The organism is Pantoea sp. EKM101V (genome assembly GCF_011800325.1).
Classification (GTDB): domain Bacteria; phylum Pseudomonadota; class Gammaproteobacteria; order Enterobacterales; family Enterobacteriaceae; genus Pantoea; species Pantoea anthophila.
The window spans coordinates 115,078-171,149 of the sequence record NZ_JAALFP010000005.1 but is presented as its reverse complement, the minus strand read 5'-3'; the positions used below and the strand labels follow the sequence as shown (position 1 = coordinate 171,149).

Here is a 56,072-nt window from a genome sequence, read left to right as displayed (position 1 = left end):
TTCACGGTGATCGAAGTAGAGCATGCCGCCCGCTTCGATACGGCCACGACGCAGGACGCTTTCAGGAGGAAAGGCGATCTGGCCCGCTTCGGACATCGCACCAATATAGTCTGCGGTTTCGACCGAGCGCAGCGGGCGCAGGCCCAGACGGTCAAGGCGTGCGCCAATGACTTCGCCATTGCCAAAGATTAAGGCGGCAGGGCCGTCGTTCTTCTCTTCATACAGAGAGAAATACTCCAGCATGTCGCGCACCTCGGTTGACAGCGAGCTGTCGTTTTCCCAGGCGGGCGGCATCATGGAAACCACGGCGGTGATCAAATCGAGATTATCTTCCATCAGACGGCTGTGGATACTCTGATCCAGACGCGAGCTGTCGGACTGCCCTTTAGGCCGCACGATCTTTTTGCCGCGCGCCAGTGCAAGGGCCGATTCGGCGATGCGGTTTTTCCGATCCGTGTTCAGCTCGCCGTTGTGCGCCATCAGGCGGAACGGCTGCGCCATAGTGGTATGCGGATCGGTGTTGGTCGAGAAACGGGTGTGGAAAAAGAGCCCGCGCACCTGATGATCGGGATCGGTCAGATCTTTGAAGTAAGGAATCACTTCATTGGAGTTCAGACGCGCTTTAAATACCTGCGTGCGCGACGACAGCGACAGCGGATAGAGACCGCCAAATTCGCTTTCGGTAAAGGCGCGTGCTTCGATAGTTAACAGGGCGCGGTAGATACGTTGTTCGAAGTCGTTCTGATCGGCCACGTCCTGAGGCGCAGTGAAGATCCACTGCAGAATCGGTAACTGAAACTGAATGGCAGCCGGACGCGTCACGCTGCTGTCGAGCGGCATATCGCGCTTCATGATCACCGGCAGGCCGAAACTGCTGAGGGTCTCATCCACCAGACGTTCGGCGTTCGCGCGCAGCTCAGCATCTTTCGGCACAAAGAAGTTGCCGACGCCAAAGCGACCCGCTTCCAGTGGCTGGCCGGTAATCTTGCGGAAGAAATGCAGTGAAAGGTCAACGTTGACGCCTGCGCCATCGCCGACACCTTCTGCTGACATACCGCCGCGATGCGGCACTGTGCACAGGGCGCTGTGCGCCATCTGCAGAATCTCATGGGTCTGCTCGCCGTCCTTACGCGTAATGAAACCTACACCACAGCTGTCACTGCCTGCTGTCGGATCATACAAGCCATAGGATTGAGGTTTTTTAGTGGACATTGAGGGTCTCCTTAAACTGCTTTGACATTACCTGCACTGTTTCAGGGTCTGGGCGCAACTGAGGCGCAGCTTCATTTTCATCGCCATGCTCTGTCGAGCGCGCGTCATAGCCCTGAGCATTTCTCTCCAGACATCCGTAAAACGTCCTTTATTGAGCTGCTCTTCGATTTCCGGTCTCGTAAAGGAGATGACTTAAACCACGCGGGAGTCTTCTTGTTGCATAGATATGCCGAGACAATGGCCCGTCAGGAAAGCTTTCAGCGGATTTCCAACTTATCGGGAAAGCGTAATCAGGTCAAATAGGGCGGCCAGGCGGGCTTATCAGGCGCTTTTCTCGTGTAAATATATGAAAATACTGATTTTTATGGTTTAAAATGTCTCACTCTGCCACCTGGTGATCGGCCGATAAATGTGAACTGACTCACTGTAGTGCAGGCGTCATATCTCTGCACCATGCTGGTGACAGGGTGTCTGGCAGCATTAAATGCTGTCCGGCACCCCTGATACATAGCATGTATCTGTTTTTCTTATGTCGGCCTATTTGAATGAAACAGCCGTTGGTTATAAGAAAAATTAATCAGGCGGCGAATGCTTAAAACAGCATTAAAGTTGAATGAGTATTCATATAAAGGAGAGAGCCTGCGCAACAGGACGCTGCCAGGATATTGAAAAAAGGCCGTCGGGTGAAATCTGCGATTCACAGGCGGCCTTACAGATTATTCATTTGGCACAATCAGTCAAGGGATTTAACCGGTTTGTACCAAACGTCGCCGAACGGCAGGGCGGATGCACCATAAAAGCGCATTCAATCCCTCATCTTCGCGTGACGTGCTGCGACGTCCGCAGGCTAACTGCGCTATCATGGGGCTGTTTCTTTTCCAGGGAGTCGTTATGAAACAGATTCGTCTGCTGGCGCAGTACTACGTCGATTTAATGGTCAAACTTGGCCTGGTCAGGTTCTCGCTGCTGCTGGCCTCTGCGCTGGTGGTGCTGGCGATGATTGTCCAGATGGCGGTCACGATGGTATTGCGGGGGCACGTCGAGAGTATCGATGTGGTGCGCTCGGTCTTCTTTGGGCTGCTGATTACGCCCTGGGCCGTCTATTTTCTGTCGGTGGTGGTCGATCAGCTTGAGGAGTCGCGTCAGCGGCTGGCAAGGCTGGTGGATAAGCTGGAAGAGATGCGCACCCGCGACCTGGAACTCAATCAGCAGATGAAGGAAACCATCACCCAACTGAATCAGGAGATCAGCGATCGTAAAAAAGCGGAGCTGGCGCGCGAACAGGTGATGGACAAGCTGCGCGAAGAGGTCACCCGCCGCGAACAGGCTCAGATTGAGCTGGAGCAGCAATCATCCTTCCTGCGCTCCTTCCTGGATGCGTCACCTGACCTGGTGTTCTATCGCAACATCGACAAGCAGTTCTCCGGCTGCAACCGCGCCATGGAGCTGCTGACCGGCAAAAGCGAAAAGCAGCTGATTGGCCTGACGCCGCGCGATATCTACGATGATGAAGCCGCGACCAAGGTGCTGGAAACGGACGAAAAAGTGTTCCGCCATAATGTCTCCCTGACCTATGAGCAGTGGCTGCAATATCCCGACGGGCGCAAAGCCTGTTTTGAGATCCGCAAGGTGCCCTATTACGATCGTGTCGGCAAACGCAGCGGGCTGATGGGCTTTGGCCGCGATATCACCGAGCGTAAGCGCTATCAGGACGCGTTAGAGAACGCCAGCCGGGAAAAGACCACCTTTATCTCCACCATCAGCCACGAGCTGCGTACGCCGCTTAATGGCATTGTCGGCCTGAGCCGCATCCTGCTGGATACCGATCTGAACCAGGAACAGCTGAAATACCTGAAAACTATCCACGTCTCGGCCATTACGCTGGGCAACATCTTCAACGATGTGATTGAGGTGGACAAAATCGAGCGTCGTAAAGTTCAGCTGGATAATCAGCCGCTCGACTTCACCGGTTTCCTCGCCGATTTAGAGAATCTCTCCGGCCTGCTGGCGCAGCCAAAAGGGCTGAAGTTTGTGCTCGCGCCGCAACTGCCGCTGCCTCACATGATCTCCACCGACGGAACGCGTCTGCGTCAGATTCTCTGGAACCTGATTGGTAACGCCGTGAAGTTCACCCAGCAGGGCGAGATCGTGGTGCGCGTCGCGTATGAGCAGGATGAAACACTGCGCTTTGAGGTGCAGGACTCCGGCATGGGTATCCGCCAGGAGGAGCAGGACAAGATTTTTGCGATGTACTATCAGGTTAAAGATCAGCATGGCGGGAAACCGGCGACCGGAACCGGCATCGGGCTGGCGGTTTCACGTCGACTGGCCCAGGCGATGGGGGGAGATATCCGCGTACAGAGTGCGCCCGGCCAGGGCTCATGCTTCACCGTCGAAATTAAAGCACCACGCATCGCAGAAGAAGTGATTGACGAAGGCGTCGACGACAGCCTGCCTCTGCCTGCGCTGCATGTGCTGCTGGTTGAGGATATTGAACTGAATGTGATTGTGGCGCGCTCCGTTCTGGAGAAGCTGGGATGCAGCGTGGAGGTCGCCATGACCGGCAGCGAGGCTCTGGCGATGTTTGACCCGCTGGAGTTCGATCTGGTGCTGCTGGATATTCAGCTGCCCGATATGACCGGGCTGGATGTCTCCCGTGCGATTCGCCAGCAGTATCAGGGCGCGCATCTGCCTCCGCTGGTGGCGCTCACGGCCAACGTGCTGAAAGATAAAAAAGAGTATTTCGATGCCGGGATGGATGATGTGCTCAGTAAACCGCTGGCCGTGCCTGCCCTGACCGCAATGATCAAAAAGTACTGGGACTATCAGGCAGAAACGGACGATGAAACGCCCGCCGTCAGCGATGACAAAACCCGGATGCTGCTGGATGTCGCCATGCTCGAACAGTATATCGAGCTGGTGGGGCCGGGGCTGATTACACAGAGCCTGACGATGTTTGAGAAGATGATGCCGGACTATCTTGCGGTGCTGGAATCGAATCTGATGGCGCGCGATCAGAAAGGAATTGCGGAAGAGGGGCACAAAATCAAAGGCGCGGCCGGGTCCGTCGGGCTGCAGCGTTTACAGATGCTGGCGAAACAGATCCAGAGTCCGGAGCTGCCGGCGTGGTGGGACAACGTGGTTGAATGGATTGAAGAGCTGAAACATGAGTGGCGACACGATGTGCAGGTTCTGCGCGACTGGGTTGCCGGACAGGAGAAGTGAAACGGCAGAAAAAAATGACCCCAGCCGAGGCCGGGGTGCGCGAATACTGCGCCAACACCAGGGAAAATGTTGCGGCCGCTATGATTTGAATAATTAATGCAGCCGCAGGGTATTGGTTAACACTGTCATCACCTTAGCAAATTCATCTTCTCATGTGACAAGATTCATTAAAATGTGTGATGTTGAGCAGCGTTTAAACACAGAAAACATTAATTTGGCAACACAGTCAAGCAAGGAATTAATTTCCGCGTTATGTTGCTGCTATTTTAATCAGATTTACCCTTTTTCGCGTACTTTTAACGCGGCTGCGCTATGTCGTGAAGACCGTACAGCGTAAAAGCGAACCGGCAGGTTCATTTGCCCTTACAGTCCGCGTAACGCGCTGATATTGCAAGCCGGCAGCCTGAAATGAACCGAATCATCCAAAACGATTCGGAATGGCAGAAATGAATCTTAAACTTTGCGCTTTTCTGCGTCTGCCGGGTTGCGGGGCAGGGATCGAAAACCGGGTCATTTATGACAGGATTTACGCTGACCTCTGCTGTTTATTTAGACGTTATAAGAATAGTTCTGGTTAAGAGTTGAACCATTACGACAACAGAAAAAAATAACAGTTAAGGTTGATGAATGATTTAAAGCGGCGTTTATTACCCATTATTAAGTGTTTATCTGGAAAGATGCTAAGCAGTGGCAATGAATGGAACCGATTCCTTTTTTCGGAAGTCCTTGAACTATTTCGAACTGTTGCCGCATGTTGATGCAAAATAGGTGCATGAAGTCTGGAAACGCACCGTTCATTTTCACCGAAAATCGCAAAAAGGCGATTTTTCTGGCAGTGATTACATGAGTAATTGATTAACGTCTGAAACAGGTATGGGAAGATTGCATGAACAAGCATAAAGGAAGCGCCGGACGGCGTATCAGACGGATTGCCGGCCGTCTCCTGCTGGTCTGGCTGGGCGTGTGGCTGGCCGGCATTTTACTCTTTTCGCTTTTACCGGTGCCCTTCTCCGCGGTGATGGTGGAGCGACAGGTAGGGGCGTGGTTGCGCGGTGATTTCAGTTATGTGGCGCATTCAGACTGGGTCGGACATGATGAGATCTCGCCGTGGATGGGGCTGGCCGTTATCGCTTCTGAGGATCAAAAGTTTCCCACGCACTGGGGCTTTGATGTGGCGGCGATTGAATCGGTGCTGGATAACAGCGACAGCCGGATGCGCGGAGCGTCCACGCTGTCACAACAGACCGCGAAGAATCTCTTTCTCTGGGATGGTCGCAGCTGGGTCCGTAAGGGGCTGGAAGCGGGTCTGACGGTGGGGATTGAGACGGTCTGGACGAAGCGGCGTATTCTGACCGTCTATCTCAATATCGCGGAGTTCGGGCCGGGCATCTTTGGTGTGGAGGCCGCGTCACAGCACTACTTCCACAAACCTGCCAGCCGGCTCACTGCGGCCGATGCTGCTTTGCTGGCGGCGGTCCTGCCGAATCCAATTCGTTACCGTGCCGCCGCGCCTTCAGGCTATGTCAGGTCGCGGCAGCAGTGGATACTGCGCCAGATGCGTCAGCTGGGCGGAGAGGGCTTTTTACAGCGTAATCAGCTTAACTGACCTTATTCTTCATCAAAGCCCGCTTCAAACAACTCAATGACCGCAGCCAGCGCCGGGACCTCTTCCGGCCCGCTGGCTTCAATCTCAATGTGTCCCCCTTTTGCCGAGTCGAGCATCAGCAGGGCGATCACGCTGCTGGCCTCGGCTTCGGTGCCTGCCTCGTTGCGCAGTAACACTTCGGCATCGAAGCTCTGCACCAGCTCAAACAACTTCATCGCCGGACGGGCATGCATGCCCAGCTTATTTTTGATTTCTACAGTTTGTCTGACGGTCATGATTTGCGCTTTTCCAGCGTGCGATGGCGTGACTGTACATTCTTACCGCGCGAGCGGAAATAGTCCGCCAGCTGCTCGGCGATATAGACTGAGCGGTGTTTACCGCCGGTACAGCCAATCGCCACGGTAAGATAGCTACGGTTGTTGGTCTCCAGCATCGGCAGCCAGAGTTCAAGATAGCTGCGTGTCTGGTAGATAAAATTATGCACTTCCGTGTGGCGGTCGAGGAAGGCCGCGACCGGGCGATCGAGGCCGGTCATCGGGCGCAGTTTCGGATCCCAGTGGGGATTGGGCAGAAAGCGCACGTCAAACACGTAGTCCGCGTCGATAGGGATGCCATGTTTGAAACCAAAGGATTCAAATACCATGGTCAGCTCGCGTTCACGCTTGCCCAGCAGGCGGGTGCGCAGCATCTCGGCCAGCTCATGCACCGACATCTCTGACGTATCAATGATCAGATCGGCGCGCGAACGCAGCGGCTCCAGCAGATCGCTCTCTTCATCAATGGCGCTCTCCAGCGACAGATTTTTGCTGGAGAGGGGGTGCAGACGACGCGTATCGCTGTAGCGGCGAATCAGCGTGTTGCGGTCGGCGTCGAGAAACAGCAGCTGAGGTGAAAAGGAGTCGGGCAGATTATTCAGTGCGGTTTCAAAAATTTCGGGGGATTCAGGCATATTGCGCACGTCGATGCTGACCGCCGCCGAAATATTCCGCTCTGCCAGTGAGTTCGCTAACTCCGGCAGCAGCACCACCGGCAGGTTATCAACACAGTAGAACCCCATATCCTCCAGCGCACGGAGTGCCACTGACTTCCCCGAGCCTGAACGACCGCTAACGATCATCAGCACCATGACCTTCTCTCCCGTTTTAAAACCGGCACCCGGCCGGTAAAGACGCGTTACAGCTCTGTCTGGTTTTCCGTAATAATGGCATAAAGCTCTTCATCACTCTGCGCAGCGCGCAGCCGGCGGCAGACCGTTTTATCGGCCAGACGCTTTGCCACCAGTGAAAGGGTGTGCAGGTGTGTTTTGCACTGGTCAGCCGGAACCAGTAAGGCAAACAGCAGATCGACCGGCTGGTTATCAACGGCATCAAACGCAATCGGCTGTTCGAGGCTGATAAAGACCCCGACCGCGCGCAGCGTATCCTCTTCCAGCTTGCCGTGCGGGATCGCTATCCCGTTGCCGATACCGGTACTGCCCATACGCTCACGCGTCAGGATCGCTTCGAAAAGCGTCTGGTGCGGCAGGTTGAGCTGCTTAGCGGCCAGTTCGCTGATGATTTCCAGCGCACGTTTTTTGCTCTGGCAGTGTACGCCACTGCGTGTGCAGTCAGGCGAAAGCACCGTGCTCAATTCCAGTGTAAGATCGTTGTTCATTATCGTTTCACTTGCGGGTTCACCAGGCCATTCACCGCCGGCGTCTTCTGACGTGACGGAAAATGACGCCTGCCAGATGACAAAACGGGGCGGATTATCCGCCCCATCCTGTCGGCTCAGTGCGCCAGGCGCGCGTAGCCAGCATGAAGGTTAGTGTTTTTTCAGTTTATCTTTATGTTTAGTCAGCTGACGGGCGAGCTTGTCGATCAGCCCGTCAATCGCCGCGTACATATCTTCCGCTTCCGACGTGGCGTGCAGCTCGCCACCGTTAACGTGGAGTGTTGCGTCAGCCACCTGCATGACTTTCTCAACTTTCAGGACAATATAGACCTGATTGATGTGCTCAAAATAGTGTTCCAGTTTGGCAAATTTAGCACTGACGAATTCACGCAGTGGTGGCGTAATTTCAACGTGTTGCCCGGTCAGGTTCAGCTGCATAGGTCTTCCTTCTCATTTCTGTCAAACCAGCTGTTTACGCTGGTTCGATGGCGGGATGGATAAAGACTCACGATATTTTGCGACGGTACGCCGTGCCACCATGATCCCCTGATCGGACAACATGGAGGTCAGTTTACTGTCGCTCAAGGGTTTGGCTGGATTTTCCGCCGAAATTAATTTTTTCACCAGCGCACGAATCGCGGTAGAGGAGGCTTCGCCGCCCCCTTCCGTGTTGACATGGCTGGAGAAAAAGTACTTCAGTTCAAAAATACCGCGCGGACTGTGCAGATACTTCTGCGTGGTCACGCGGGAGATAGTCGATTCGTGCATCTCAACGGCCTGCGCGATATCAGCCAGGACCATCGGGCGCATAAACTCTTCCCCCTGCTCGAAAAACGCCTGCTGCTGCTCAACGATACAGCGCGTCACTTTCAGCAGTGTATCATTGCGGCTTTCCAGACTCTTAATCAGCCAGCGTGCTTCCTGCAGGTTGCTGCGGATAAACTGCATGTCGCTGTCGTTACGCGTGGTGCCGCCCATCGCCGCATAGTGCTGATTGATCTTCAGGCGGGGCAGGCTGTCGGCGTTGAGTTCAACCGTCCAGCGGCTGCCGACCTTGCGCACCAGCACATCGGGAATCACATATTCCGGTTCGCCGGTGTTGATCGACTGGCCGGGACGCGGGTCCAGCGACTGAATCAGCAGCATCGCCTCTTTCAGCACCTCTTCTTTGAGGCGCGTTACCCGCATCAGGCTACGGAAGTCGTGGTTGGCCAGCAGGTCGAGATGCTCACTGACAATCAGACGTGCTTCGGTCAGCATGGGCGTGTCGGGCGCATATTGTGACAGCTGAACCAGCAGGCAGTCGCGCAGATCGCGCGCACCCACGCCAATCGGATCAAAGCGCTGGATGCGTTTCAGCACCGCTTCAACCTCATCCACTTCCAGCTCGTCATTGCCGATACTGTCGAGGATCTCCTCAAGCGAAACGGTGAGATATCCGGTGTCATCGATAGCATCGACGATAGAGGTCGCAATCGCGCGATCGGTATCACTGAACGGCGTCAGGCCGACCTGCCACATCAGATAATCCTGCAGGGACTGCGTCGTTTCACCCTGGTAGACCGGTAGCTCATCATCCTGATAGTCCGTTCCGGTGCCGGAAGGTGTGCCAGCGGTGTAGATCTCATCCCAGGTGGCATCCAGCGGCAGCTCATCGGGCATCTCTTTTTGCTCAAGCGCTTCGCGGGTATCCAGCGCCTCCGCTTCTGCAGCGTCCCGGGAGTCGATCTCGTCGTGCGGGTCCGTCTGCTCAAGCAGGGGATTACTTTCCAGCGCCAGCTGTAGCTCCTGCTGGAGTTCAAGCGTAGAGAGCTGCAGCAGACGAATTGCCTGCTGCAGTTGGGGAGTCATTGCCAGCTGTTGGCTGAACCTGAGTTGTAAGCCTTGCTTCATAGACAGGATGATAGTTCCCAGGTAAATAGCGGTCTTAACGACACCTTATCAGAGTCTGAACTCTTCACCCAAATAAACCCGCTTAACCTGCTCATCCGCAAGAATTTCATTGGGTGTGCCGTGCGCGATCAGGTGGCCCTGGCTGACGATATAGGCCCGCTCACAGACCGCTAACGTTTCACGCACGTTATGGTCGGTAATCAGCACGCCGAGGCCGCTGTCACGCAGATGCTCAATGATCTTCTTAATGTCGATAACGGAGATAGGGTCAACACCGGCAAAAGGCTCATCCAGCAGAATGAATTTCGGATTGGCGGCCAGCGCACGCGCGATCTCAACACGGCGTCGTTCGCCGCCGGAGAGGGCCTGGCCCATGCTGTCGCGCAGGTGCTCAATGTGGAACTCTTCCATCAGCTCGCGGGCGCGATCCTGGCGTTGCTCTTCGGTCAGATCATCACGGATCTGCAGCACCGCCATCAGGTTATCGTAGACGCTGAGGCGACGGAAAATGGACGCCTCCTGCGGCAGATAGCCGATGCCACGACGCGCACGCGCATGCAGCGGCAGGATGCTGATATCTTCATCGTCAATTACGATACGGCCCGCGTCACGCGGCACGATGCCGACCACCATGTAGAACGTGGTGGTTTTACCGGCACCGTTCGGGCCCAGCAGGCCGACAATCTCGCCGGATTTCACCTGCAGACTGACATCTTCTACCACGCGACGGCCTTTGTAGGCCTTCGCCAGGTTTTCTGCGATTAATGTGGCCATAGCTATCAGTTACTCTTCTTCTCGCTGTTGGACGACGCTTTATCCTGAAGTTGCGACGGCACCAGTACGGTGGTGACGCGCTTGTTCTGGCCCTGGCTGAAAGCCTGCATCTTCTGCTCTTTCACCAGGTAGGTGATGCGATCGCCTTTGATGTTGCTGTCCTGCTGCTCAATAAACGCATTGCCGGTCAGTTCAACGAAATCGTTGGCCAGTTCGTAATGCAGTTTTGCGGCATGGCCCTGAACCGGTTTGCCGCTATCCTGCATCTGATAGAAGGTGGCAGGATTACCGTAGGCGTCGACGATGGTTTTCTTACTGTCGCCGCCCGGACGGGTGACCACGACTTTATCTGCCGTAATTTTGATGGTGCCCTGCGTCACAATGACGTTGCCGGTAAAGGTCGCGACATTGCCCTGTAAATCCAGCGCCTGATTCTGCGAGTCAATATTAACGGGTTTGTCCGAGTCACCGGTCAGGGCCAGCGCCGGAACGCTGGTCGCCAGCAGCACGCTGGCCAGTAAAAGCTTCAGGCTATTTTTGTTCATTTTGAATTTCATAAGAGGTTTTGACCTTCTCGATTAACTCGGCGTTTTTTGTCCGTAAATTGCCGCGCATTTTCATGCCGGTGGAGTTAAAGCTGCGGCCATACAATGTCACCTGGTCATCCGAGGTAACGTCCTGGGTCACCAGATTGATCTGCGCGTTATCTGTTTTGATCCGCTCCAGCTGAGAATCCTGCGTCAGCGTGTTGAGCTCAACATGGCCATAAAGATAAAGCATACGATCTTTAGTGAGCTTTGCCTTATCCGCGCGTAACGTCCAGGTCGGGATCTTGTTCTCATCATAGGTGGTCATCACCGGATGCTCGAACCAGCTCAGTTCGTCATCCGAGAAATAGGTCACTTTGTCTGAGACCAGTTTATAGGACAGCGCGCCCTGCGGGTTATAAACCACCGTGTGCGAATCCGCACTGGTGTAGGTCGGAGACTGACTGTCTGTCCCGACGGGCATCCCATCGTCATCCTTATTGGTAAGATTCCAGCCGATCAAAACCAGTGCAATCAAGGTCAGAATCAGCGTTATCCAACGCCTGCTTTTACTCATACTGATTGCCCTTTGGCATCCTCAAATTTGTTCTGCGCCATTAAGATCAGATCGCAGACTTCACGAACCGCACCGCGTCCACCGGCGATACGGGTAACATAGTCTGCGCGCGGCAACAGGATAGGATGTGCATCCGCCACCGCCACGCTCAATCCCACCTTCGCCATGACCGGCCAGTCGATCAGGTCATCGCCGATATAGGCGACCTGGTCGTCGGAAAGAGACAGTTTATCCAGAAGTTCGCGATAGGCCAAAAGCTTATCCGATTGTCCCTGATAAAGATGACGGATGCCGAGCGTTTTGCAGCGATCTTCCATCAGACGGGCATTGCGGCCGGTAATAATAGCCACTTCCACATCTGAGGTCAGCAGGCAGCGCACGCCATAGCCATCCCGCACGTTGAACGCCTTAAGCTCTTCGCCGTTATTTCCCATGTAGATCACCCCGTCGGACATCACGCCGTCCACGTCACAGATCAGCAGACGAATGCGACTGGCGCGCGCCATAACCTCAGCACTGACCGGGCCGTAGCAGGTGTCAATCGGGGGAGTTGCCTGTTGCATTTTCTCTTCCTGTTCAGACTACGCCAGCGCGCAGCATGTCATGCATATGTACCACACCGAGCAGATGGTCGTCATCGGCCACCAGAATCGACGTAATGTTTTTGGTCTGCATCAGGTTCAGGGCGTCCACCGCCAGCATGTTTGGCCGGACGCGGATGCCCCCTGGCGTCATCACTTCCCCGATGGTGGCACGCTGGAAATCGATGCCCATATCAAAGATGCGGCGCAGGTCACCATCAGTAAAAATCCCTTCGATTTTCATCAGGTCGTCGACGATCACCGTCAGACCGAGGTTTTTGCGGGTAATCTCCAGCAGCGCATCGCGCAGTGAGGCGTCACGGGTGACATGCGGCAGCGCATCGCCACTGTGCATGATATCGGCCACATGCAGCAGCAGTTTGCGGCCCAGCGCACCGCCGGGGTGGGAGAGGGCGAAATCCTCCGCTGTAAATCCCCGCGCTTCCAGCAGCGAAACCGCCAGAGCATCACCCATCACCAGCGTGGCGGTGGTACTGCTGGTCGGGGCCAGACCCAGCGGGCAGGCTTCCTGAGGAACGTGGACGCAGAGATGCACGTCGGCAGCCCGTCCCATCGCGCTGTCAGGCCGTCCGGTCATGCAGATCAGCGTAATGTGCTGGCGCTTCAGCACCGGAATCAGGGCGAGAATCTCGTTCGACTCCCCGCTGTTAGAAATGGCGATGACCACATCATTTTTGCTCACCATGCCCAGATCGCCGTGGCTGGCTTCGCCCGGATGCACAAAAAAGGCGGGCGTGCCGGTGCTGGCAAAGGTCGCCGCCATTTTCTTGCCGACGTGACCTGACTTCCCCATGCCCATTACTACCACCTTACCCTGGCAGGCATAGATCAGGGCGCAGGCGCGGGCAAAATCCTCATTGATATATTGATCGAGCTGTTCCAGCCCTTCACGCTCAATGCGCAGGACGGTTTTTCCCACCTGCTGGAAGTCGAATGCTGTTGGTTGCTGATGTGGCATAGTGAGTCTGTCCTTATTAGCCGTCCATGAACGCCGGCTGTATCCACAGCAGCGTCACCCAGACGAAGAAACCACAGAGTAAAATCAGGCCTGCCGTCCGGCCAACACGGCGGCGCCGTAGCAGGCAGAGCAGGGCAAAGAGCGCACTCACGCCGAGCATCACCCAGTAGTCGCGGGCGAAAGCGTGATAGTCAATGCTGCCGGGGTGGATCAGCGCCGGCAGGCCAAGCACGATGGCAATATTATAAATGTTGGCGCCGACCAGATTACCGATCGCGATATCATCTTCGCCTTTCAGTGCACCGGCGATGACCGTTGCCAGCTCAGGCAGGCTGGTGCCCACGGCAATCAGCGTCAGGCCCATCACCAGCTCACTGACGCCAAAGTAGTCGGCAAAGGCCGTGGCGTTGTCGATCACCATACGTGTCGACATTGGCAGGATGATCAGCGCAACGGCGAGCCAGAGAAAGGCCACCGTGTTGCCGCTCTCTTCACGGGGCAGCTCGGCCAGCTGCTCGCGGGTCAGGGTGTCGTTATTGTCCCGTTCGGCCTTGCGTGCGATGCGAATCACCACCAGAAGATAAATCGCGGCAATCGCGATCAGGCCAATTCCATCCAGTCGACTAAGCTGATTGTCAAACAGCATAAAACCGCTGAGCAGGGTGACCAGCAACATCAGCGGCAGTTCGCGGCGAATCAGATTAGAATGCACACTCAGCGGGTGCATAAGCGCAGCGGCACCCAGAATCAGTAAAATGTTCGTAATATTCGAGCCGAGGGCGGTGCCCACAGCGAGATCCATCTGGCCATGCTGCGCTGCCGAAAAGGAGAGGATCATCTCCGGCAGCGAGGTGCCGATGCTGACCACGGTCATGCCGATAATCAGCGGCGGAATGCCCAGAGAGCGGCATAATATTGAGGCGCTAAACACCAGTCGATCGGCACCATAAGCCAGTAAAAGCAAACCGATAATCAACAGTGCAGAAGCTACGAACATGAAAAATCCTTGCGTAAAAACTCAGGCCGGCAATGCGTTCCCGGCCGGTTTAAAATTCTGTTTGGCGAGACAGGCGCTGATTTTGACCGCCTCAGGGGCAAAAGTAAATTTAATGACCATTTTCGCCAAATCTTAGCGGTAAGTTTCTGTAAAGCTATCGTGAATCAGGACCGAACAGGCTACCATCGTACCCCATGTTTACGCCCGATCCTTACAAGAGGTAATAATGACCCAGCAGCAAACGAATCTGGTTGAGGTTCGTGGCGTGAGTTTTTCGCGCGGAGATCGCACCATCTTTGATGACATCTCGCTGACCGTGCCGAAAGGCAAAGTGACCGCGATTATGGGGCCATCGGGGATCGGAAAAACCACTCTGCTACGCTTGATTGGGGGGCAACTTCAGCCGACCCGCGGCGAGATTTTTTTCCGTGGCGAAAACATTCCGTCATTATCGCGCGCCAGACTGTATGAAGCGCGTAAAAAGATGAGCATGCTGTTCCAGTCGGGTGCGCTGTTTACAGACTTAACGGTTTATGAAAACGTTGCGTGGCCGCTGCGTGAACATACGCGACTGCCTGAGCCGCTGCTACACAGCACGGTGCTGATGAAGCTGGAGGCGGTGGGCCTGCGGGGCGCGGCCCAGCTGAAGCCCGCAGAGCTCTCAGGCGGGATGGCGCGACGTGTGGCCCTGGCGCGCGCTATTGCGCTGGAGCCGGAACTCATCATGTTTGATGAGCCCTTCGTCGGTCAGGATCCGATTACCATGGGCGTGCTGGTCAAACTCATTGATGAACTGAACCATGCGCTGGGCCTGACCTGCATCGTGGTCTCGCATGACGTACCGGAAGTACTGAGCATTGCGGACTATGCCTATATTGTGGCCGGACAAAAAATTATCGCACACGGCACCACGCCGGAACTGCGAGAGAATAACGACCCGCGCGTGCGCCAGTTTATTGATGGCGATGCGGATGGTCCGGTTCCATTCCGTTTTCCTGCCGGCGATTATCTCGCTGATTTAACCGGCTCACGGAGTAACTAAACAGATGGTCTTGAAGGCGCTGGCGTCGTTTGGTCGTCAGGGAATTGAAACGTGCGCCAGTTTTGGACGCGCAGGATTAATGCTGTTTCACGCGCTGGTAGGAAAACCGGCGTTTCGCAGACACACGCCACTACTGATCAAACAGCTCTACAGCGTTGGCGTGCTGTCGCTCCTGATTATTGTGGTATCGGGTCTCTTCATTGGCATGGTTCTCGGGCTGCAGGGCTATCTGGTGCTGACCACCTATGGCGCCGAAACCAGTCTGGGTATGCTGGTGGCCCTGTCGCTGCTGCGAGAGCTGGGACCGGTGGTGACCGCACTGCTGTTTGCCGGCCGGGCGGGCTCGGCGCTGACGGCGGAAATCGGCCTGATGAAAGCCACCGAGCAGCTCTCCAGTATGGAGATGATGGCGGTCGATCCGTTACGCCGGGTGGTGTCGCCCCGTTTCTGGGCGGGCTTCATCAGCATGCCGCTGCTGGCACTCATCTTTACGGCGGTCGGGATCGCGGGCGGTGCGCTGGTGGGGGTGAGCTGGAAGGGGATCGATCCCGGCTTCTTCTGGTCGGCGATGCAGAATGCCGTCGATTTCCGCACCGACGTGGTGAACTGCCTGATCAAAAGTGCCGTCTTTGCCGTGACGGTGACCTGGATTGCTCTTTTTAATGGCTATGACGCGATTCCCACTTCCGAAGGGATCAGTCGCGCGACAACGCGTACCGTCGTACACGCCTCTCTGGCGGTACTCGGGTTGGATTTTGTGCTGACAGCACTGATGTTTGGGAATTGATGCAATGCAAAGCAAAAAAAGCGAAATCTGGGTTGGCATTTTTATGATTATGGCGCTGATTGCCGCGCTGTTCCTCTGTCTGCGCGTCGCCGACCTGAAGTCAATGGGCACGGAGCCGACGTGGAAACTCTACGCGACCTTTGACAATATTGGCGGCCTCAAAGCCAGTTCGCCGGTCAAAATCGGCGGCGTAGTGATTGGCCGGGTGACGGATATCGAGCTTGAACCGAAGACCCTGCTGCCGCGCGTCACGATGGAGATCAGCGATCAGTACGCGAATAAAATTTCAGACACCAGTTCGCTGGCGATTCGCACCCAGGGTCTGCTGGGTGAGCAGTTCCTGGCGCTTAATTTAGGCTTTGACGACCCTGAGCTCGGTTCGGCGATGCTGAAAGACGGCGATACGCTGCGCGACACCAAATCGGCGATGGTGCTTGAAGATCTGATCGGTCAGTTCCTTTACAAGAGCGGCGACAACAAACAAAAAAATGAGGGCAAGGAGGCGCAGGATGGCAGCAGTGCCGCGCCTGCGGAACCGGCTCAACCTTAAAGAAGAGGGCATACCATGTTTAAACGTTTACTGATGATTGCCATGCTGGTGGTTGCGGTCCCGCTGACGGCAACGGCAGCCGACCAGAGCAATCCCTACAAGCTGATGAACGAAGCGGCGCAAAAGACCTTCAGCCGTCTGAAAAATGAGCAGCCAAAAATCAAGCAGGACCCCAACTACCTGCGTCAGATTGTGCGTCAGGAACTGCTGCCTTACGTGCAGATCAAATATGCGGGCGCATTAGTGCTGGGTCGCTACTATCGTGACTCAACACCGGCCCAGCGCGAAGCTTACTTCAGCGCTTTTGGCGACTATCTGGCCCAGGCTTATGGTCAGGCACTGGCCCTCTACAACGGCCAGAGCTACCAGATCCAGCCTGAGCAGCCGCTGGGCGACGCCAAAATTGTGGCGATTCGCGTCACTATCATCGATCCTAATGGCCGTCCGCCGGTTCGCCTCGACTTTCAGTGGCGTAAAAACAGCCAGACTGGCAACTGGCAGGCTTATGACATGATTGCCGAAGGCGTCAGCATGATCACCACCAAACAGAATGAGTGGAGCGATCTGTTACGGACCAAAGGTATCGATGGTCTGACGGCGCAGCTCAAATCGTCTGCGTCACAGCCAATCACGCTGGATAAACAACAATAATGCACGAATCGTTACGCTGGGAGCGCGAAGCCAGCACGCTATTACTGAAAGGCGAGCTGGATCGCGACACCCTGATGGGCCTCTGGCAGCAGCGTGAAACGCTGATTCGCGGCGTCGAGACGATCGACGTCGCGGCGCTGAACCGGGTTGACTCTTCCGGCCTCGCTCTGCTGGTGCACCTGCGGGAAATCGCACGGGCGCAGGGGAGCACCCCGCGCTTTGCCGGTATCAGCGACAAACTGCAGTCGCTGATTACGCTTTACAATCTGCAACAGATTATTGTTTCTGCGGATAAAAGCGCCTGATTTCCGCTTGTTATGCTAAGCCCCTGTTTTCAACAGGGGCTTTTGCGTATTTAAGAGTCAGCCGCTTTCCTCTACTATGTCAGCCTTATTATTATTAAGTGAAGTTAAGCACAATGGAAAACAGTGAAATTCAGGCCGTGCTGATGGCAGCGCTGCCTTTAGACGAAGTGCATGTGATGAGCAACGATGGCAGCCATTTTCAGGTGATCGCCGTAGGCGAACTGTTTGGCGAGCTGAGCCGCGTGAAAAAACAGCAGGCTGTCTACGCGCCGCTGATGGAATACATCGCGGACAACCGCATTCATGCTGTCTCTATCAAAACCTATACTCCCGCTGAATGGGCGCGCGACCGTAAACTCAACGGTTTCTGATCCCTCAGCGTGGTGCACTCGTGGTAAGCGAGTCCCATCTTTAGCTAGTTAATTGAGAGCCGTGTTAATGGACAAATTTCGTGTGCAAGGCCCCACCCGCTTAAGTGGTGAAGTAACCATTTCCGGGGCGAAGAACGCCGCGCTACCTATTCTGTTTGCTGCCCTGCTGGCTGAAGAGCCGGTAGAGATCCAGAATGTGCCAAAGCTGCGCGACATTGATACCACCATGAAGCTGCTGAGCCAGCTGGGTGCGAAGGTGGAGCGCAACGGTTCTGTGCATGTCGATGCCAGCGCGGTCGATGTATTTTGTGCGCCTTACGATCTGGTGAAAACCATGCGCGCCTCCATCTGGGCGCTGGGCCCACTGGTGGCGCGTTTTGGTCAGGGTCAGGTTTCGCTGCCGGGCGGCTGCGCGATTGGTGCGCGTCCGGTTGACCTGCATATCACCGGCCTGGAACAGCTGGGTGCCGAGATTAAGCTGGAAGAGGGCTACGTCAAGGCGTCCGTCCACGGCCGCCTGAAGGGCGCGCTGATTGTCATGGACAAGATCAGCGTCGGCGCAACCGTCACTATCATGAGTGCGGCAACCCTGGCGACCGGCACCACCGTGATTGAGAATGCGGCGCGGGAGCCGGAAATTGTCGATACCGCCAACTTCCTTAACACGCTGGGTGCCCGCATCAGCGGCGCAGGCACCGATAAGATCACCATCGAAGGCGTCGAGCGTCTGGGCGGCGGTGTTTACCGCGTTCTGCCGGACCGTATCGAAGCCGGCACCTTCCTGGTGGCAGCCGCCATTTCAGGCGGCAAAGTAATGTGCCACAAGGCTCAGCCCGATACGATGGATGCGGTTCTCTCTAAGCTGCGTGACGCCGGTGCCGATATCGAAACCGGCGAAGACTGGATCAGCCTCGATATGCACGGCAAACGCCCTAAAGCGGTCAATGTGCGCACCGCGCCACATCCGGGTTTCCCGACCGATATGCAGGCGCAGTTCACCCTGCTGAATATGGTGGCGGAAGGCACCGGCGTGATTACCGAAACCATTTTCGAAAACCGTTTCATGCACATCCCGGAGCTGATTCGTATGGGCGGCCATGCGGAGATCGAGAGCAACACCGCGATCTGTCACGGGGTGGAAACCCTGTCCGGTGCGCAGGTGATGGCGACCGATTTGCGCGCTTCTGCCAGCCTGGTTCTGGCTGGCTGTATCGCGGAAGGCACGACATTCGTCGATCGCATTTATCACATCGATCGTGGCTATGAGCATATCGAAGATAAGCTGAAAGCGATGGGTGCGAATATCGAGCGCGTCAGCGAAGAGTAATCTCAGGTATGCGCTGAAAGAACCAGCCCTTTGCGGGGCTGGTTTTTTTTCGCCTGTCGATCTCAGGGCGTGCCGGAAAGATCGACGGGGATCCGGATACGTTTTTTGCGATCCAGCAGGCGGTGCGTGTCAGGATCGTAGTAGCGGCTGGGCCAGATCTCGCTGGGATGCACCTCGATCGCCTCAGCGATCAGCCATTCGCCTTTTGGCCACGGGCGCGTCAGCGCATTCGCGAGTGTTGATGAGCTGAGGCCGGCCGAGCGTGACAGTGCGGCCAGCGTGGTACCGCGTTTGTGCAGGGCTGCGATAATGTCAGCCGGGTGCCAGTCTTCCATCCTTTTTTGCATAACCCGTTCTCCTTGTCTTTGTGTCGTCCACCGGGACGTTGGCTTACCTTTTTACTGTTATCTGGAAAGTAAGCGTTTTTTATAGCAAATAGTTTCCATTAATTTCCAGTAATATTTGGCGTCAGCGTCGGGTCTGTGTGACAGCCCGCAAAAGGCATGCAACAGCAATGAGCGAACATAAAGAAGTGAGAGCGGGGAGGAGAAACGGAGCCAGGGAGGCTCCGTAGGGAATCAGAAATCGCGCTGAACTGACATATGCGCCAGCGACTCCAGCGCACTGCGCCAGGGTGATTCAGGCAGAATGCGCAGAGCGGCAATCGCCTTGTCCGCTTCCTGTTCGGCGCGGGTGCGGGTCCACTCCAGCGAACCACACTGGTGCATCGCTTCCAGTACCGGTTCCAGCAGATGGCGGCCATTACCCTGCTCAATGGCTTCGCGGATCATCTTCGCCTGCTCAGGTGAGCCGTTCTGCATTGCATGCAGCAGCGGCAGCGTCGGTTTCCCTTCGCTCAGGTCGTCGCCGGTGTTTTTACCCAGCGTCTCTCCGTCCGCACTGTAATCCAGCAAATCGTCGATTAACTGGAAAGCCGTGCCCAGATAGCGTCCATAATCCTGCAGCGCTTTCTCCTCTTCCGGCGTGGCGTCAGCCAGGATCGCAGAAGCCTGCGACGCGGCTTCAAACAGGCGCGCAGTCTTGCTGTAAATCACGCGCATGTAGCTCTCTTCGGTGATGTCAGGATCGTTCACGTTCATCAGCTGCAGGACTTCGCCCTCAGCGATCACGTTGACCGCTTCTGACATCAGCGCCAGGATACGCAGCGACCCCATGCTGGTCATCATCTGGAAGGCGCGGGTGTAAATAAAATCCCCGACCAGCACGCTTGCCGCATTGCCAAACGCCGCGTTCGCGGTCGCTTTGCCACGACGCATATCGGATTCATCCACGACATCGTCATGCAGCAGCGTGGCGGTGTGGATAAATTCGATCAGCGCCGCATTGGTCACGTGCAGGTCGCCCTTGTAGCCCATGGCGCGTGCGGAGAGCACGGCAATCATGGGACGGATACGCTTACCCCCACCACTGATGATGTAGTAGCCCAACTGGTTGATGAGCGAGACATCTGAATTCAGCTGGTCGAGGATGGTCTGGTTAACGGCAGCCATATCCTGTGCGGTTAATTCGTTGATCTGTTCTAAGTTCATTCGTCTTTTCAGCTATGACTCGTTATCTCTGCCATGGTAAGTGCTTTTACCCAGCCAGCGTTCAGGTAATCTGTTACTGATTGTACTTGAATTTTCAGCCTGAGAAACGGTTGCATTCAGCCTGTGTTTTTTTTCTGCAAGAGTGTGCAAAGTGCTCTTGTCTTCTTCTGGAGTTTTGCGTAGAATTCGCGCCCTATTGTGAATATTTAGCGCGCCGCCTGATGAACTAAAAGGCAAGCGCAGAAGCGGAGTTTTATATGTACGCGGTTTTCCAAAGTGGTGGTAAACAACACCGAGTAAGCGAAGGTCAGACCGTTCGCCTGGAAAAGCTGGACATCGCAACCGGTGAAACCATCGAGTTTGACCAGGTTCTGATGATTGCTAATGGCGAAGACGTGAAAATCGGCGCGCCACTGGTTTCAGGCGGTATGATCAAGGCAGAAGTTGTTGCGCACGGTCGTGGCGAGAAAATTAAGATCGTTAAGTTTCGTCGTCGTAAGCACTACCGTAAGCAGGCTGGCCATCGCCAGTGGTTCACTGATGTGAAAATCACTGGTATCACGGCGTAAGAGGAGATCTGACAAATGGCACATAAAAAGGCTGGTGGTTCGACTCGAAATGGTCGTGACTCCAATGCAAAACGTCTGGGTGTTAAGCGTTTTGGTGGTGAATCTGTTCTGGCAGGTAGCATCATCGTTCGTCAGCGTGGCACCAAATTCCACGCAGGCAGCAACGTAGGTTGTGGTCGTGACCACACCCTGTTCGCTACCGCAGACGGCAAAGTAAAATTCGAAGTTAAAGGTCCGAACAACCGTAAATACATCAGCATCGTTGCTGAGTAAGGTTGTCGTGACGCAGACGTTTAACGTCTGAACGCACGAATTAAAGGCCCCGCAGCTCCTGCGGGGCTTTTTACATTCTGCGCTCTGTCGCGGTAAAAGCGACGCCTCACTGAAGTTTGCTGTACACTTTATGTACACACTGGCGACAGCCAGTCCTGATTTATCCGCCGCTGGTCAGCGCAGAAGACCCTGGCGGACCCGTCTGCAGAGTGCTGCAGGCGATTGTGTGACGGAGATTGAAAATGAAGTTTGTTGATGAAGCGACAATTCTGGTCGTCGCGGGTGATGGCGGTAATGGATGCGTCAGCTTCCGCCGCGAAAAATATATCCCGAAGGGCGGCCCTGACGGGGGTGATGGCGGTGACGGCGGCGACGTTTATCTGATCGCCGATGAAAACCTCAATACCCTTATCGATTATCGTTTCGAGAAATCGTTCCGCGCTGAACGCGGGCAGAATGGCCAGAGCCGCGACTGTACCGGTAAACGCGGTAAAGATATCGAAATCAAAGTTCCGGTCGGCACCCGGGTTATCGACCAGGGAACCGGCGAGACCTTAGGCGACATGACGCGTCACGGCCAGAAACTGATGGTCGGTAAAGGCGGCTGGCATGGCCTGGGCAACACCCGTTTTAAATCGTCAGTGAACCGCAGCCCGCGCCAGAAAACCATGGGAACCCCGGGTGAGAAGCGCGACCTGCAGCTTGAGCTGATGCTGCTGGCGGACGTCGGCATGCTGGGCTTACCGAATGCCGGTAAATCCACCTTTATTCGCGCCGTGTCGGCCGCCAAGCCAAAAGTGGCGGACTATCCGTTTACCACCCTGGTGCCAAGCCTGGGCGTGGTACGTATGGACAGCGAGCAGAGCTTTGTCGTGGCCGATATTCCGGGCCTGATTGAAGGCGCCGCTGAGGGTGCCGGTCTCGGGATCCGCTTCCTGAAGCACCTGGAGCGCTGCCGCGTGTTGCTGCACCTGATCGACATCGATCCGATCGATGAAAGCGATCCGGTTGAAAACGCCCGCATCATTCTTGGCGAACTGGAAAAGTACAGCGAGAAGCTGTTCAACAAACCGCGCTGGCTGGTCTTCAACAAAGTGGACCTGATTGGTGAAGAAGAAGCGCAGGCACGTGCCAAAGCGGTCGCTGAGGCGCTGGGCTGGGAAGATAAGTATTACCTGATCTCTGCCGCCAGCCGTACCGGCGTCAACGAACTCTGCTGGGATGTGATGAGCTTCATCAACGCCAACCCGAAAGAAGCCGAGCTCGAAGAGAAGCAGCCGGAGAAAGTGGAGTTCATGTGGGACGATTACCACAAAGAAACCCTTGAAAATGCGACAGAAGTGGAAGATGAAGAGTGGGATGACGACTGGGATGATGAAGACGACGAAGGCGTCGAAATTATCTATCAGCGCTAACCACGACGCGGCCACAGGCTGACCGGCAAAGCCCCTCTTTCCAACCGAAAGGGGGGCTTTTTTTTCAGCTGCTCATCACCGCCACGCTGAGTCGCGCACTGCAGCACAACTGATCCCGGCCGTTACGGATCTCGATCTGCCAGCTCTGACTGCGTCTGCCCAGATGCAGGGGGCGACAGATCCCCCGCACTGTCCCGGCTGACACCGCACGCAGATGGCTGGCATTGACTTCGACACCCACCACGCTGCTACCTTCTTCCACCGCCATATACCCGGCCATAGAGCCCATCGACTCCGCCAGTACCACGGAGGCCCCGCCATGCAGCAGGCCAAATGGCTGGTGCGTGCGCGCATCCACCGGCATCGTCGCTTCCAGGTAATCCTCGCCTATCACGGTAAAGACGATCCCGAGATGGGCGACCAGCGACTGCTCGCCCAGTGCATTCAGGGTGGGAAGATCGAAGGATCGTTTCCAGATCGCAGCCATTTTCAGGCTCCCAGGGTTGCGCCGCCGTCGACCACGATATCCTGCAGGGTCACATGGCTGGCCAGGTCTGATGCGAGAAACAGCACGGTGGCCGCAATTTCCTGCGGCTGCGCGATCTTGCCCAGCGGGATCCCCAGTTTAAACTGATCCGGAAAACCGGCGATCATTTCCTGCTCGCCGCCGGGGGTCTGCCACAGGCTGCGCTGCATCGCGGTGTCGGTGGAGCCGGGTGAAACGATGTTACAGCGAACGCCAAAAGGGGCCATTTCCAGCCCCACGGTCAGACAGAGGCTGCGCAGTGCCGCTTTCGATGCGCCGTAGGCCGACATGCCGATTCGCGGCGCGTGCGCCGCGTTAGACGCCACGGTGACGATGGCCCCGGCGCGCTGCTGGCGAAAGCGCGGCAGCGTCTGCTGAAACAGGTTAAAGGCGCCGCCCGCGTTGACGTTCAGGCACGCCTGCCAGTCAGCGAAGGAGAGCGCATCGGTGGCACCGACGCGCAAAATGCCCGCCGCGTTGACCAGCACATCAATGCGCGGTTGCGTTGCCAGCACGCGCTGACAGATCGTTTCTACCTGATCCGGATCGGCCACATCCAGGCGATGACAGCGAAACGGATAATCCTGCCGCGCAAACTGCAGGTCAAAGGCTTCCACCTGTGCGCCTGCCCGATGAAAGGCCAGCGCACTCTGATAACCAATGCCCTGACCGGCTCCGGTTACCCAGACAACGCGACCGCTGAAGTCGAAGGTGTGGCTCATTGAGTGAGCTCCCGCGACAGCAACGCCCACCAGCCATCGATGCTCGGATTTTTCGCCAGCGTGACAAAGTCGATATCCCGGTGAACCTGACGCCAGCGTGCCGCCAGCGCCATGACGCGCACCGAATCCAGACCATAATCGATCAGGTTTTCATCATCCTCCGGCACCTCATCATCCTCCAGCAGCGGCAGGACGAGCGCGCGCAGATCCGCTTTGCTAAGAGGGACTGGCATCATATCAGCCGTCATCACCACTTTTCCGCTGCGGCCGGCGGTGTAAGTCAGCGCCATCATATGCTCCTCGCGGCTGAAATCAGCCAGCGCATCGGCCACCATAAACGGCTGAATATCACGCATAAAGGCATCCGTGGCGGTGGTCAGGCAGCCGATATGAGCATAGACGCCCGTGATAATCAGCTGATCGCGGCCCATCTCCTTCAGGATCGCCTCCAGCGGGGAACGATGAAAGGCGCTGTAGCGCCACTTGGTCAGCACCTGGTCGTCCTCGTCGGGGGCCAGCGCCGCCACGATCCTCTGCTGGTCGGGATGCTTATTCAGGCCCGGTCCCCACATATCGTTGAGCAGGGCGCGATCCGCATCGCTCTGCGCCGTCGGCTGGGCGGTGTAAAACACCGGAATACCCTGCGCTTTGCAGTAGCGACGCAGGCGGGCAATATTGCCGACGACCTGCTCAATCAGCGGGCTGTTTTCCCCCCAGAAGCTGAGAAAATAGCGCTGCATATCGTGGATGAGCAGGGCGGCCCGGCCCGGCTCCAGCGCCCATTTCACCCGGTTATTCGGCAACTCGGTGGCGGCGGGCAGTGGATAGGAGGTCAGTTGTGGAATAGTCATAAAATTCTCCGGACAGATCGGGCTTACGCATGTTGATCGGCAAGATGCTGGCGCAGACGTTTTTTATCGACCTTGCCGACCGGGGTCAGTGGCAGGGCATCTACGCAGGTAATGCGGTCGGGGAGCTTAAATTCTGCGACGCCCAGTTCACGCAGGTGGCGCCGCAGCGCCGCCGGTTTTACCGGCTGACGGGTGACGATAAACGCGCAGCTTTTTTCACCCAGCAGCGGATCGCTCATGGAGACCAGTGCCGCGTGGATCACATCGGCGTGTTGCTGCAGCAGGTTTTCGATCTCTTCCGCGGCGATCTTCTCGCCACCCCGGTTGATCTGATCTTTCTCCCGACCCTGCACGATAAGGTTGCCGTCAGGGGTGATCTCAACCAGGTCACCGGAACAGTAAAAGCCCCGTTCGTCGAAACTGGCGGCGTTGTGTTCCGGACTGTTGTAGTAGCCGCGAAAGGTGTAGGGGCCGCGCGTCATCAGACGACCGGTGGCCCCCACGGGCAGAGGATGACCCTGCTCGTCGGCAACCCAGACCTCATCATCCGGGGAGATCGGGCGTCCCTGTGTGGTGAGGATGGTCTGCGGATCATCATCCAGCCGGGTATAGTTCACCAGTCCTTCGGCCATGCCAAAGACCTGCTGCAGGGTGCAGCCGATCTCATGCTGTATGCGTGCAGCCAGCGTTTCGCCCAGCTTAGCGCCCCCCACCTGCATGCGCTGCAGGGAGGCCAGTGCCGCCTTGCTGTCCGATTCCTGAAGTGCCAGCAGCCAGAGGCTGGCGGCAGGCGGAACCAGGCCGGTATCGGTCACCTGATGTTTTTCAATCAGGGGAAAGCAGGCTGTCGCACTGGGATCGGCGGCCAAAATAACCTGTCCCCCCGCGTAAAAGACGCCCAGCGCGCCCGGCGAACTCAGCGGGAAGTTGTGGGCGGCGGGCAGGGCGATGAGATAGCGGGTATCGGCGGTGACGCCACAGATCGCGTCACTTTCACGGATGCTGTAGTAGTAGTCGTTATGGGTGCGCGGAATCAGTTTTGGCGTGCCGGTACTGCCGCCAGAGAGCTGGAAAAAGGCTACCTCGTCGCCCGCGGTCGGCGTGGCCATAAACGCACCGGCCGGTTCGGCCAGCAGCGCTTCAAGGCTCTGTTCCGGCGGTGAGGCATGGCGCAGGATCACCTGCTGCAGTGAAGGGTGATCGTGGCGGAGCTGCGCAATAAAAGCGTCATCGGCAAACAGCGGATGCGTGCGGTCAGCAATCACCAGGCGGGGCGAAATCTGGCTGGCGTAGGCGGTCAGTTCGGTGCGCTGATGGCTGAACAGGGCATTCACCGGCGCAACACCGAGTTTAAACAGGGCAAACAGCGTGAGGTAAAATTCTGCCACGTTGCCCAGCTGCACCAGCGCCGTATCACCCCGTTTCAGGCCACGCCGCTGTAACGCCGCCGCCAGGTTGTCACTCAGTGCCGCCAGCTGGCGGTAGGTCAACCGCCTGTCATCCTCAATCACCGCCACGCTATCGTTGTCGCGGTGGCGATCCAGTATGTCGGTCATCGGCAGGTCGAGCCAGTAGCCTTTTTCACGGTAACGGGCGGCCAGGTCGTCCGGCCAGCGGCTGTAGGAGATCGTCATGCAGGTTCCTTTATTGCAATCCAAAAGCGCGAAGCAGGGTGTCGAGTTTGACGCCGGTTTCACGCCACTCTGCTTCAGGTTGTGAATCCGTCACGATGCCCGCACCGGCAAACAGCCGTACCCGCGACCCCTTCACCGTGCCGCAGCGAATGGTGACGACCCATTCGCCATTGCCCCGGTCGTCACACCAGCCGACGATGCCGCCAAACAGCTGACGCTCAAACGGCTCAAGGCGCTGGATCAGGGCCTGCGCACGCTGATGCGGAAAGCCGCTGAGCGCCGGCGTCGGATGCAGCAGGCAGGCGAGGGAGAGTGCATTTTCGCGCTCGTCCAGCACTTCGCCTCGGATCTGCGTGGCGAGATGCCAGAGGGTGGCCGTGGTCAGCAGAGAGGGTGTTTCAGGCACCGACAGCAAACGGCTGCGCGGCTGCAGGGTGGCGCGCATCGCATCTGTCACCAGCTGATGTTCATGACGATCCTTCGCCGACTGCATCAGGCTGTCGCCGGAGGCCCGATCGCGTTGCGGATCGCGGCTGCGTGCGGCCGAGCCGGCCAGGGGACAGGAGCTGAACAGGCGACCCTGTTTTCGAATCAGTAGTTCCGGGCTGGCTCCCACCAGCGCGCCGCCGCCGGGCAGGGGCAGATGAAAGTGATAGCTGCCGGGGTTCTGCACCACGATGCGCTGCATCAGAGCAGCCGTATCAACCGGCTGTTCAGCCACGATCTCCATCAGCCGCGACAGCACCACTTTCTTCAGGTCGCCCCGACGCGTGGCGGCAACTGCCTGCGCCACCATGTCGGTAAAGCGCGCCTGATCCGGCAACGCCGTGCGGCGACGAATCACGGGCAGATCGGCGTCTGCCAGTGAGGCCCGGGCGATCAGATCGTCACGGTTAAAGCGCTGCCAGGACTCCGGGATAAACAGCGCGGCGGGCTGCGCCACGTCAAAGGGGATGGCACCTGCCACGATGGGGTGCGCAATGCCCTGCTTTCTGGCCGAGGTAAAGTGGTGCTGAAGCTGCTGCTGAAAATCCCCTGTCAGCTGTTCACCCTGTCTGACTGGCGTGGTCAGCGTCGTAAAGCAGCCCTGTGTGGTGAGGCTTTGCCAGGGCGAGGTAAACAGGAAACCCTGGCAGAGTGCCGCAAAATCGTGCAACAGGGGATGTTCAAATGCGCGTGATTCGGCCATACTTTTCACCCGGAAATGATAAGATAACTAATAATGATTATCATTTGTATTATTAGGCGTTAAGCTACGTGGATTGGCCGGATCTGTCAATCCATATGCGGCGCTTCGGCTGCTGCTCCGGGTCAGATCAGCATAAACAGCCGCCGACCTTATCTGAACGAGTGTGGAAAATAACGTATGAATAAACAGAGGGTTAGCAGGGCGATCGTGCTGTTTTTTCTGAGCAGCCTGCTCAGTGTCAGCGCGGTGGCCGGGACGGGCTGGCCGCGCACCGTTACCGGAGCCAGTGGCGATCTTACCCTGACGCAGGCACCGACCCGAATCGTCTCAACCAGCGTGACCCTGACCGGATCGCTGCTGGCCATTAATGCGCCAGTGGTCGCCAGCGGGGCCACCGCCCCCGGCAGTCGCCTGGCGGATGAGCAGGGCTATTTCCGGCAGTGGGGCGCGGTGGCGAAACAGCGCGGCGTGAAGCGTCTCTACATTGGCGAACCCCGTGCAGAAGCGATTGCTGCCGAAGCGCCGGATCTGATTGTGGTCAGCGCCACCGGCAACGATTCAGCCATCAGACTGGTCGATCAGCTTGCGGCGATTGCGCCGGTGCTGGTGGTCAATTATGACGATAAAAGCTGGCAGCAGCTGGTGACGCTGCTGGGCAAGGCGACGGGGCATGAGGTGGATGCGGCCGCACGGATAAACGCCTTTGAGGCACGCGAAAAGGCGCTGAAGGCGAAGCTGACGCTGCCGCCGCAGCCGGTTTCCGCGATGGTCTGGAACGGCGACGGGCGGGCCGTGAACCTGTGGACGGCAGCGTCAGCGCAGGCCAGGTTACTGCAGCAGCTGGGCTTCACGCTGGCGACGCCGCCCGCCAGCCTTCACGCCGGGCACAGTATGGGAATGCGCAAAGATATTCTTCAGCTGTCAGGTGAAAATCTGGCGGCGGGCCTGAATGGTCAGACTTACCTGCTGTTTGCCGCCGACGATAACACCACTGCACAGGTGATGAGCAACCCTTTCCTGGCGCAGACCCCGGCAGTAAAAAGCAGGGCGGTCTATGCACTGGGGCTGGATAGCTTCCGCCTCGACTACTACAGCGCCAGCAATCTGCTGACGCGGCTGGAGACGCTGTTTGTTAACGGTCGTGGCGTCTGAGAGACGGGATAACCTGCAGAAATGATGAGGCTTATCGGTCGCTTAATCGCATGGGTTTCTCTGTGACTCTTCTGGTGAAGGCTTAAACGTTATGCGTCAATGTCGCGCAATCGCAGGTTCAGGGATGCTGCTGTTGCTACTTTTCGCGCTCAGTCTGATGCTGGGCGCCAAATCCATTCCCCTCCATGAGGTCACTCAGGCCCTGTTCACCGACTGCACCCGCGTCGATTGTGTCATCGTGCGTGACGCCCGGCTGCCGCGCACGCTGGCGGGGGTGCTGGCCGGATGCAGCCTGGGGCTGGCAGGGGCGCTGATGCAGAGCCTGACGCGAAATCCTCTGGCCGATCCCGGCATTCTGGGGGTTAACGCCGGTGCGGGTTTTGCGGTCGTACTGGGAATCGCCCTGACCGGCGCAGACTCCCCGGCTGACTGGCTGGGCTTCGCCTTTGCCGGTGCACTGCTGGCCTCTCTGCTGGTGGCGCTGACCGGCGCCGTGGGCGGCGGTCGGGTCAGTCCGGTGCGCCTGACCCTGGCGGGGGTAGCGCTGGGTGCGGTGCTGGAGGGATTAACGTCCGGGCTGTCGCTGCTCAATCCTGATATCTACGATCATCTGCGTTTCTGGCACAGCGGCTCGCTGGATATCCGCAGTTTCGCCATTCTGCGCGCCACCTTGCCGGCCTTCGCTGTCGGCAGCGTGCTGGCACTGCTGCTGGCACGTTCACTGAACAGCCTGAGCATGGGCGGTGATATGGCGACCGCACTGGGCACCCGCGTGGTGCGAACGCAGCTGACGGGCCTGCTGGCGATTGCGCTGCTGAGCGGCGCGGCGACGGCCGCTGTCGGCCCCATCGCCTTTGTCGGCTTAATGACGCCACACCTGGCACGCTGGCTGCTGGGCAACGACCATCGCTGGCTGCTGCCGGGAACCCTTGTGATGACCCCCTGCCTGCTGCTGGCCGCCGACATTCTGGGACGGCTGCTGGTGCCGGGCGAGCTGCGCGTGTCGATTGTGACCGCCATTCTCGGCGCGCCGATGCTGATTGTGCTGGTTCGCCGCCGGCCGGGAAGAGGGCTGTGATGAAACGCATCATAATCAATGCGCTTTTACTGCTGGTTGCCTGCGGCATCCTGGCGTTTATGGGGCTGACACACGGCACCCCCTCCCTCTCTCTGCAGCAGTTGTGGACGCTCTTCAGCGGGGAGGCGGCGCGCAATGTTCAGCTGATTGTGCTGGAGTGGCGTCTGCCACGCGTCACGATGGCGCTGCTGCTGGGGGCCGCGCTGGGCGTCAGTGGTGCGATTTTTCAGTCACTGCTGCGTAACCCGCTGGGCAGCCCCGATATTCTCGGTTTCAACACCGGGGCATACAGCGGGGTGCTGGTCGCGCTGGTGCTGTTTCAGCAAAACATGGCGGGCATGACGCTGGCGGCACTGGCGGGCGGGCTGCTTACGGCGGCGGTGGTCTGGCTGTTCAGCTGGCGCAACGGCGTGGAGACCTTTCGTCTGATTATCGTCGGCATCAGCGTGCGGGCGCTGCTGATGGCGCTCAACAGCTGGCTGATTATCAGCGCCTCCCTGGAGGCGGCACTGAGCGCCGGGCTCTGGAGCGCCGGTTCACTTAACGGCATCACCTGGGCGAAGACGCTTCCCGTGACGGTTGTGCTGCTGCTGGCGCTGCTGGCAACGGGAATGCTGGCCCGGCGCATGCGTCTGCTGGAGATGGGCGATGACACCGCCTGCGCCTTAGGGGTTCCGGTGGAACGCAGCCGCGTCATGCTGATGCTGACAGGCGTGATCCTGACTGCGGCCTCAACCGCGCTGGCCGGGCCTCTCTCTTTTATTGCGCTGCTGGCGCCGCAGATTGCACGGCGTCTCTGCGGAGGCGTCAAAGGCGCACTGCCGCTGGCTGCGCTATGCGGTGCGCTGCTGTTAATCGCCGCAGACTACGCCGCACAGCATCTTTTCCTGCCTTATCAGCTGCCGGTCGGTGTCATTACCGTCAGCCTGGGCGGACTCTATCTGATTGCTCTGCTGATTCGGGAGGCGCGACGCCAGTGAGAGAGAAAACACGTTTGCAGGGTAAGGCGCTGACGCTGGGTTACGACAAAAAGATCGTGGCGGAGCATCTCTCGGTCGCGATCCCCGACGGTGAACTGACCGTCATCATCGGGCCTAACGCCTGCGGAAAATCGACGCTGCTGCGCACCCTGAGCCGGCTGGTGACGCCGCTGCAGGGCGAGGTGCTGCTGGATGGTCAGACGATCGCGCGGTATGCCACCAAAGAGGTGGCGCGGCGACTGGGGCTGCTGCCGCAAAGTTCCAGTGCGCCCGCGGGCATCAGCGTCAGTGAACTGGTGGCACGCGGACGTTATCCACACCAGACGCTGTTCGGACGCTGGCGACAGGAAGATGAGGCGGCGGTGAAGCAGGCGATGCAGGCCACCGGGGTGGCCGATCTGGCCGCCCAGCCGGTGGATACGCTCTCTGGCGGTCAGCGGCAGCGGGTCTGGATCGCGATGGTGCTGGCGCAGGAAACCCCCTTACTGCTGCTCGACGAACCCACCACCTGGCTGGATATCACGCATCAGATTGAGCTGCTGGAGCTGATGCAGGATCTCAATCAGCAGCATGGCCGCACGCTGGTGGTGGTGCTGCACGATCTTAATCAGGCGTGCCGTTACGCCAGCCACCTGATTGCGATGCGTGACGGAAAAATCATCGCTGAAGGGAAACCGGCGGAGATTGTGACGCCAGCGCTGATTGAAGCGATCTACGGCCTGCGCTGCGTCATCATCCGCGATCCGGTAGCCGGCACCCCGATGATTGTGCCGTGCGGAAGAGGCTGACCGGCACCCTCTCCGCAGGAGAAGGCGGCTACGGATTCAGCGACGCCAGTATCTGCTGCAGGCGGGGACCGATCTGTTCAAACAGGCGGGGTGAGACGATCTCAACATGGGCACAGTCCAGCGGCCAGATCGTCAGACCGCCGAGGTAAGGTGCCCAGGCGCGACGTGCATCCTGACCGGGCTGCTGCGTCTGTTGCGCCAGAAACAGCGTCGCCTGTCCGCTGAAACGGGCACTGCGGGCCGTGGCCAGCAGCCGCACGGAACGGGCGTAATTGCGCTCAATGGTGGTGAACAGCGTCTCCATACCTTCACCCGCCTGCTGACGCTGCGTCGCGATAAACTGCTCGCGCTCGCGGTTAACCTCCTCCAGCACTGCCGGATCCAGCACGTTCTCGCCGCGCCGTGCATCCCAGTTTTGCGTTTCCGGCGGCCAGGTGTCGAGCAGCCCGAGGAAGGCAACGGTTTCGCCTTCCGCTTCCAGCCGCGCGGCAATTCCCTGTGCCAGCGTGCCGCCCAGCGAGTAGCCCAGGAAATAGTAAGGCCCCTGAGGCTGCTGCTGTCGTACCGTCGCCAGATGGGCATCACACACCGCATCGAGATGCTGCGCCTGGCTGAGCGGGCTGGTGAGGTCGGGTGACTGAATGCCCAGCAGCGACCAGCGCGGGTCCAGATAACGCGTTAATGCGCTGAATTGCCAGGCAAAACCGGAGGCGGGATGGAAACAGAACAGCGTCGGGCCCGTGCTGCGCCGCAGCGGCAATACCGTCTCAAACCCGGCGCGGGTCGCCCCGGCAGAGGGGCCGCTGAGCAGAGCCGCCAGCTGTTCCACCGTAGGGGCCACCATAATCTGCCCCACCGACACCGGCTGATCCAGCGTCCGGCGCAGCTGCGCCGCCAGCCGCATCGCCAGCAGCGAATGCCCTCCCAGCAAGAAAAAGTCATCCTGTGCGCTGACCGACTCGCGCTCCAGCAGCGAAGCAAACGCCTGAGCCAGCGTGCTTTCCAGTCCAGGGCAGGGCGCGCGCCCGGCGATTCTGGCCTGGGTCTGTGGCAGCGGCAGGGCTTTACGATCGAGCTTGCCGTTGCTGCTGAGCGGCAGGCTCGCCAGCTGAACAATCGCCACCGGCACCATGTGTGCGGGCAGCCGGGTGGCCAGCCGCTGGCGCAGGGCGTCCGCGTCAATCGTCTCATCGGCGACGACATAACCGATCAGCTGTCGGGCATCACCCTGCTGATCGCCGCCGCCGCCCAGCACGGCCGCGTGCGTCACCGCCTGCTCAATGCCCGGCAGGGCGGCCATCGCCAGATCGATCTCATTCAGCTCAATGCGCTGTCCGCGAATTTTAAGCTGATCGTCACTGCGGCCCAGATACTCCACTGCGCCATCCGGCAGCCAGCGTGCCACGTCGCCGGTGCGATACATCCGGGTGCCGTCACCCCAGGGATCGGCCACAAAGCGGCTGGCCGTGAGGTCGGGACGATCCAGATAGCCGTGCGCCAGCTGGACGCCGGTCAGCCAGAGATCGCCGGCAATGCCCGGCGGCACCGGCTGCAGACGGGCATCCAGGATCCGCAAGCCGGTGTTCCAGACCGGGAAGCCAATCGGTACGCTGGCGCCTTCAACGGCGGCCAGCTCTGCGCCGGAGGCCGGATAGTAGCTGACATCCACCGCCGCTTCGGTCGGGCCATAGAGGTTATGCAGCGGCACCCCGGTCAGCGTCTGCCACTGACGCGACAGCGCGGCGGGCAGTGCTTCACCGCTGCAGAAGACCCGACGCAGGGTTGCGCAGCAGGCTGCCGCCTTCTCCTCCTGCAGCGCAGCGACAAAGGCGGCCAGCATCGACGGAACAAAGTGGGTGGTGGTCACGCGGTAGCGGGCAAACAGCTGCCTCAGCGCCTCAGGGTCGCGGTGCGCATCGGGCGGCGCCATCACCAGCTGCGCACCGGCGATCAGGGGCCAGAAGAACTCCCAGACGGAGACATCAAAGCTGCCCGGCGTCTTCTGTAACACCACATCATCCTGACCCAGCGGATAGAGATCCTGCATCCATAACAGGCGGTTGACGATCGCGGCGTGACTGACCAGCACGCCTTTTGGCCGCCCGGTTGAGCCGGAGGTGTAGATGAGGTACGCGCCATCCTGCGGGGAGGGCGCCTGCGACGGCATCGCCTCAGCGGGGGTTAACAGCGTGTCGTAAAACAGCGGTGTGACCGGCGAGAGCGCCGCCAGCCGGTCAGCCAGTTCACGGCGGGTGATCAGCGCTTTCGGCGTGGCGTCTGCCAGCATCATCTTTAATCGGTCGTCGGGATACCCGGTGTCGAGCGGCAGCCAGGTGGCCCCCACGCTGACGATCGCCTGCAGCGCCAGCGATAAAAACACGGAGCGCGGCAGCGCCACGGCGACAATATCTCCGCGCGCCACACCCCGGGCGATCAGCTGCTGTCCCAGCGCGGCGACCTGCTGCTGCATCTGCTGATAGCTGAGCTGATGCGACGCATCGGCCAGCGCCGGTGCCTGCGGCGTTCGTTCAGCCTGCTGCTGCAGCAGGCTGCTCAGCGTGGCCGGGGGAAGCGTCACGGCGGTCTGATTGATCGCCGCCAGCTGCCGGTGCTCGTCCGGCATCAGCATATCCAGCTCGCCACAGGCACGCGCGGGCTGGCTGGCGAGCTGGGAGAGCAGCCGATCAAAACGGCGCGCATGCTGCTGCACCAGGGCGTCACTGTAGCGCTGCGCGTTTGCCAGCAGCGCCAGCGTCAGATCGCCCTGATCGTTCAGATAGATAGCCATCTCCAGATCGCGAACCGGGCCGGACGCCAGCTGATGGGTGATGCCCGCTGTACCGGCGAAATCGAGCTGGTAGTCGAACATCTTCAGGTTAATCACCGGCCCGTAAAGCGGATCGCTGTCGCCGTGACGACCCAGATCGCGCTGCACCTGCTCTGCGTCATAGCGCTGATGACGACGCATTTTTCTGACTTCACCCGCCAGCCGGGCCGCCAGAGCTGCCAGCGGCTGGGCCGGATCGTAATGCACTGCCAGAGGCAGCACGTTGATCACCGGACCGGTGGCGCAGAGCGCCGCCGAGCCGATGCGGCGCATAAAGATGAAACCGGCGGCAAAATCGTTCTGACCGGTCAGACGCGCCAGCCACAGCGCCACCAGCGCCACGGCCGTATCTGCCGCGCTGAGGTTCTGCTGCCCGGTGTGCTCAAGCAGCTTCTGAAAGGCGCTTCGATCCACCGTGATGCTGTGACGCCGCAGATCCGTGCTGGCGTGCTGACCGGCCAGCGGCAGCGGGGAGAGGGAGGCGGGGGCGGGTAACGCCATACCTTTCTCCAGCCAGAACTGGCGGTCGCGCAGCCAGGCTGCCGATTGCTGATAGCGCTGATACTCCTCAACCACCTCGCTGAACGGCACAAACGGCGTCGGCGGCGGCGTGTCGCCGCGCTGCCAGGCGCTGTAGAGATCGGCGATACGGCGGGTCAGGGCGGTAAAGCTGAAACCATCCACCACCAGATGATGGTAGCGCTGATACCAGTACCACTGCTCCTCACCCAGTCGCAGCAGGCTGTGGTGGCAGAGCGGCGCACCGCTCAGCACCCGCAGATCGCCCGACAAATCCTCCTGCATCCGCGCCCGCGCGGCGGCGTGCGGATCGACGGCGCCGCGCAGATCGATCACCTCGGGTAAGCGGAAATGCTGCGCGACAGGCCACTGCAGCGGCTCGCCGTCCCGCTCGCCAAAGGCCATGTTCAGGGTGTCCGCCTCCTGCATGCCCGCCACGATAGCGCGGGAGAGCAGCGCGCTGTCCAGTGCGCCCCGCAGTTCCACAAAATGTGCCACGGCGTAGGCATTGCGGTAGGGCGAGAGCTGGTCAGCGATCCAGATTCCGGGCTGGGCAGCCACCAGCGGCAGCGTTTTCTGTGGTGTCAGAGAGCGTTCAGACATGATCGCTCCGGCTGGCTTCTGCGGTGACGGGGCGGATATCGTGCCAGTGTTCATTCAGCCACGTCAGGCAGTGTGCCTGTGGCGCGGGGCCCCATACCGGCTGCCACCCGGCCGGGATCGCACAAAAGGTGGGCCATAAGCTGTATTGCTGACGATCGTTCTTCAGTACCAGACACGCCTGCTGCGGGTCGTCAAAAGGGTGAGGTTGTTGCATATTAGTCTCCTGACCACCATCGCGGAGCGCGCTGACGCCCCGATTCTGCCCGTGGTACCCTACAGTGGCGGGCAGGCGGCGGACGTTAAGCGAATGAGGATGATGGCCACAGGGTTTTCAGGCCGGTCAGCAGCCCGCCGCGCCAGCAGAGTGCATCGTGACCGCCTTCCACCGGATGATAGCTGACCTGATGTCCGGCATCGGTCAGATCGCGCTGAAACTGCTGATTTGCGGCCAGAATCAGCCGCTCGCGCCGACCCGCTTCCAGATAAAAGCGCCGTGGCGGTGCCTGCAGCAGGCCCTGCTGTAACTGCTGCGGCAGCCAGCCGCTGGGATCGTCGCGCCCGGGCCACCAGAAAGAGCCGGAAAGGCTGACGGCACCGGCAAAGGTGTCGGGCCAGGTCAGCGTGGCGTAAGCGGCAGCGAGTCCGCCAAAACTCTGGCCGATCACCAGCGTGCGGTCGCTGTCGATACGGCAGGGCGTCTGGTGCGCAACCTGTGGCAGCAGCTCATGCTGAACGGCCAGCCAGAAGTCAGGGTTGCAGGTCAGCTCGCGCGTGCGGTGTTCGCGATCGATGATGTCGATCATGACATAGACCGCCGGGGGCAGTTCGCCTGCCGCGGTGAGCTGCTGAAGCGGACCGGCAACCGGCATGCTGTGCGCCCAGAACTGTCCATCCAGCAGCAGTGCCAGCGGACGCGCGCCAGCATCGGCCTCGCCGGTTACACAGATCCAGATCTGACGCTGGTTTCCCAGCCGTTTGCTGCGCCACAGAAAGTGTTGCAGCGGTACTGCGGCGGCGCGGCCTTCATCGACCGCCCGCCAGACCTGCTGGTCGGGCGCATGAGGCAGGTGCAGCGGCGAGTGTGACATGCCGCGTCCGCCCGCCCAGCCTCGCAGCGGATTGAGCGGGTCGTTTTGCGCCTGCGGAAATTTCTGCTTCCACCACTGCCGTAACGCCTGCGCATCGCTCTGGCCGGTAAACGGCTCGGCCTGCGCATCCGGGATCAGAAAGTAGCTGCCACGCCAGTCAGCGGGCAGGGTGGTTTGCCACCACCAGACATCGGTGTGGGCCAACGGAGAGAGTGAAACAGGGGCGGCGGCATGATGATGATCGGTCACGCCGGTAATGTTGATCCAGACGCGGCGGGTGTCCGATCTCTGTGTGTCGCCCTGCGGATCGCGCCAGAAAAAGGTGACCTGACAGGTGCCCGCGTCACCCGGTTCAATCAGCGGAATCCCCCGCTGCTGCTGCTGTTGCCACCAGCGTTCACTGCCGGTTTCTTCGTTTAACCAGGTCATACGCGCCATCGTTCGAACAGACGAAATCTGTGACATAAATGATATAAATAATAGTATTGATAATTATTTGCATTTGCAATAGGGTGTTTCCGCTCGTCAGGGCGTGTGTGCATTTTCTCTGCCGCACCGGCTTTCAGCGGGGTGTCTCGCGGTGCTGAAATCAGCCGGGCAGGAAGGGGATCAGGGACATTACCTTTTTACCGGCGCGCTGGCAGTGGCATCCCTGCTGGTCGTCCAGGAACAGAAAAATGAAAAAGTTATCGCGGCTTTCACTGGCCATTATGATTGAACTGGGTTTCACCGCCTCTCTCATCTCTGCCGGTGCCGTGGCGGCCAGCAGCAGCGACCCGGCGCTTAATGGCACCGCGTCAGACAGCCTTAACGACAGCACCATGATGGTGACCGCCGCCGAGCAGACGCTGCAGGCGCCGGGTGTCTCGACCATTACCGCCGACGAAATCAAAAAGCACCCGCCGGCGCGCGATGTCGCCGAAATCATCCGCACCATGCCGGGCGTCAATCTGACCGGTAACTCCACCAGCGGTCAGCGCGGCAACAATCGTCAGATCGACATCCGCGGCATGGGCCCGGAAAATACCCTGATCCTGATTGATGGTCTGCCGGTGACCAGCCGTAATGCCGTCCGGCTGGGCTGGCGTGGCGAGCGTGACACGCGCGGCGACAGCAACTGGGTGCCGCCAGAGATCATCGATCACATCGAGGTGATCCGCGGCCCGGCAGCGGCCCGTTACGGTAACGGGGCGGCGGGCGGCGTGGTCAACATCATTACCCGAAAAGAGATGGATCATCAGTGGCACGGCTCGTGGAGCGCCTACTACAACGTGCCGGAGCATAAGGATGAGGGGGCCTCCCGACGCACTAACTTCAGCCTTGAGGGGCCGCTGGGGGATGATGTCAGCTTCCGCCTCTATGGCGGGCTGGCAAAAACGCAGGCAGATGCGTATGACATCAATGAAGGGCACGCCGCCGCCCGTACCGGAAGCTACGCCGGATCGTATCCGGCGGGCCGCGAAGGTGCGGTCAACAAAGACATCCATGGTCTGCTGCGCTGGGCTTTTGCGCCGATGCAGGCGCTGGAAGTGGGGGCCGGTTTCAGCCGTCAGGGCAACCTCTACGCCGGGGATACGCAGAACACCAACACCAGTGATCTGGTGAAAAGTAAATATGGTGATGAGACTAACCGGCTCTATCGGCAGAACGTCTCTGTCAGGTGGACCGGCGCCTGGGACAATGGCGTCAGTACCAATACGTATGCGCAGTATGAGAATACCCGCAACTCCCGGCTGAACGAAGGGCTGGCGGGCGGGACGGAGGGCATCTTCTCCGACAGCCGTTTCAACACCATCCAGCTGGATGATCTGCTGCTGCACAGTGAGATCAGCGTGCCGTTTGAGTGGCTGGTGAATCAGACGGCGACCTTTGGCACCGAGTGGAATCAGCAGCGGATGAAAGATCCGTCGTCAACCACGCAGGCTGCCAGTTACGGTTCCATTCCGGGGATCGCCACCACCGGCCGCTCTCCCTATTCTCAGGCGGAGATTTTCTCGCTGTTTGCCGAAGACAACATTGAGCTGACCGACAGCACCATGCTGACGCCGGGAGTGCGTTTTGATCATCACTCGATCGTGGGCGATAACTGGAGTCCGTCGCTCAACCTGTCTCAGGGGCTGGGCGATGAGCTGACTCTGAAAATGGGTATCGCCCGTGCTTATAAAGCGCCGAGCCTCTATCAGACCAACCCCAACTATCTGCTCTACAGCAACGGCCAGGGCTGCGCCGCCAGTGCCGGTGCCTGCTACCTGATGGGGAATGATGATCTGAAAGCAGAAAACAGCATCAACAAGGAGATTGGGCTGGAGTGGAAGCGTGACGGCTATCAGGCCGGACTGACCTGGTTCCGTAACGACTACCGCAACAAGATCGACGCGGGCAGGGTGCCGACCGGCACCGCCTCTAACGGCAAAACGGACATCTACAAATGGGAAAACGTGCCGAAAGCCCTGGTCGAAGGCGTGGAAGGCACGATCAACGTTCCCTTCTCCGACAGCGTGACGTGGAACAACAACTTCACTTACATGCTGCAGAGTAAGAACAAAGAGACCGGGGACCGCCTGTCAGTGATTCCGGAATATACGCTCAACTCTACGCTCAGCTGGCAGGCGATGGCGGATCTCTCGCTGCAGACCACCCTGACCTGGTATGGCAAGCAGGTCCCGAAGAAGTATGACTATAAAGGTAACGCCGTCACCGGCAGTGCAACCGATCAGGTCAGCCCCTATTCGGTGCTCGGCATGAGTGGCACCTATGACATTAACGCCTCTGTCAGCGTCACTGCAGGCGTCGATAACCTGTTCGATAAGCGTCATTTCCGTGAGGGCAATGCACAGACCACGGGTAATACGCGAACCGGCGCTTACCTCTACGGGGCAGGGGCCAACACCTTCAATGAGTCGGGCCGCACCTGGTACATGAGTGTGAACACCCGCTTCTGATCGATTCAGTAATAATCGGGCCGGGAGGAGACGATTAAAACGCAGCAGGTCGATGACCCGCTGCGTTTTTTGTTACGCGCGCATCAGTTGTTCTGATTGATATCGCGGTAGAGCCGGCTCTCAAAACGCACCAGCGGAATACGGCGGGTACGCTGATCCTCTGGCGGAACCGCATAGCCGGAGAGGAACTGCACAAAGGCAACCCGCGCACCGCTGGAGGTGGTGATAAAGCCCGCCAGGTTATAGACCCCCTGCAGGGAACCGGTTTTCGCCGAGACTTTGCCATCCAGTCCCGCTTCATGCAGCCCGCCGCGATACTGCAGCGTGCCGTCATAACCCGCCAGCGGCAGCATTGAAATGTAATCCAGCGTATTGTCATTCTTCGCAATGAATTGCAAAACCTGCATCATGGTCTGCGGCGAGATCAGGTCATGGCGTGACAGACCGGAACCATCCACCTGAATGCTGTTGCCCATATCGATGTTGGCTTTGGCTTTCAGTATGCGGCGTACGGCGTCCTGACCGGCGCGGAACGTGCCAGGCACATTGAAGTAGTGGTGGCCGATGGTGCGGAACACCGTATCAGCAATCATGTTGTCTGACTTCTTCAGCATGGTGTGCAGCAGGGTATGCAGCGGCGCAGACTGGGTGGAGGCGAGCACGGTGCCCGGCTCGGTGACCTGTGTCTGACGAACCAGATGACCACTGTAGTCGATCTCTGACGCGCGCAGTTCCGCCTTGAGGATCTCGCCCGCCCAGGCCGCGCCATCCTGCACGGCAAAGGCCAGCGGCAGCGGCTCTGCACGCTGACGCATACAGCCGGTCAGGGTATAACGGTTCAGTTCACCCGGTACCACATCCAGTTCGCAATATTGCCCTTCGCCGCTGTTGCGGCCCAGAGTGCGAACCTGACTGTACATGTGTGCCGGATAGTAGGAGGCGATGCGGACAAACGCGTTTTCGCCCGGCGAACTGGCGCTGTAAAGCGACACCGAGAAGCAGTTCTTATCCACAATGGCGGCCCCTGGCGGGGCGCTGAAGCACTGGGTCATATCGTTCCACGGCCAGCCCGGAGCCATGTCGTGACTGGCAAACACGGAGGTATCAATCACCAGGTTGCCTTTGATATGGTTAATGCCCTGCTTCTTTATCGCCGCCACCATATTGCGCAGATCCTGGCGGCTTAAGGTGGGATCACCGGCGAAACGGGCGACTAAATCGCCGTTCAGCGTGCCATCCACGATAGAGCCTCGGGTCTCAAAGGTGGTCTGAAAACGGTAATCGCCGCCCAGTTCCAGCAACGCCGCGAGCGCCGTCACCACTTTCATGGTACTGGCGGGCAGGGCCATCTGTTTGCCGTGGTAATCGATGATCGGGGTTGATGCGCCCACTTTCTGCACCATCAGCGCCAGATTGGCGCCGTCTGGCAGGTACTGCATGTATTCATCAACTGGCGCTGCGTGTGCCTGCAGCATAAATGCGCAGCTTAATCCGGTAACAAGTCGTGAAAATCGCATAATCTCGCGGTAACTGGCAGGTGAGGGCGTCAATACTACGTCGCTGGGTGGTGCAAAGTAAACGATGACCCGCAGGGAACTCTGGGGTAAAATACGTATCAAATTGCAAAACTCTTTTCTGGCCTGGAAGCATCTCCGGGTCAGGATTCTTTTATTTGCAAAAAACGGGCTAATGCGCCGCAGAACGCTTTTTTCTGCAGTCACCAGTCAGGATGACACCGTTAAACAGGAAAGATGGCGAGGAGCTTAAATGAATCAGATTCCGATGACGTTGAGAGGCGCTGAAAGATTGCGCGAAGAGCTGAACGAGCTGAAAACCGTGAAGCGCCCGCGCATTATCGCCTCTATCGCTGAAGCACGCGAACATGGCGATTTAAAAGAGAACGCGGAATATCACGCTGCGCGTGAAGAGCAGGGGTTCTGCGAAGGCCGCATTCAGGAGATTGAAGCCAAACTCTCTAATGCGCAGGTTATCGACGTAACGCAGATGCCTAAAACCGGACGCGTAATCTTTGGCGCAACGGTAACCGTACTGAATATCGAAACCGACGAAGAGGCGACTTATCGCATCGTCGGCGATGACGAAGCGGACTTTAAGCAAAATCTGATTTCTGTCAATTCGCCAATGGCGCGTGGCCTGGTGGGTAAAGAGGCGGATGATGTCGCCATCATTAAAACCCCAGGCGGCGACGTTGAGTATGAGATCCTGAAGGTGGAATACCTTTAAAGTGTTGCTACGCTTTGAAAAGCGCTAAAGCACAATGTAAAGAAAGGAAAAAGGCCGCAATGCGGCCTTTTATCTGAGGTGGGAGCATGGCACTTTCTTTGCCCACTTAGCGTGGCAGAGAAATTTTGCTCTCCTTAGAGGGGCGATACAGCACCAGCGTTTTGCCGATCACCTGTACGTTGCTGGCACCGGTCTCACGCACGATAGCGTCAACGATCAGCTGTTTCGTTTCACGATCTTCCGAGGCGATTTTCACCTTGATCAGTTCGTGATGCGACAGAGCCTGCTCGATTTCGGCCAGCACGCCTTCAGTCAGGCCATTGCCACCCAGCATAACGACCGGCTTGAGCGGATGGGCGAGGCCCTTGAGGTGCTGTTTTTGTTTGGTACTTAGATTCATCGTAGTTTTTTACTTACTCAGGGATTGAAAACGGTTCATTCTACCGCCATCTCGGGTATATCACCAAATCGGCGCAACCCACTGCGTGCAGGTTTATCGCTACGATGACGATTTAACTGGAAATATTATGACGGGTAAAAAGCGTTCGGCCAGCTCGAGCCGCTGGCTTCAGGAACACTTTAGCGATAAATATGTACTTCAGGCGCAGAAAAAAGGGTTGCGTTCGCGTGCCTGGTTTAAACTTGATGAAATACAACAGGGTGACAAGCTTTTCAAACCCGGTATGACCGTGGTAGATCTGGGTGCTGCACCCGGTGGCTGGTCGCAGTATGTTGTACAGCAAATCGGGAACAAAGGGCGCATCATTGCCTGTGATATCCTGCCAATGGATCCGATAGTCGGTGTCGATTTCCTTCAGGGCGATTTTCGTGAAGAATCGGTGATCAATGCGCTGCTTGAGCGCGTTGGCGAAGAGAAAGTTCAGGTTGTCATGTCCGATATGGCGCCGAATATGAGTGGTACACCTGCCGTAGATATTCCCCGGTCGATGTATTTGGTCGAGCTGGCGCTGGAGATGTGTCGGGATATCCTGGCACCCGGCGGAAGTTTTGTAGTGAAAGTGTTTCAGGGAGATGGCTTCGATGAATACCTGCGGGAAATTCGCTCCCTGTTTACGAAAGTGAAAATTCGTAAGCCGGACGCTTCACGGTCACGTTCACGTGAAGTGTACATTGTGGCGACTGGGCGCAAACTATAACCAAATTGCTGGAGTTGTCCGCAGCTGTGCTGCGATTCCATGTATGCAGGATCTATAGTACCCTACGCTATCTGTTAACACCGTTGTAATATGAGGTTAATCCCTTGAGTGACATGGCGAAAAACCTGATTCTCTGGTTAGTCATCGCGGTCGTGCTGATGTCAGTATTCCAGAGCTTTGGGCCCAGCGAGTCGAATGGCCGTCGGGTTGATTATTCAACCTTCCTGTCGGAAGTGAACCAGGATCAGGTCCGCGAGGCACGTATTAACGGGCGTGAAATTAACGTTATTAAAAAAGACAGCAATAAATACACCACCTACATTCCTGTCAACGATCCTAAGTTGCTCGATAACCTCTTGACCAAAAACGTCAAAGTGGTTGGCGAACCGCCGGAAGAGCCGAGCCTGCTGGCTTCCATCTTCATTTCGTGGTTCCCGATGCTGCTGCTGATCGGTGTGTGGATCTTCTTTATGCGTCAGATGCAGGGCGGCGGCGGTAAGGGCGCGATGTCCTTCGGCAAAAGCAAAGCCCGCATGCTGACGGAAGACCAGATTAAAACCACTTTTGCTGACGTAGCCGGTTGTGACGAAGCGAAAGAAGAAGTGGGTGAGCTGGTTGAGTACCTGCGTGAGCCGAGCCGTTTCCAGAAGCTGGGCGGTAAAATTCCTAAAGGCGTGCTGATGGTGGGGCCACCGGGAACCGGTAAAACCCTGCTGGCAAAAGCGATTGCCGGTGAAGCGAAGGTGCCATTCTTTACCATCTCCGGTTCTGACTTTGTGGAAATGTTTGTCGGTGTCGGTGCATCCCGTGTGCGCGACATGTTCGAACAGGCCAAAAAAGCCGCGCCCTGCATCATCTTTATCGATGAGATCGACGCCGTCGGTCGTCAGCGTGGTGCCGGTTTAGGCGGGGGTCATGATGAACGTGAACAGACGCTGAACCAGATGCTGGTGGAGATGGATGGTTTCGAAGGTAACGAAGGTATTATCGTTATCGCCGCGACGAACCGTCCTGACGTACTGGACCCGGCGCTGCTGCGTCCAGGTCGTTTTGACCGCCAGGTTGTGGTGGGTCTGCCTGATGTCCGTGGTCGTGAGCAGATTCTGAAAGTGCATATGCGTCGTGTGCCGCTGGCAACCGACATCGATGCCGCCATCATTGCGCGTGGTACGCCTGGCTTCTCCGGTGCTGACCTTGCCAACCTGGTCAACGAAGCCGCACTGTTTGCAGCCCGTTCCAACAAGCGTGTGGTGTCGATGGTTGAGTTCGAAAAAGCCAAAGACAAGATCATGATGGGTGCGGAACGTCGCTCTATGGTCATGACCGAATCGCAGAAAGAGTCGACGGCTTATCATGAAGCGGGCCACGCGATCATCGGTCGCCTGGTGCCAGAGCACGATCCGGTGCACAAAGTGACGATTATCCCACGCGGCCGTGCGCTGGGTGTGACCTTCTTCCTGCCTGAAGGCGACGCGATCAGCGCCAGCCGTCAGAAACTGGAAAGCCAGATCTCGACCCTCTACGGCGGTCGTCTGGCAGAAGAGATCATCTACGGCGCAGAACATGTTTCTACCGGTGCGTCGAACGACATTAAAGTCGCGACCAACCTGGCACGCAACATGGTCACGCAGTGGGGCTTCTCGGACAAACTGGGTCCGCTGCTCTATGCAGAAGAAGAGGGTGAAGTGTTCCTTGGCCGTTCTGTTGCCAAAGCAAAACACATGTCTGATGAAACGGCCCGTATCATCGACCAGGAAGTGAAGCACCTGATCGACAGCAACTACCAGCGTGCCCGTCGCATCCTGGGTGAGAACATGGACATCCTTCACGCAATGAAAGACGCGCTGATGAAGTATGAAACCATCGACGCACCGCAGATCGACGACCTGATGGCGCGCCGCGAAGTGCGTCCGCCAGCGGGCTGGGAAGATCCCGGCAGCAACTCAGACAGCAACGGTACGCCGAAGGCACCGCGTCCGGTCGATGAACCGCGTACGCCAAACCCAGGCAACACCATGTCAGAGCAGTACAATAAATAAGACGTTATCTCGTCAGACAAAACCCCGGCTGGTCCGGGGTTTTTTACATCCGGATAGTGACCCGTAAGGAGTTTCCGCCATGAAGTTGTTCGCCCGTGATTCCCATCTCGATTTATCTTTTCCTCATGTGATGGGCATTCTGAATGTCACGCCGGACTCTTTTTCTGACGGGGGTAAACATAACGCGCTGGTCGATGCACTGACCCATACCAATGAGATGGTCAACGCAGGAGCCACCATTATCGATGTCGGCGGGGAATCCACCCGTCCGGGCGCGGATGAGGTGAGTGTGGAAGAGGAGCTGGAGCGTGTCATTCCCGTCATTGATGCCATTGCCCAGCGGTTCGAAGTCTGGATTTCCGTGGACACCTCTAAAGCAGAGGTTATCCGCGAAGCCGCGCGAGTGGGTGCTCACATCATTAATGACGTGCGTTCGCTCTCTGAACCCGGCGCGCTGGAGGCGGCCGCAGCGACCGACCTGCCCATCTGTCTGATGCATATGCAGGGCGAACCCCGCACCATGCAGCAGGCTCCCGCTTACGACAACATTTCAAGCGAAGTGGACACTTACTTCGCTCAGCAGATTGCGCGCTGTGAAGCGGCGGGTATCAAAAAAGAACGGCTGATACTCGACCCGGGCTTCGGTTTCGGTAAGAATCTCAGCCACAATTATGAACTGCTGGCCCATCTGGGCGATTTTCACCACTTCGGCCTGCCGCTGCTGGTGGGAATGTCCCGTAAATCGATGATTGGCCAGCTGTTAAATGTCGGCCCGTCACAGCGTTTAACCGGCAGCCTGAGTTGCGCGGTGATTGCAGCCATGCAGGGCGCGCAGATTATTCGCGTGCATGATGTGAAAGAGACGGCTGAAGCAATGCGCGTGGTCGAAGCGACCCGAAGAGCAAAAGGATAAACATGAGTAATCGCAAATATTTCGGTACAGATGGCATTCGCGGCAAAGTCGGTGAAGCCCCTATTACCCCCGATTTCGTCCTGAAGCTGGGCTGGGCCGCCGGGAAAGTACTGGCGCGCCACGGTTCAAAGAAGATCATCATCGGAAAAGATACGCGTATCTCAGGCTACATGCTGGAATCAGCGCTGGAAGCGGGGCTCGCCGCGGCGGGCCTGACGGCGGCCTTTACCGGCCCAATGCCGACCCCGGCCATCGCCTACCTGACCCGCACCTTCCGCGCTGAGGCGGGCATTGTAATCTCTGCCTCGCACAACCCGTTTGATGACAACGGCATTAAGTTCTTCTCTTCCGAAGGGACAAAGCTGCCGGATGATGTCGAGGAAGCGATTGAGCTGGAGATGGAAAAGCCGATTACCTGCGTGGAGTCTGCGCAGTTAGGCCGTGCCAGCCGCATCGTCGATGCCGCGGGACGTTACATCGAATTCTGTAAGGGCACTTTCCCCAGCGAACTGAACCTGAATGGCCTGAAAATTGTGGTCGACTGTGCCAACGGCGCCACCTACCACATCGCGCCGAACGTGCTGCGTGAGCTGGGGGCGACCGTGATTGCCATCGGTGTTCAGCCGGACGGCATGAACATCAACAAAGAGTGTGGGGCGACCGATCTCAAACTGCTGCAGCAGCGTGTTCTGGCAGAGAAGGCGGATATCGGCCTGGCCTATGATGGCGACGGCGATCGCATCATGATGATTGACCATCTGGGTGACAAAGTCGACGGTGACCAGATCCTCTATATCATCGCGCGTGAAGCCCTGCGTCAGGGTCAGTTGCGCGGTGGCGTGGTGGGCACCCTGATGAGTAATATGGGCCTGGAGCTGGCACTGAAGCAGCTCGGCATCCCGTTTACCCGCGCCAAAGTGGGCGACCGCTATGTGCTGGAGAAGATGCAGGAGAAGGGCTGGCGTCTCGGCGCGGAGAACTCCGGTCACGTTATCCTGCTGGATAAAACCACCACCGGCGACGGTATCGTTGCAAGTTTGCAAGTACTTACTGCGATGGTACGTAATCACATGAGCCTGCACGACCTCTGCAGTGGCATGAAGATGCTGCCACAGGTGCTGGTTAACGTCCGCTTTGCCGGTGAGCACGATCCGCTGCAAAGCGAGGCGGTCAAAGCCGCAACGGCAGAGGCGGAAAAAGCCCTGGCGGGGCGCGGACGCGTGTTACTGCGTAAGTCAGGCACTGAGCCGTTGATTCGGGTGATGGTTGAGGGCGAGGATGAGGCGAAGGTAACAGAGCTGGCTAATCTGATCGCCGACCAGGTCAAGGCGGTTTAAAACGCCTGCAGGCAGTTCGCAGCAGGCTGAACTGCCTGTAAAATCACCGGGATGGCGCTTTTTTCTGCAATCAGTTTAGGAGGTGAAAATTGCACTTGCAGAGCTATGCGCCTTTGGTTAGTATTCACACCCGCTTCTGATGGGTGATGACGAGACTCCCCATCAATACTGGCTGAAGCTTTAACTGTACGATTATCGTGCAAGGAACAGGTTGAATATGTACGAAGCTCTTTTAGTTGTTTTCCTTATTGTAGCGATCGCCCTCGTAGGTATGATCATGCTGCAGCAAGGCAAAGGCGCTGATATGGGAGCCTCATTCGGTGCAGGCGCATCCGGTACGGTGTTTGGTTCTTCGGGTTCAGGTAACTTCCTGACGCGCACAACTGGCATCTTAGCGGCTCTGTTCTTCATCATCAGCCTGGTTCTGGGTAATCTGAACAGCAATAAAGCCTCGAAAGGAAGCGAGTGGGAAAATCTTTCTGCGCCGGCGCAGTCTTCTCAACAGACTGAAAAGCCAGCTCAACCGGTTACACCGGGCAGCGATATTCCTAAGTAAGGTCGTCAACACAACGCATCGTTGTGGTCAGTGTAGTGCCGTGGTGGTGGAATTGGTAGACACGCTACCTTGAGGTGGTAGTGCCCGATTGGGCTTACGGGTTCAAGTCCCGTCCTCGGTACCAAATCGTAGTATCACTTGCATTTTATGCAGGTCTGGCGTAATATTCGCCACGTTTTCGGACGCGGGGTGGAGCAGCCTGGTAGCTCGTCGGGCTCATAACCCGAAGGTCGTCGGTTCAAATCCGGCCCCCGCAACCACTTTCCCTTTGAGTTATTTTTCAAATATACTGTGTGCATCGACGGACGCATTCACGGCTGATTTTTGAAAGAAAATTCTTTGGATGGAGTCCGGGCCGCATTGCGGCAGACAGGGTCCAGTGACTAAAAGCCCCGAATATTCGGGGTTTTTTGTTATTAGCGAATCGTAATACTGGGCTATAGGCCCTTTTTTTATGTCTTGGGGGTGGGCTTGTCCACATTAGAGCAAAAATTGACAGAGTTGGTATCGGCTCCGGTAGAAGCGCTGGGTTACGAACTGGTTGGTATTGAATTCGTTCGTAGTCGCACATCTATTCTGCGCATCTATATTGATAGTGAAGATGGCATCAATGTCGATGATTGCGCCGATGTCAGCCACCAGGTAAGCGCCGTAATGGATGTAGAAGATCCCATTACCGTGCCTTACAACCTTGAAGTCTCTTCACCGGGACTCGATCGTCCTCTGTTTACCGCAGAACACTACACCCGCTTTATGGGTGAGGAAGTGACTCTGGTGCTGCGTATGGCCGTTCAGAACCGCCGTAAATGGCAGGGAATCATCAAGTCAGTTGATGGCGAGATGATCACGGTGCATGTTGAGGGTAACGATGTAGTGTTCGCGCTGAGTAATATTCAGAAAGCGAACCTGGTCCCCCACTTTTAAAAGTCCGGATTGAGGCTAACCAGGATGAACAAAGAGATCTTAGCTGTTGTAGAAGCCGTTTCTAACGAAAAAGCCCTGCCGCGTGAGAAAATCTTCGAAGCGCTGGAGAGCGCGCTGGCGACTGCGACCAAGAAAAAGTACGAGCAGGAAATTGAGGTACGCGTCAGCATTGATCGCCGCAGTGGCGACTTCGATACTTTCCGCCGCTGGGAAATCGTAGAAGAGGTGACTCAGCCGACGCGCGAGATCACGCTGGATGCGGCCCGCTTCGAAGATGAAGCATTCAATCTGGGCGATTATGTCGAAGATCAGATTGAATCGGTCACCTTTGACCGTATCACCACCCAGACCGCTAAGCAGGTTATCGTGCAGAAAGTGCGCGAAGCTGAGCGCGCAATGGTGGTTGATCAGTTCCGTGAGCAGGAAGGCGAAATTATCACGGGCGTGGTGAAGAAAGTTAACCGCGACAACATCTCCCTCGACTTAGGCAACAATGCTGAAGCGGTCATTCTGCGCGAAGACATGCTGCCGCGTGAAAACTTCCGTCCAGGCGACCGTATCCGTGGCGTGCTCTACTCCGTTCGCCCGGAAGCGCGTGGCGCGCAGCTGTTCGTAACGCGTTCCAAACCGGAAATGCTGATCGAACTGTTCCGCATTGAGGTGCCAGAAATTGGCGAAGAACTGATTGAAATTAAAGCCGCTGCCCGCGATCCGGGTTCGCGTGCGAAAATTGCAGTCAAAACCAACGACAAACGTATCGATCCGGTGGGTGCCTGTGTGGGCATGCGCGGCGCGCGTGTTCAGGCTGTTTCCAGCGAACTGGGCGGCGAGCGTATCGATATCGTGCTCTGGGACGATAACCCGGCGCAGTTTGTTATCAACGCCATGGCCCCGGCCGATGTGGCGTCAATCGTGGTTGATGAAGATAACCACACCATGGATATCGCCGTCGAAGCTGGCAATCTGGCTCAGGCGATCGGCCGTAACGGCCAAAACGTGCGTCTGGCATCACAGCTGAGTGGCTGGGAGCTGAACGTGATGACCGTCGATGATCTGCAGGCTAAGCATCAGGCTGAAGCGCATGCAGCGATCGATATGTTCACGAAACATCTCGACATCGACGAAGAGTTCGCCACCGTACTGGTGGAAGAGGGCTTCTCCTCGCTGGAAGAGCTGGCCTATGTGCCTATCAACGAGCTGCTGGAAGTCGACGGCCTCGACGAAGAGACCATTGAAGCCCTGCGTGAACGAGCAAAAAATGCGTTAACCACCCTGGCACTGGCGAAAGAAGAGAGCCTTGGTAATCAGGATCCTGCTGAGGACCTGCTGAACCTTGAAGGTCTCGATCGTGCGCTGGCGTTCCGCCTGGCGTCGAAAGGCGTTTGCACGCTGGAAGATCTCGCTGAGCAAGGTGTTGACGATCTGACGGATATTGAAGGCCTGTCTGATGAACAAGCCGGCGCGCTGATTATGGCCGCACGTAATATCTGCTGGTTCGGCGATGACGCGTAATAACAGGAAGGAACAGCATGACAGATGTAACCGTAAAATCGCTGGCCGCAGAAATTCAGACTCCGGTCGATCGCCTGGTACAGCAATTTGCTGATGCGGGGATCCCTAAGTCTGAAAATGACGCCGTGACCCAGCAAGAGAAAGAAACCTTACTATCTCATCTGAACCGTGAACACGGCCAGGTCGGTTCAGCTAAGCTGACGCTGCAGCGTAAAACGCGCAGCACCTTGAATATTCCAGGCACCGGGGGTAAAAGTAAATCGGTGCAAATTGAAGTCCGCAAAAAGCGTACCTATGTGAAGGGTGATGCAGAGGCTGAGCAAGCTCAGGCAGAAGCTGAAGCCGAGGCGCAGCGTGAAGCGGAAGAGCAGGCGCAACGCGAGGCTGAAGAGAAAGCCCGTCGCGAAGCTGAACAGAAAGCGCAACGTGAAGCCGAAGATAAAGCCAGGCGCGAAGCCGCTGAGAAGGCCAAACGTGCAGCAGCGGAAAATGACAAAGTGACAAATCAACCTACCGACGAAGTGACCAGGGCTGCGCAGTCTGACAAAGCCCGTCGCGAAGCTGAAGCAGCTGAACTGAAGCGTAAAGCGGAAGAAGAAGCTCGCCGTAAGCTCGAAGAGGCGGCCCGCCTCGTAGCCGAAGAAGCCCGCCGTCTGGCTGAAGAGAAATCAGCCGAGTGGGAAAAGCCGGAAGAAGAGGATAAAGGCGACTATCACGTCACCACTTCAACCCATGCCCGTCAGGCGGAAGATGAAAACGACCGTCAGGTAGAAGCTGGCCGTGCGCGTGCGCGTACCACGGCGAAAGCAACGCGTCCGGCGAAAAAAGGCAACAAACATTCCGAAGCGAAAACTGACCGCGAAGAAGCGCGTGCACAGGTTCGTGGCGGTAAAGGTGGCAAACATCGTAAACCAAGCGCACTGCAGCAGGGCTTCAACAAACCCGCTCAGGCCGTGAACCGCGATGTTGTGATTGGCGAAACCATCACCGTAGCCGAACTGGCGAACAAAATGGCGGTGAAAGGTTCTCTGGTCATTAAAGCGATGATGAAGATGGGCGCGATGGCGACCATTAACCAGGTCATCGACCAGGAAACCGCACAGCTCGTCGCAGAAGAGATGGGCCACAAAGTGACCCTGCGTCGTGAAAACGAGCTGGAAGAGGCGGTAATGGACGATCGTGACACCGATGCCGCGCAGGAAGCTCGCGCGCCGGTGGTTACCATCATGGGTCACGTTGACCACGGTAAAACCTCACTGCTGGACTATATCCGCTCGACCAAAATCGCCTCTGGCGAAGCGGGCGGCATTACTCAGCACATCGGTGCTTATCACGTTGAAACTGACAACGGTATGATCACCTTCCTGGACACCCCGGGCCACGCCGCGTTTACCGCGATGCGTGCACGTGGTGCGCAGGCGACCGATATCGTTATCCTGGTCGTTGCCGCAGACGATGGCGTGATGCCTCAGACCATCGAAGCTATTCAGCACGCCAAAGCGGCCAAAGTGCCGGTTGTGGTTGCGGTGAACAAGTGCGATAAGCCAGAAGCGGATCCGGATCGCGTTAAAAACGAACTGACCCAGTACGGAATCATTCCGGAAGAGTGGGGCGGCGAAAACATGTTCGTTAATGTCTCTGCGAAAGCGGGTACCGGCATTGATGACCTGCTTAACGCTATCCTGCTGCAGGCGGAAGTCCTGGAGCTGACGGCTATCCGTGCCGGTATGGCGAGCGGCGTGGTTATCGAATCGTTCCTCGACAAAGGTCGTGGTCCGGTTGCAACCGTGCTGGTTCGTGAAGGTACGCTGAACAAAGGCGACATCGTCCTGTGTGGCTTCGAATATGGCCGTGTTCGTGCAATGCGCGATGAACTGGGTCGCGAAGTCATGGAAGCGGGTCCGTCTATCCCGGTTGAGATTCTGGGCCTCTCCGGCGTGCCGGCTGCGGGTGATGAAGCGACCGTGGTACGTGACGAGAAGAAAGCACGTGAAGTGGCGCTCTATCGTCAGGGCAAATTCCGCGAAGTTAAACTGGCTCGCCAGCAGAAATCTAAGCTTGAGAACATGTTTGCCAACATGACCGAAGGCGAAGTCTCTGAACTGAACATCGTTCTGAAAGCGGACGTTCAGGGTTCTGTGGAAGCGATCTCTGACTCCCTGCAGAAACTCTCTACCGACGAAGTGAAGGTGAAGATTGTCGGTTCAGGCGTGGGCGGGATCACCGAGACCGATGCAACCCTGGCGGCTGCCTCTAACGCCATCATCCTGGGCTTCAACGTGCGTGCCGATGCCTCTGCGCGTCGCGTCATTGACGCAGAAAGCCTGGATCTGCGCTACTACTCCGTCATCTATAACCTGATTGACGAAGTAAAAGCGGCGATGAGCGGTATGCTGGCACCAGAGTACAAACAGCAGATTATCGGTCTGGCTGCGGTCCGCGACGTGTTCAAATCACCGAAGTTTGGCGCGATTGCCGGTTGTATGGTGACGGAAGGTAACATCAAGCGTCACAACCCAATCCGTGTCCTGCGTGATAACGTGGTGATTTACGAAGGCGAGCTGGAATCCCTGCGTCGCTTTAAAGATGACGTTAACGAAGTGCGTAACGGCATGGAGTGCGGTATCGGCGTGAAGAACTACAACGACGTTCGCGTTGGCGATATGATCGAAGTGTTTGAAATCATCGAAATTAAACGCACCATCGAGTAATCGACTGCTGATGTGTTGCAATTTGGGAGGCCTCTGGCCTCCCGAATTATTTGGGAGAAATAATGATGGCGAAAGAATTTGGTCGCCCGCAGCGCGTATCACAAGAGCTGCAAAAAGAGATTGCGATGATCCTGCAGCGTGAGATCAAAGATCCGCGTCTGGGCATGATGGTCACCGTATCCGGCGTTGAAGTGTCACGCGATCTCGCCTACGCAAAAGTGTTCGTCACTTTCCTGAATGACCAGGATGAGGACGCGGTGAAACAGGGTCTGAAAGCGCTGAAAGAAGCGTCAGGCTACATCCGCATTCTGCTGGGTAAAGCGATGCGTCTGCGTATCGTGCCGGAGCTGACGTTCTTCTACGACAACTCCCTGGTTGAAGGGATGCGCATGTCCAATCTCGTCACAAGCGTCGTGAAAAACGATGCCGAGCGCCGTGGCTCTGACGCCACCGGCGATGACGAGGAGGCGTAATGAGTCGTCCGCGTCGTCGCGGCCGCGACGTCCATGGCGTGTTGCTGCTGGATAAGCCGCAAGGCGTCTCGTCGAACGATGTCCTGCAGAAGGTGAAGCGGATATTTAACGCTAACCGCGCAGGCCATACCGGCGCGCTTGACCCGCTGGCAACCGGCATGCTGCCGATCTGCCTGGGTGAAGCGACCAAGTTTTCACAGTATCTGCTGGATTCCGACAAGCGCTACCGCGTGATTGCGCGGCTGGGTGAGCGGACCGACACGTCAGATGCCGATGGCAACCTCGTTCAGACACGTCCGGTCACCTTCAGTCAGGCCGACCTCGACAGCGCGCTGGAGAGCTTCCGCGGTGAGACCCTGCAGGTGCCTTCAATGTTTTCGGCGCTGAAGCATCAGGGACGTCCCCTGTATGAATATGCGCGTCAGGGCATTGAGATTGCGCGTGAACCGCGTCCAATCACGGTCTACGAACTGCAGTTTATTCGCTGGCAGGATAACGAGCTGGAGCTGGAAATTCACTGCTCGAAAGGCACCTATATCCGCAGCATCATCGACGATCTCGGTGAGAAGCTGGGATGCGGAGCGCATGTCATCATGCTGCGTCGCGTTCAGGTTGCCCGTTATCCGTATGAAAGGATGGTGACGCTGGAACAGCTCAACACCCTGCTGGCGGAAGCGACAGAAGCCGGCCTTCCTCTGGAAACGCAGCTCGATCCGCTACTGTTGCCAATGGACAGTCCTGCGTCCGATTTCCCGGAAGTAAACATCCCGCCTGCCGTGGCTGCGTTTTTCCGCCAGGGTCAGCCGGTTCAGGCCAGTCAGGCGCCCGCGCAGGGGCTGGTCAGGGTGTCCGAAGGTGAGGCGCGTAAGTTCATCGGGATGGCTGAAATTGCCGACGATGGCCGTCTGGCACCCCGTCGCTTAGTCGTGGAGTATCAGGATTAAGTCGTGCCTTCACTTTTCGCTGATGGGGCATTTGCGTTGCTATCGGGCGCAGAGTAGAATAGCGCGGCTTTAAAAGCGGGATGCTGAATTAGAGATCGGCACCCATACATTCATTTTATACCGGAGTTTATTATGTCTCTAAGCGTAGAAGCTAAAGCAGAGATCGTTGCTAAATATGGCCGTGGTGCTAACGACAGCGGTTCAACTGAAGTTCAGGTTGCCCTGCTGACCGCGCAGATCACCCATCTGCAGGGTCACTTCTCTGAGCACAAAAAAGACCACCACAGCCGTCGCGGTCTGCTGCGCATGGTATCTCAGCGTCGTAAGCTGCTGGACTACCTGAAGCGTAAAGACGTTGCGCGCTACAGCAGCCTGATCGAAAGCCTCGGTCTGCGTCGCTAAGTCTGAAAAATCGGGTCGTCAGGGCGTCATGCAGCGATTAACGCGGCGTGCAGCAGACGATCAGATTTGTGCGAGTTTCATGAAAAGGGGGCCTTTATGGCCCCTTTTTTTGAGCAATCGGCAGCAATCCGGGCCAAACTGATGTATTGTTGCTTAGTGTGATCTTTAGTTTGCAGAATTTCGCGCGGCTAATGAGAGGCTTTACCGCAGGGGCGGTCGAGGGTTGTCATTAGTCGCGAGGATGCAGCTGGAGATTGGTAATCAATGGCGGGCTACAGATAGCCTTGCCCCGAAGTTAAGGACTTTGATTTTGCTGAATCCGATCGTACGCAAATTCCAATATGGTCAACATACCGTCACGCTGGAAACCGGCATGATGGCGCGCCAGGCGACTGCTGCTGTTATGGTGAGCATGGACGATACCGCGGTATTCGTCACTGTCGTCGGCCAGAAAAAAACTAAACCCGGTCAGGACTTCTTCCCACTGACCGTGAACTATCAGGAGCGTACCTACGCTGCTGGTCGTATCCCAGGCAGCTTCTTCCGTCGTGAAGGCCGCCCAAGCGAAGGCGAAACGCTGATTGCGCGTCTGATTGACCGCCCGATTCGTCCGCTGTTCCCGGAAGGTTTCGTTAACGAAGTTCAGGTCATTGCGACCGTGGTTTCTGTAAACCCACAGGTTCATCCTGATATCGTTGCTATGATCGGTGCTTCTGCCGCGCTGTCACTCTCGGGTCTGCCGTTCAATGGCCCAATCGGTTCTGCGCGTGTTGGTTACATCAACGATCAATACGTTCTGAACCCGACAGCGGATGAGCTGAAACAGTCTCGTCTGGACCTGGTGGTTGCCGGTACGCAGAATGCCGTTCTGATGGTGGAATCTGAAGCTGAGATCCTGTCAGAAGAGCAGATGCTGGGCGCCGTGGTCTTTGGCCACGATCAGCAGCAGGTTGTTATTGAAAACATCAATGCGCTGGTTGCTGAAGCGGGCAAACCACGCTGGGACTGGCAGCCAGAAGCCGCCAACACCCCGCTGATTTCACGCGTTGCTGCACTGGCAGAAGCGCGCATCAGCGATGCTTACCGTATCACCGATA

54 protein-coding genes and 2 tRNA genes (2 of these 56 only partly in view) are annotated in these 56,072 nt (G+C 57.5%); 32 read left to right on the top strand and 24 right to left on the bottom strand.

The annotated features are described in order from the left end of the window. Positions 1–1,212 carry the start of a glutamate synthase-related protein gene (locus HFD92_RS10265; RefSeq protein WP_167428893.1) on the bottom strand. It extends 4,320 nt beyond the left edge of the window, so the window shows 1,212 of its 5,532 coding nt (coding positions 1–1,212); it begins with the start codon at positions 1,210–1,212; the stop codon falls past the left edge of the window. Between the two features lie 891 nt (positions 1,213–2,103). On the opposite strand from HFD92_RS10265, the gene arcB reads away from it, so the two are divergent. Both arcB and mtgA read left to right on the top strand, forming a co-directional pair. After that, the gene (arcB, locus tag HFD92_RS10260) at positions 2,104–4,437 is read left to right on the top strand and encodes an aerobic respiration two-component sensor histidine kinase ArcB (protein WP_150028730.1); all 2,334 of its coding nucleotides are present in this window, start codon (positions 2,104–2,106) and stop codon (positions 4,435–4,437) included. 886 nt (positions 4,438–5,323) lie between these two features. After that, entirely contained in the window at positions 5,324–6,043 is a 720-nt protein-coding gene (gene mtgA / locus HFD92_RS10255; protein ID WP_167428892.1) for a monofunctional biosynthetic peptidoglycan transglycosylase, read from the top strand. Positions 6,044–6,045: 2 nt separating this feature from the next. Here the strand turns inward: mtgA and npr are convergent, their stop codons facing one another. From npr to HFD92_RS10200, 11 genes are all read right to left on the bottom strand, one after another. Then, entirely contained in the window at positions 6,046–6,318 is a 273-nt protein-coding gene (npr, locus tag HFD92_RS10250) for a PTS phosphocarrier protein NPr (protein ID WP_009092474.1), read from the bottom strand. Further along, on the bottom strand, positions 6,315–7,169 hold the full coding sequence (gene rapZ / locus HFD92_RS10245; RefSeq protein WP_003851114.1) for an RNase adapter RapZ: 855 nt from the start codon (positions 7,167–7,169) through the stop codon (positions 6,315–6,317). The genes npr and rapZ overlap by 4 nt, the downstream gene beginning before the upstream one ends. A 47-nt stretch (positions 7,170–7,216) precedes the next feature. Then, on the bottom strand, positions 7,217–7,696 hold the full coding sequence (gene ptsN, locus HFD92_RS10240; protein ID WP_009092473.1) for a PTS IIA-like nitrogen regulatory protein PtsN: 480 nt from the start codon (positions 7,694–7,696) through the stop codon (positions 7,217–7,219). Positions 7,697–7,846: 150 nt separating this feature from the next. After that, entirely contained in the window at positions 7,847–8,134 is a 288-nt protein-coding gene (gene hpf / locus HFD92_RS10235; protein WP_009092471.1) for a ribosome hibernation promoting factor, read from the bottom strand. Positions 8,135–8,155: 21 nt separating this feature from the next. Further along, positions 8,156–9,589 carry an RNA polymerase factor sigma-54 gene (rpoN, locus tag HFD92_RS10230; protein WP_167428891.1) on the bottom strand — a complete coding sequence of 478 codons (1,434 nt, stop codon included), beginning with the start codon at positions 9,587–9,589 and terminating at the stop codon, positions 8,156–8,158. Between the two features lie 48 nt (positions 9,590–9,637). After that, on the bottom strand, positions 9,638–10,363 hold the full coding sequence (lptB, locus tag HFD92_RS10225; RefSeq protein ID WP_009092467.1) for an LPS export ABC transporter ATP-binding protein: 726 nt from the start codon (positions 10,361–10,363) through the stop codon (positions 9,638–9,640). A gap of 5 nt (positions 10,364–10,368) precedes the next feature. After that, positions 10,369–10,920: a lipopolysaccharide ABC transporter substrate-binding protein LptA gene (gene lptA, locus HFD92_RS10220; protein WP_033736432.1), complete on the bottom strand. Its 552-nt coding sequence runs from the start codon at positions 10,918–10,920 to the stop codon at positions 10,369–10,371. Further along, positions 10,895–11,467 (bottom strand): LPS export ABC transporter periplasmic protein LptC, encoded by a 573-nt coding sequence (gene lptC / locus HFD92_RS10215; RefSeq protein ID WP_009092465.1) that lies wholly within the window; start codon positions 11,465–11,467, stop codon positions 10,895–10,897. The genes lptA and lptC overlap by 26 nt, the downstream gene beginning before the upstream one ends. Next, positions 11,464–12,030 carry a 3-deoxy-manno-octulosonate-8-phosphatase KdsC gene (kdsC, locus tag HFD92_RS10210; RefSeq protein ID WP_009092464.1) on the bottom strand — a complete coding sequence of 189 codons (567 nt, stop codon included), beginning with the start codon at positions 12,028–12,030 and terminating at the stop codon, positions 11,464–11,466. The genes lptC and kdsC overlap by 4 nt, the downstream gene beginning before the upstream one ends. 13 nt (positions 12,031–12,043) lie before the next feature. Continuing rightward, a complete protein-coding gene (gene kdsD, locus HFD92_RS10205; protein ID WP_167428890.1) occupies positions 12,044–13,027 on the bottom strand; it encodes an arabinose-5-phosphate isomerase KdsD in 984 nt (327 codons plus the stop codon). Between the two features lie 16 nt (positions 13,028–13,043). After that, positions 13,044–14,024, bottom strand: a complete 981-nt coding sequence (locus HFD92_RS10200) for a calcium/sodium antiporter (RefSeq protein WP_150028728.1) — start codon at positions 14,022–14,024, stop codon at positions 13,044–13,046. 226 nt (positions 14,025–14,250) lie between these two features. On the opposite strand from HFD92_RS10200, the gene mlaF reads away from it, so the two are divergent. From mlaF to murA, 7 genes are all read left to right on the top strand, one after another. Next, positions 14,251–15,066, top strand: coding sequence for a phospholipid ABC transporter ATP-binding protein MlaF (mlaF, locus tag HFD92_RS10195; RefSeq protein ID WP_046101074.1), 816 nt, complete (start codon positions 14,251–14,253; stop codon positions 15,064–15,066). Positions 15,067–15,070: 4 nt separating this feature from the next. Then, complete coding sequence (mlaE, locus tag HFD92_RS10190; RefSeq protein ID WP_009092460.1) at positions 15,071–15,853, top strand: lipid asymmetry maintenance ABC transporter permease subunit MlaE; 783 nt, start codon at positions 15,071–15,073, stop codon at positions 15,851–15,853. Positions 15,854–15,857: 4 nt separating this feature from the next. Then, positions 15,858–16,403, top strand: coding sequence for an outer membrane lipid asymmetry maintenance protein MlaD (mlaD, locus tag HFD92_RS10185; RefSeq protein WP_111208263.1), 546 nt, complete (start codon positions 15,858–15,860; stop codon positions 16,401–16,403). Positions 16,404–16,418: 15 nt separating this feature from the next. Next, complete coding sequence (gene mlaC, locus HFD92_RS10180) at positions 16,419–17,054, top strand: phospholipid-binding protein MlaC (RefSeq protein WP_009092458.1); 636 nt, start codon at positions 16,419–16,421, stop codon at positions 17,052–17,054. After that, positions 17,054–17,359 (top strand): lipid asymmetry maintenance protein MlaB, encoded by a 306-nt coding sequence (gene mlaB, locus HFD92_RS10175; RefSeq protein ID WP_046101075.1) that lies wholly within the window; start codon positions 17,054–17,056, stop codon positions 17,357–17,359. Before mlaC ends, mlaB begins: the two co-directional genes overlap by 1 nt. A 113-nt stretch (positions 17,360–17,472) precedes the next feature. Next, on the top strand, positions 17,473–17,730 hold the full coding sequence (gene ibaG, locus HFD92_RS10170) for a BolA family iron metabolism protein IbaG (protein WP_009092456.1): 258 nt from the start codon (positions 17,473–17,475) through the stop codon (positions 17,728–17,730). A gap of 67 nt (positions 17,731–17,797) precedes the next feature. Continuing rightward, positions 17,798–19,057 (top strand): UDP-N-acetylglucosamine 1-carboxyvinyltransferase, encoded by a 1,260-nt coding sequence (murA, locus tag HFD92_RS10165; RefSeq protein WP_111208262.1) that lies wholly within the window; start codon positions 17,798–17,800, stop codon positions 19,055–19,057. Positions 19,058–19,119: 62 nt separating this feature from the next. Here the strand turns inward: murA and HFD92_RS10160 are convergent, their stop codons facing one another. Both HFD92_RS10160 and ispB read right to left on the bottom strand, forming a co-directional pair. Further along, complete coding sequence (locus HFD92_RS10160) at positions 19,120–19,404, bottom strand: helix-turn-helix transcriptional regulator (RefSeq protein ID WP_111208261.1); 285 nt, start codon at positions 19,402–19,404, stop codon at positions 19,120–19,122. A gap of 231 nt (positions 19,405–19,635) precedes the next feature. Beyond that, on the bottom strand, positions 19,636–20,607 hold the full coding sequence (gene ispB / locus HFD92_RS10155) for an octaprenyl diphosphate synthase (protein ID WP_009092450.1): 972 nt from the start codon (positions 20,605–20,607) through the stop codon (positions 19,636–19,638). A 257-nt stretch (positions 20,608–20,864) separates the two neighbouring features. Between ispB and rplU the strand changes: the two genes are divergently transcribed. The 3 genes from rplU (at position 20,865) to cgtA (ending at position 22,864) form a co-directional block, all read left to right on the top strand. Beyond that, entirely contained in the window at positions 20,865–21,176 is a 312-nt protein-coding gene (gene rplU / locus HFD92_RS10150) for a 50S ribosomal protein L21 (RefSeq protein ID WP_008925416.1), read from the top strand. Positions 21,177–21,191: 15 nt separating this feature from the next. Continuing rightward, positions 21,192–21,449, top strand: coding sequence for a 50S ribosomal protein L27 (rpmA, locus tag HFD92_RS10145; RefSeq protein ID WP_009092448.1), 258 nt, complete (start codon positions 21,192–21,194; stop codon positions 21,447–21,449). 242 nt (positions 21,450–21,691) lie between these two features. After that, positions 21,692–22,864, top strand: coding sequence for an Obg family GTPase CgtA (gene cgtA / locus HFD92_RS10140; protein ID WP_009092447.1), 1,173 nt, complete (start codon positions 21,692–21,694; stop codon positions 22,862–22,864). A gap of 64 nt (positions 22,865–22,928) precedes the next feature. On the opposite strand, the gene HFD92_RS10135 is transcribed toward cgtA, so the two are convergent. From HFD92_RS10135 to HFD92_RS10115, 5 genes are read right to left on the bottom strand one after another with little or no spacing between them, the layout of a single operon-like run. Next, positions 22,929–23,351, bottom strand: coding sequence for a hotdog fold thioesterase (locus HFD92_RS10135; RefSeq protein ID WP_111208260.1), 423 nt, complete (start codon positions 23,349–23,351; stop codon positions 22,929–22,931). Between the two features lie 2 nt (positions 23,352–23,353). Next, positions 23,354–24,112, bottom strand: coding sequence for a 2,3-dihydro-2,3-dihydroxybenzoate dehydrogenase (gene dhbA, locus HFD92_RS10130; RefSeq protein ID WP_154928601.1), 759 nt, complete (start codon positions 24,110–24,112; stop codon positions 23,354–23,356). Beyond that, positions 24,109–24,963, bottom strand: coding sequence for an isochorismatase family protein (locus tag HFD92_RS10125; RefSeq protein ID WP_046101079.1), 855 nt, complete (start codon positions 24,961–24,963; stop codon positions 24,109–24,111). Before HFD92_RS10125 ends, dhbA begins: the two co-directional genes overlap by 4 nt. A 23-nt stretch (positions 24,964–24,986) precedes the next feature. After that, positions 24,987–26,597 carry a (2,3-dihydroxybenzoyl)adenylate synthase gene (locus HFD92_RS10120; protein ID WP_140923238.1) on the bottom strand — a complete coding sequence of 537 codons (1,611 nt, stop codon included), beginning with the start codon at positions 26,595–26,597 and terminating at the stop codon, positions 24,987–24,989. A gap of 10 nt (positions 26,598–26,607) precedes the next feature. Then, positions 26,608–27,786 (bottom strand): isochorismate synthase, encoded by a 1,179-nt coding sequence (locus HFD92_RS10115; protein WP_111208256.1) that lies wholly within the window; start codon positions 27,784–27,786, stop codon positions 26,608–26,610. A 177-nt stretch (positions 27,787–27,963) separates the two neighbouring features. Here HFD92_RS10115 and fepB point away from each other — a divergent pair, with 177 nt between their 5' ends. The 4 genes from fepB (at position 27,964) to HFD92_RS10095 (ending at position 31,784) form a co-directional block, all read left to right on the top strand. Further along, entirely contained in the window at positions 27,964–28,938 is a 975-nt protein-coding gene (gene fepB, locus HFD92_RS10110) for a Fe2+-enterobactin ABC transporter substrate-binding protein (RefSeq protein WP_167428889.1), read from the top strand. 91 nt (positions 28,939–29,029) lie between these two features. Next, positions 29,030–30,016 (top strand): Fe(3+)-siderophore ABC transporter permease, encoded by a 987-nt coding sequence (gene fepD, locus HFD92_RS10105; protein ID WP_167428888.1) that lies wholly within the window; start codon positions 29,030–29,032, stop codon positions 30,014–30,016. Further along, the gene (gene fepG / locus HFD92_RS10100) at positions 30,016–30,996 is read left to right on the top strand and encodes an iron-enterobactin ABC transporter permease (protein WP_185185201.1); all 981 of its coding nucleotides are present in this window, start codon (positions 30,016–30,018) and stop codon (positions 30,994–30,996) included. The genes fepD and fepG overlap by 1 nt, the downstream gene beginning before the upstream one ends. After that, positions 30,993–31,784: an ATP-binding cassette domain-containing protein gene (locus HFD92_RS10095; RefSeq protein ID WP_111208929.1), complete on the top strand. Its 792-nt coding sequence runs from the start codon at positions 30,993–30,995 to the stop codon at positions 31,782–31,784. The genes fepG and HFD92_RS10095 overlap by 4 nt, the downstream gene beginning before the upstream one ends. A gap of 28 nt (positions 31,785–31,812) precedes the next feature. Here HFD92_RS10095 and HFD92_RS10090 read toward each other — a convergent pair whose 3' ends face one another. The 3 genes from HFD92_RS10090 to fes all read right to left on the bottom strand — a co-directional run bounded on the left by HFD92_RS10090 (position 31,813) and on the right by fes (position 37,259). After that, positions 31,813–35,733, bottom strand: a complete 3,921-nt coding sequence (locus HFD92_RS10090) for an enterobactin synthase subunit F (RefSeq protein ID WP_167428887.1) — start codon at positions 35,731–35,733, stop codon at positions 31,813–31,815. Continuing rightward, complete coding sequence (locus HFD92_RS10085) at positions 35,726–35,947, bottom strand: MbtH family protein (protein WP_009092432.1); 222 nt, start codon at positions 35,945–35,947, stop codon at positions 35,726–35,728. Before HFD92_RS10085 ends, HFD92_RS10090 begins: the two co-directional genes overlap by 8 nt. An 85-nt stretch (positions 35,948–36,032) precedes the next feature. Then, positions 36,033–37,259 (bottom strand): enterochelin esterase, encoded by a 1,227-nt coding sequence (fes, locus tag HFD92_RS10080; protein WP_167428886.1) that lies wholly within the window; start codon positions 37,257–37,259, stop codon positions 36,033–36,035. 239 nt (positions 37,260–37,498) lie between these two features. Here fes and HFD92_RS10075 point away from each other — a divergent pair, with 239 nt between their 5' ends. Further along, the gene (locus HFD92_RS10075) at positions 37,499–39,763 is read left to right on the top strand and encodes a TonB-dependent siderophore receptor (protein WP_167428885.1); all 2,265 of its coding nucleotides are present in this window, start codon (positions 37,499–37,501) and stop codon (positions 39,761–39,763) included. Positions 39,764–39,846: 83 nt separating this feature from the next. Here HFD92_RS10075 and dacB read toward each other — a convergent pair whose 3' ends face one another. After that, the gene (dacB, locus tag HFD92_RS10070) at positions 39,847–41,280 is read right to left on the bottom strand and encodes a serine-type D-Ala-D-Ala carboxypeptidase (protein ID WP_009092423.1); all 1,434 of its coding nucleotides are present in this window, start codon (positions 41,278–41,280) and stop codon (positions 39,847–39,849) included. Positions 41,281–41,530: 250 nt separating this feature from the next. On the opposite strand from dacB, the gene greA reads away from it, so the two are divergent. Then, entirely contained in the window at positions 41,531–42,007 is a 477-nt protein-coding gene (greA, locus tag HFD92_RS10065) for a transcription elongation factor GreA (RefSeq protein WP_009092422.1), read from the top strand. A 106-nt stretch (positions 42,008–42,113) separates the two neighbouring features. On the opposite strand, the gene yhbY is transcribed toward greA, so the two are convergent. Continuing rightward, entirely contained in the window at positions 42,114–42,407 is a 294-nt protein-coding gene (gene yhbY, locus HFD92_RS10060) for a ribosome assembly RNA-binding protein YhbY (RefSeq protein WP_009092420.1), read from the bottom strand. Positions 42,408–42,534: 127 nt separating this feature from the next. Between yhbY and rlmE the strand changes: the two genes are divergently transcribed. From rlmE to pnp, 14 genes are all read left to right on the top strand, one after another. Continuing rightward, complete coding sequence (gene rlmE / locus HFD92_RS10055) at positions 42,535–43,164, top strand: 23S rRNA (uridine(2552)-2'-O)-methyltransferase RlmE (RefSeq protein ID WP_009092419.1); 630 nt, start codon at positions 42,535–42,537, stop codon at positions 43,162–43,164. A gap of 113 nt (positions 43,165–43,277) precedes the next feature. Beyond that, on the top strand, positions 43,278–45,203 hold the full coding sequence (ftsH, locus tag HFD92_RS10050) for an ATP-dependent zinc metalloprotease FtsH (protein ID WP_009092418.1): 1,926 nt from the start codon (positions 43,278–43,280) through the stop codon (positions 45,201–45,203). Positions 45,204–45,282: 79 nt separating this feature from the next. Further along, the gene (gene folP, locus HFD92_RS10045; RefSeq protein ID WP_167428884.1) at positions 45,283–46,116 is read left to right on the top strand and encodes a dihydropteroate synthase; all 834 of its coding nucleotides are present in this window, start codon (positions 45,283–45,285) and stop codon (positions 46,114–46,116) included. A gap of 2 nt (positions 46,117–46,118) precedes the next feature. Continuing rightward, a complete protein-coding gene (gene glmM / locus HFD92_RS10040; protein ID WP_009092414.1) occupies positions 46,119–47,453 on the top strand; it encodes a phosphoglucosamine mutase in 1,335 nt (444 codons plus the stop codon). A gap of 217 nt (positions 47,454–47,670) precedes the next feature. Further along, entirely contained in the window at positions 47,671–48,009 is a 339-nt protein-coding gene (secG, locus tag HFD92_RS10035) for a preprotein translocase subunit SecG (RefSeq protein WP_009092412.1), read from the top strand. A 37-nt stretch (positions 48,010–48,046) separates the two neighbouring features. Continuing rightward, positions 48,047–48,133 (top strand) — tRNA-Leu (locus HFD92_RS10030). A 59-nt stretch (positions 48,134–48,192) separates the two neighbouring features. After that, a tRNA-Met gene (locus HFD92_RS10025) sits at positions 48,193–48,269 on the top strand. 211 nt (positions 48,270–48,480) lie between these two features. Then, positions 48,481–48,933, top strand: coding sequence for a ribosome maturation factor RimP (gene rimP / locus HFD92_RS10020; RefSeq protein ID WP_009092411.1), 453 nt, complete (start codon positions 48,481–48,483; stop codon positions 48,931–48,933). Positions 48,934–48,957: 24 nt separating this feature from the next. Further along, the gene (gene nusA, locus HFD92_RS10015) at positions 48,958–50,445 is read left to right on the top strand and encodes a transcription termination factor NusA (RefSeq protein WP_009092410.1); all 1,488 of its coding nucleotides are present in this window, start codon (positions 48,958–48,960) and stop codon (positions 50,443–50,445) included. Between the two features lie 17 nt (positions 50,446–50,462). Then, on the top strand, positions 50,463–53,156 hold the full coding sequence (gene infB / locus HFD92_RS10010) for a translation initiation factor IF-2 (protein ID WP_009092409.1): 2,694 nt from the start codon (positions 50,463–50,465) through the stop codon (positions 53,154–53,156). A 65-nt stretch (positions 53,157–53,221) separates the two neighbouring features. Beyond that, the gene (rbfA, locus tag HFD92_RS10005) at positions 53,222–53,629 is read left to right on the top strand and encodes a 30S ribosome-binding factor RbfA (protein ID WP_009092407.1); all 408 of its coding nucleotides are present in this window, start codon (positions 53,222–53,224) and stop codon (positions 53,627–53,629) included. Beyond that, a complete protein-coding gene (truB, locus tag HFD92_RS10000; protein WP_167428883.1) occupies positions 53,629–54,573 on the top strand; it encodes a tRNA pseudouridine(55) synthase TruB in 945 nt (314 codons plus the stop codon). The genes rbfA and truB overlap by 1 nt, the downstream gene beginning before the upstream one ends. 132 nt (positions 54,574–54,705) lie before the next feature. After that, positions 54,706–54,975, top strand: a complete 270-nt coding sequence (rpsO, locus tag HFD92_RS09995) for a 30S ribosomal protein S15 (protein WP_003851063.1) — start codon at positions 54,706–54,708, stop codon at positions 54,973–54,975. Between the two features lie 310 nt (positions 54,976–55,285). Then, positions 55,286–56,072, top strand: the beginning of a protein-coding gene (gene pnp, locus HFD92_RS09990; protein ID WP_058957631.1) for a polyribonucleotide nucleotidyltransferase. The gene runs 1,349 nt beyond the window's last position; only the first 787 of its 2,136 coding nucleotides appear in the window; its start codon is at positions 55,286–55,288; its stop codon lies off the right edge, out of view.

What these genes read in the sequence shown, in the direction of transcription:
- arcB (WP_150028730.1), top strand. Translation starts at nt 2,104, where the DNA reads ATGAAACAGATTCGTCTGCTGGCGCAGTACTACGTCGATTTAATGGTC.
- mtgA (WP_167428892.1), top strand. Translation starts at nt 5,324, where the DNA reads ATGAACAAGCATAAAGGAAGCGCCGGACGGCGTATCAGACGGATTGCC.
- npr (WP_009092474.1), bottom strand. Translation starts at nt 6,318, where the DNA reads ATGACCGTCAGACAAACTGTAGAAATCAAAAATAAGCTGGGCATGCAT.
- rapZ (WP_003851114.1), bottom strand. Translation starts at nt 7,169, where the DNA reads ATGGTGCTGATGATCGTTAGCGGTCGTTCAGGCTCGGGGAAGTCAGTG.
- ptsN (WP_009092473.1), bottom strand. Translation starts at nt 7,696, where the DNA reads ATGAACAACGATCTTACACTGGAATTGAGCACGGTGCTTTCGCCTGAC.
- hpf (WP_009092471.1), bottom strand. Translation starts at nt 8,134, where the DNA reads ATGCAGCTGAACCTGACCGGGCAACACGTTGAAATTACGCCACCACTG.
- rpoN (WP_167428891.1), bottom strand. Translation starts at nt 9,589, where the DNA reads ATGAAGCAAGGCTTACAACTCAGGTTCAGCCAACAGCTGGCAATGACT.
- lptB (WP_009092467.1), bottom strand. Translation starts at nt 10,363, where the DNA reads ATGGCCACATTAATCGCAGAAAACCTGGCGAAGGCCTACAAAGGCCGT.
- lptA (WP_033736432.1), bottom strand. Translation starts at nt 10,920, where the DNA reads ATGAAATTCAAAATGAACAAAAATAGCCTGAAGCTTTTACTGGCCAGC.
- lptC (WP_009092465.1), bottom strand. Translation starts at nt 11,467, where the DNA reads ATGAGTAAAAGCAGGCGTTGGATAACGCTGATTCTGACCTTGATTGCA.
- kdsC (WP_009092464.1), bottom strand. Translation starts at nt 12,030, where the DNA reads ATGCAACAGGCAACTCCCCCGATTGACACCTGCTACGGCCCGGTCAGT.
- kdsD (WP_167428890.1), bottom strand. Translation starts at nt 13,027, where the DNA reads ATGCCACATCAGCAACCAACAGCATTCGACTTCCAGCAGGTGGGAAAA.
- HFD92_RS10200 (WP_150028728.1), bottom strand. Translation starts at nt 14,024, where the DNA reads ATGTTCGTAGCTTCTGCACTGTTGATTATCGGTTTGCTTTTACTGGCT.
- mlaF (WP_046101074.1), top strand. Translation starts at nt 14,251, where the DNA reads ATGACCCAGCAGCAAACGAATCTGGTTGAGGTTCGTGGCGTGAGTTTT.
- mlaE (WP_009092460.1), top strand. Translation starts at nt 15,071, where the DNA reads ATGGTCTTGAAGGCGCTGGCGTCGTTTGGTCGTCAGGGAATTGAAACG.
- mlaD (WP_111208263.1), top strand. Translation starts at nt 15,858, where the DNA reads ATGCAAAGCAAAAAAAGCGAAATCTGGGTTGGCATTTTTATGATTATG.
- mlaC (WP_009092458.1), top strand. Translation starts at nt 16,419, where the DNA reads ATGTTTAAACGTTTACTGATGATTGCCATGCTGGTGGTTGCGGTCCCG.
- mlaB (WP_046101075.1), top strand. Translation starts at nt 17,054, where the DNA reads ATGCACGAATCGTTACGCTGGGAGCGCGAAGCCAGCACGCTATTACTG.
- ibaG (WP_009092456.1), top strand. Translation starts at nt 17,473, where the DNA reads ATGGAAAACAGTGAAATTCAGGCCGTGCTGATGGCAGCGCTGCCTTTA.
- murA (WP_111208262.1), top strand. Translation starts at nt 17,798, where the DNA reads ATGGACAAATTTCGTGTGCAAGGCCCCACCCGCTTAAGTGGTGAAGTA.
- HFD92_RS10160 (WP_111208261.1), bottom strand. Translation starts at nt 19,404, where the DNA reads ATGCAAAAAAGGATGGAAGACTGGCACCCGGCTGACATTATCGCAGCC.
- ispB (WP_009092450.1), bottom strand. Translation starts at nt 20,607, where the DNA reads ATGAACTTAGAACAGATCAACGAATTAACCGCACAGGATATGGCTGCC.
- rplU (WP_008925416.1), top strand. Translation starts at nt 20,865, where the DNA reads ATGTACGCGGTTTTCCAAAGTGGTGGTAAACAACACCGAGTAAGCGAA.
- rpmA (WP_009092448.1), top strand. Translation starts at nt 21,192, where the DNA reads ATGGCACATAAAAAGGCTGGTGGTTCGACTCGAAATGGTCGTGACTCC.
- cgtA (WP_009092447.1), top strand. Translation starts at nt 21,692, where the DNA reads ATGAAGTTTGTTGATGAAGCGACAATTCTGGTCGTCGCGGGTGATGGC.
- HFD92_RS10135 (WP_111208260.1), bottom strand. Translation starts at nt 23,351, where the DNA reads ATGGCTGCGATCTGGAAACGATCCTTCGATCTTCCCACCCTGAATGCA.
- dhbA (WP_154928601.1), bottom strand. Translation starts at nt 24,112, where the DNA reads ATGAGCCACACCTTCGACTTCAGCGGTCGCGTTGTCTGGGTAACCGGA.
- HFD92_RS10125 (WP_046101079.1), bottom strand. Translation starts at nt 24,963, where the DNA reads ATGACTATTCCACAACTGACCTCCTATCCACTGCCCGCCGCCACCGAG.
- HFD92_RS10120 (WP_140923238.1), bottom strand. Translation starts at nt 26,597, where the DNA reads ATGACGATCTCCTACAGCCGCTGGCCGGACGACCTGGCCGCCCGTTAC.
- HFD92_RS10115 (WP_111208256.1), bottom strand. Translation starts at nt 27,786, where the DNA reads ATGGCCGAATCACGCGCATTTGAACATCCCCTGTTGCACGATTTTGCG.
- fepB (WP_167428889.1), top strand. Translation starts at nt 27,964, where the DNA reads ATGAATAAACAGAGGGTTAGCAGGGCGATCGTGCTGTTTTTTCTGAGC.
- fepD (WP_167428888.1), top strand. Translation starts at nt 29,030, where the DNA reads ATGCGTCAATGTCGCGCAATCGCAGGTTCAGGGATGCTGCTGTTGCTA.
- fepG (WP_185185201.1), top strand. Translation starts at nt 30,016, where the DNA reads ATGAAACGCATCATAATCAATGCGCTTTTACTGCTGGTTGCCTGCGGC.
- HFD92_RS10090 (WP_167428887.1), bottom strand. Translation starts at nt 35,733, where the DNA reads ATGTCTGAACGCTCTCTGACACCACAGAAAACGCTGCCGCTGGTGGCT.
- HFD92_RS10085 (WP_009092432.1), bottom strand. Translation starts at nt 35,947, where the DNA reads ATGCAACAACCTCACCCTTTTGACGACCCGCAGCAGGCGTGTCTGGTA.
- fes (WP_167428886.1), bottom strand. Translation starts at nt 37,259, where the DNA reads ATGGCGCGTATGACCTGGTTAAACGAAGAAACCGGCAGTGAACGCTGG.
- HFD92_RS10075 (WP_167428885.1), top strand. Translation starts at nt 37,499, where the DNA reads ATGAAAAAGTTATCGCGGCTTTCACTGGCCATTATGATTGAACTGGGT.
- dacB (WP_009092423.1), bottom strand. Translation starts at nt 41,280, where the DNA reads ATGCGATTTTCACGACTTGTTACCGGATTAAGCTGCGCATTTATGCTG.
- greA (WP_009092422.1), top strand. Translation starts at nt 41,531, where the DNA reads ATGAATCAGATTCCGATGACGTTGAGAGGCGCTGAAAGATTGCGCGAA.
- yhbY (WP_009092420.1), bottom strand. Translation starts at nt 42,407, where the DNA reads ATGAATCTAAGTACCAAACAAAAACAGCACCTCAAGGGCCTCGCCCAT.
- rlmE (WP_009092419.1), top strand. Translation starts at nt 42,535, where the DNA reads ATGACGGGTAAAAAGCGTTCGGCCAGCTCGAGCCGCTGGCTTCAGGAA.
- ftsH (WP_009092418.1), top strand. Translation starts at nt 43,278, where the DNA reads ATGGCGAAAAACCTGATTCTCTGGTTAGTCATCGCGGTCGTGCTGATG.
- folP (WP_167428884.1), top strand. Translation starts at nt 45,283, where the DNA reads ATGAAGTTGTTCGCCCGTGATTCCCATCTCGATTTATCTTTTCCTCAT.
- glmM (WP_009092414.1), top strand. Translation starts at nt 46,119, where the DNA reads ATGAGTAATCGCAAATATTTCGGTACAGATGGCATTCGCGGCAAAGTC.
- secG (WP_009092412.1), top strand. Translation starts at nt 47,671, where the DNA reads ATGTACGAAGCTCTTTTAGTTGTTTTCCTTATTGTAGCGATCGCCCTC.
- nusA (WP_009092410.1), top strand. Translation starts at nt 48,958, where the DNA reads ATGAACAAAGAGATCTTAGCTGTTGTAGAAGCCGTTTCTAACGAAAAA.
- infB (WP_009092409.1), top strand. Translation starts at nt 50,463, where the DNA reads ATGACAGATGTAACCGTAAAATCGCTGGCCGCAGAAATTCAGACTCCG.
- rbfA (WP_009092407.1), top strand. Translation starts at nt 53,222, where the DNA reads ATGGCGAAAGAATTTGGTCGCCCGCAGCGCGTATCACAAGAGCTGCAA.
- truB (WP_167428883.1), top strand. Translation starts at nt 53,629, where the DNA reads ATGAGTCGTCCGCGTCGTCGCGGCCGCGACGTCCATGGCGTGTTGCTG.
- rpsO (WP_003851063.1), top strand. Translation starts at nt 54,706, where the DNA reads ATGTCTCTAAGCGTAGAAGCTAAAGCAGAGATCGTTGCTAAATATGGC.